At 57.9% G+C, this 55375-nt stretch carries 59 protein-coding genes (2 of these 59 only partly in view); 27 read left to right on the top strand and 32 right to left on the bottom strand.

All coding sequences use genetic code 11. The annotated features are described in order from the left end of the window. Together RRU01S_RS16450 and RRU01S_RS16445 are read right to left on the bottom strand one after the other, a co-directional pair. A protein-coding gene (locus RRU01S_RS16450) for a class I SAM-dependent RNA methyltransferase (RefSeq protein WP_045231367.1) crosses the window boundary here: on the bottom strand, positions 1–379 show its 5' end (the start). The gene continues 872 nt to the left of window position 1, outside the view; only the first 379 of its 1251 coding nucleotides appear in the window; its start codon is at positions 377–379; its stop codon lies off the left edge, out of view. Next, positions 376–1128: a TlyA family RNA methyltransferase gene (locus RRU01S_RS16445; RefSeq protein WP_045231366.1), complete on the bottom strand. Its 753-nt coding sequence runs from the start codon at positions 1126–1128 to the stop codon at positions 376–378. Before RRU01S_RS16445 ends, RRU01S_RS16450 begins: the two co-directional genes overlap by 4 nt. A 273-nt stretch (positions 1129–1401) precedes the next feature. Between RRU01S_RS16445 and RRU01S_RS16440 the strand changes: the two genes are divergently transcribed. Further along, complete coding sequence (locus RRU01S_RS16440) at positions 1402–3426, top strand: methyl-accepting chemotaxis protein (RefSeq protein ID WP_045231365.1); 2025 nt, start codon at positions 1402–1404, stop codon at positions 3424–3426. 81 nt (positions 3427–3507) lie between these two features. Here RRU01S_RS16440 and dxs read toward each other — a convergent pair whose 3' ends face one another. From dxs to RRU01S_RS16405, 7 genes are all read right to left on the bottom strand, one after another. Beyond that, positions 3508–5427: a 1-deoxy-D-xylulose-5-phosphate synthase gene (dxs, locus tag RRU01S_RS16435; protein WP_045231364.1), complete on the bottom strand. Its 1920-nt coding sequence runs from the start codon at positions 5425–5427 to the stop codon at positions 3508–3510. A 92-nt stretch (positions 5428–5519) separates the two neighbouring features. Then, positions 5520–6443 (bottom strand): pirin family protein, encoded by a 924-nt coding sequence (locus RRU01S_RS16430; RefSeq protein WP_045231363.1) that lies wholly within the window; start codon positions 6441–6443, stop codon positions 5520–5522. A gap of 238 nt (positions 6444–6681) precedes the next feature. Then, positions 6682–6936: an exodeoxyribonuclease VII small subunit gene (locus RRU01S_RS16425; RefSeq protein ID WP_042618153.1), complete on the bottom strand. Its 255-nt coding sequence runs from the start codon at positions 6934–6936 to the stop codon at positions 6682–6684. A 2-nt stretch (positions 6937–6938) separates the two neighbouring features. Further along, on the bottom strand, positions 6939–7874 hold the full coding sequence (locus RRU01S_RS16420) for a histone deacetylase family protein (protein WP_045231362.1): 936 nt from the start codon (positions 7872–7874) through the stop codon (positions 6939–6941). A 29-nt stretch (positions 7875–7903) separates the two neighbouring features. Continuing rightward, entirely contained in the window at positions 7904–8467 is a 564-nt protein-coding gene (locus RRU01S_RS16415) for a biotin transporter BioY (protein ID WP_045231361.1), read from the bottom strand. Between the two features lie 17 nt (positions 8468–8484). Continuing rightward, entirely contained in the window at positions 8485–9105 is a 621-nt protein-coding gene (locus tag RRU01S_RS16410; RefSeq protein ID WP_045231360.1) for a CbiQ family ECF transporter T component, read from the bottom strand. Beyond that, positions 9102–9782 carry an energy-coupling factor ABC transporter ATP-binding protein gene (locus RRU01S_RS16405; protein WP_045231359.1) on the bottom strand — a complete coding sequence of 227 codons (681 nt, stop codon included), beginning with the start codon at positions 9780–9782 and terminating at the stop codon, positions 9102–9104. Before RRU01S_RS16405 ends, RRU01S_RS16410 begins: the two co-directional genes overlap by 4 nt. Positions 9783–9895: 113 nt before the next feature. Between RRU01S_RS16405 and RRU01S_RS16400 the strand changes: the two genes are divergently transcribed. Further along, entirely contained in the window at positions 9896–11086 is a 1191-nt protein-coding gene (locus tag RRU01S_RS16400) for a winged helix-turn-helix domain-containing protein (protein WP_045231358.1), read from the top strand. A gap of 166 nt (positions 11087–11252) precedes the next feature. Here the strand turns inward: RRU01S_RS16400 and ribB are convergent, their stop codons facing one another. From ribB to RRU01S_RS16385, 3 genes are all read right to left on the bottom strand, one after another. Further along, positions 11253–12353, bottom strand: a complete 1101-nt coding sequence (gene ribB / locus RRU01S_RS16395) for a 3,4-dihydroxy-2-butanone-4-phosphate synthase (protein ID WP_045231357.1) — start codon at positions 12351–12353, stop codon at positions 11253–11255. A gap of 14 nt (positions 12354–12367) precedes the next feature. Beyond that, entirely contained in the window at positions 12368–13465 is a 1098-nt protein-coding gene (gene aroC, locus RRU01S_RS16390; RefSeq protein WP_045231356.1) for a chorismate synthase, read from the bottom strand. A gap of 142 nt (positions 13466–13607) precedes the next feature. Then, positions 13608–16742, bottom strand: a complete 3135-nt coding sequence (locus RRU01S_RS16385; protein WP_045231355.1) for a bifunctional diguanylate cyclase/phosphodiesterase — start codon at positions 16740–16742, stop codon at positions 13608–13610. Positions 16743–17040: 298 nt separating this feature from the next. Here RRU01S_RS16385 and RRU01S_RS16380 point away from each other — a divergent pair, with 298 nt between their 5' ends. Next, entirely contained in the window at positions 17041–17301 is a 261-nt protein-coding gene (locus tag RRU01S_RS16380) for a DUF1344 domain-containing protein (RefSeq protein WP_045231403.1), read from the top strand. A 6-nt stretch (positions 17302–17307) separates the two neighbouring features. Here RRU01S_RS16380 and RRU01S_RS16375 read toward each other — a convergent pair whose 3' ends face one another. The 4 genes from RRU01S_RS16375 to RRU01S_RS16360 form a co-directional block, all read right to left on the bottom strand. Next, positions 17308–17916 carry a histidine phosphatase family protein gene (locus RRU01S_RS16375; RefSeq protein ID WP_045231354.1) on the bottom strand — a complete coding sequence of 203 codons (609 nt, stop codon included), beginning with the start codon at positions 17914–17916 and terminating at the stop codon, positions 17308–17310. 115 nt (positions 17917–18031) lie between these two features. Beyond that, the gene (gene fabI / locus RRU01S_RS16370) at positions 18032–18850 is read right to left on the bottom strand and encodes an enoyl-ACP reductase FabI (protein WP_045231353.1); all 819 of its coding nucleotides are present in this window, start codon (positions 18848–18850) and stop codon (positions 18032–18034) included. 224 nt (positions 18851–19074) lie between these two features. Beyond that, positions 19075–20172, bottom strand: a complete 1098-nt coding sequence (locus tag RRU01S_RS16365; protein WP_045231352.1) for a DnaJ domain-containing protein — start codon at positions 20170–20172, stop codon at positions 19075–19077. A gap of 219 nt (positions 20173–20391) precedes the next feature. Then, positions 20392–20751 (bottom strand): RT0821/Lpp0805 family surface protein, encoded by a 360-nt coding sequence (locus tag RRU01S_RS16360; RefSeq protein ID WP_234791201.1) that lies wholly within the window; start codon positions 20749–20751, stop codon positions 20392–20394. 147 nt (positions 20752–20898) lie between these two features. On the opposite strand from RRU01S_RS16360, the gene pdxH reads away from it, so the two are divergent. Together pdxH and RRU01S_RS16350 are read left to right on the top strand one after the other, a co-directional pair. Further along, positions 20899–21519: a pyridoxamine 5'-phosphate oxidase gene (pdxH, locus tag RRU01S_RS16355; RefSeq protein WP_045231351.1), complete on the top strand. Its 621-nt coding sequence runs from the start codon at positions 20899–20901 to the stop codon at positions 21517–21519. A 95-nt stretch (positions 21520–21614) separates the two neighbouring features. Continuing rightward, entirely contained in the window at positions 21615–21926 is a 312-nt protein-coding gene (locus RRU01S_RS16350; protein WP_045231350.1) for a pyrophosphohydrolase domain-containing protein, read from the top strand. 3 nt (positions 21927–21929) lie between these two features. On the opposite strand, the gene RRU01S_RS16345 is transcribed toward RRU01S_RS16350, so the two are convergent. The 5 genes from RRU01S_RS16345 to RRU01S_RS16325 all read right to left on the bottom strand — a co-directional run bounded on the left by RRU01S_RS16345 (position 21930) and on the right by RRU01S_RS16325 (position 25640). Continuing rightward, complete coding sequence (locus RRU01S_RS16345; protein ID WP_045231349.1) at positions 21930–22595, bottom strand: HAD family hydrolase; 666 nt, start codon at positions 22593–22595, stop codon at positions 21930–21932. A gap of 4 nt (positions 22596–22599) precedes the next feature. Next, positions 22600–23037, bottom strand: coding sequence for a bleomycin resistance protein (locus tag RRU01S_RS16340; RefSeq protein WP_045231348.1), 438 nt, complete (start codon positions 23035–23037; stop codon positions 22600–22602). Between the two features lie 48 nt (positions 23038–23085). Then, positions 23086–23589: a GrpB family protein gene (locus tag RRU01S_RS16335; protein ID WP_045231347.1), complete on the bottom strand. Its 504-nt coding sequence runs from the start codon at positions 23587–23589 to the stop codon at positions 23086–23088. Positions 23590–23601: 12 nt separating this feature from the next. Continuing rightward, positions 23602–25017 (bottom strand): metalloprotease TldD, encoded by a 1416-nt coding sequence (gene tldD / locus RRU01S_RS16330; RefSeq protein ID WP_045231346.1) that lies wholly within the window; start codon positions 25015–25017, stop codon positions 23602–23604. Positions 25018–25118: 101 nt separating this feature from the next. Continuing rightward, a complete protein-coding gene (locus RRU01S_RS16325) occupies positions 25119–25640 on the bottom strand; it encodes an invasion associated locus B family protein (RefSeq protein ID WP_045231345.1) in 522 nt (173 codons plus the stop codon). Between the two features lie 328 nt (positions 25641–25968). Here RRU01S_RS16325 and coxB point away from each other — a divergent pair, with 328 nt between their 5' ends. The 12 genes from coxB (at position 25969) to RRU01S_RS16265 (ending at position 35551) form a co-directional block, all read left to right on the top strand. Then, on the top strand, positions 25969–26865 hold the full coding sequence (gene coxB / locus RRU01S_RS16320; RefSeq protein WP_045231344.1) for a cytochrome c oxidase subunit II: 897 nt from the start codon (positions 25969–25971) through the stop codon (positions 26863–26865). A gap of 17 nt (positions 26866–26882) precedes the next feature. Next, positions 26883–28577, top strand: coding sequence for a cytochrome c oxidase subunit I (ctaD, locus tag RRU01S_RS16315; protein ID WP_045231401.1), 1695 nt, complete (start codon positions 26883–26885; stop codon positions 28575–28577). 119 nt (positions 28578–28696) lie between these two features. Further along, a complete protein-coding gene (locus RRU01S_RS16310) occupies positions 28697–29650 on the top strand; it encodes a heme o synthase (RefSeq protein WP_045231400.1) in 954 nt (317 codons plus the stop codon). Further along, on the top strand, positions 29650–29781 hold the full coding sequence (locus RRU01S_RS26705) for a cytochrome c oxidase system small membrane protein (RefSeq protein WP_045231343.1): 132 nt from the start codon (positions 29650–29652) through the stop codon (positions 29779–29781). The genes RRU01S_RS16310 and RRU01S_RS26705 overlap by 1 nt, the downstream gene beginning before the upstream one ends. A gap of 28 nt (positions 29782–29809) precedes the next feature. After that, on the top strand, positions 29810–30412 hold the full coding sequence (locus RRU01S_RS16300) for a cytochrome c oxidase assembly protein (protein ID WP_045231342.1): 603 nt from the start codon (positions 29810–29812) through the stop codon (positions 30410–30412). Positions 30413–30517: 105 nt separating this feature from the next. Then, entirely contained in the window at positions 30518–31393 is an 876-nt protein-coding gene (locus RRU01S_RS16295) for a cytochrome c oxidase subunit 3 (protein WP_045231341.1), read from the top strand. Between the two features lie 84 nt (positions 31394–31477). Then, positions 31478–31864: a DUF983 domain-containing protein gene (locus RRU01S_RS16290; RefSeq protein ID WP_045231399.1), complete on the top strand. Its 387-nt coding sequence runs from the start codon at positions 31478–31480 to the stop codon at positions 31862–31864. Next, entirely contained in the window at positions 31833–32609 is a 777-nt protein-coding gene (locus RRU01S_RS16285) for an SURF1 family protein (protein ID WP_045231340.1), read from the top strand. Before RRU01S_RS16290 ends, RRU01S_RS16285 begins: the two co-directional genes overlap by 32 nt. Before the next feature lie 25 nt (positions 32610–32634). Next, positions 32635–33681 (top strand): 4-hydroxy-3-methylbut-2-enyl diphosphate reductase, encoded by a 1047-nt coding sequence (gene ispH, locus RRU01S_RS16280; protein ID WP_045231339.1) that lies wholly within the window; start codon positions 32635–32637, stop codon positions 33679–33681. Between the two features lie 36 nt (positions 33682–33717). Further along, complete coding sequence (locus tag RRU01S_RS16275; RefSeq protein ID WP_045231338.1) at positions 33718–34686, top strand: homoserine kinase; 969 nt, start codon at positions 33718–33720, stop codon at positions 34684–34686. After that, positions 34683–35123 carry a ribonuclease HI gene (gene rnhA / locus RRU01S_RS16270; RefSeq protein ID WP_045231337.1) on the top strand — a complete coding sequence of 147 codons (441 nt, stop codon included), beginning with the start codon at positions 34683–34685 and terminating at the stop codon, positions 35121–35123. The genes RRU01S_RS16275 and rnhA overlap by 4 nt, the downstream gene beginning before the upstream one ends. 119 nt (positions 35124–35242) lie before the next feature. Next, entirely contained in the window at positions 35243–35551 is a 309-nt protein-coding gene (locus tag RRU01S_RS16265; protein WP_045231336.1) for a Dabb family protein, read from the top strand. 66 nt (positions 35552–35617) lie between these two features. Here the strand turns inward: RRU01S_RS16265 and RRU01S_RS16260 are convergent, their stop codons facing one another. The 5 genes from RRU01S_RS16260 to RRU01S_RS16240 form a co-directional block, all read right to left on the bottom strand. Then, positions 35618–36517 carry a metal ABC transporter substrate-binding protein gene (locus RRU01S_RS16260; RefSeq protein WP_412674292.1) on the bottom strand — a complete coding sequence of 300 codons (900 nt, stop codon included), beginning with the start codon at positions 36515–36517 and terminating at the stop codon, positions 35618–35620. Positions 36518–36534: 17 nt separating this feature from the next. After that, positions 36535–37407 carry a metal ABC transporter permease gene (locus RRU01S_RS16255; RefSeq protein ID WP_045231335.1) on the bottom strand — a complete coding sequence of 291 codons (873 nt, stop codon included), beginning with the start codon at positions 37405–37407 and terminating at the stop codon, positions 36535–36537. Then, positions 37404–38147 carry a metal ABC transporter ATP-binding protein gene (locus tag RRU01S_RS16250; RefSeq protein ID WP_045231334.1) on the bottom strand — a complete coding sequence of 248 codons (744 nt, stop codon included), beginning with the start codon at positions 38145–38147 and terminating at the stop codon, positions 37404–37406. Before RRU01S_RS16250 ends, RRU01S_RS16255 begins: the two co-directional genes overlap by 4 nt. Positions 38148–38515: 368 nt before the next feature. Beyond that, on the bottom strand, positions 38516–39001 hold the full coding sequence (locus RRU01S_RS16245; protein WP_045231333.1) for a peroxiredoxin: 486 nt from the start codon (positions 38999–39001) through the stop codon (positions 38516–38518). A 78-nt stretch (positions 39002–39079) separates the two neighbouring features. Further along, complete coding sequence (locus RRU01S_RS16240; protein ID WP_045231332.1) at positions 39080–39928, bottom strand: protein-disulfide reductase DsbD domain-containing protein; 849 nt, start codon at positions 39926–39928, stop codon at positions 39080–39082. A gap of 224 nt (positions 39929–40152) precedes the next feature. On the opposite strand from RRU01S_RS16240, the gene RRU01S_RS16235 reads away from it, so the two are divergent. The 3 genes from RRU01S_RS16235 (at position 40153) to RRU01S_RS16225 (ending at position 42291) form a co-directional block, all read left to right on the top strand. Continuing rightward, positions 40153–40692 (top strand): YqgE/AlgH family protein, encoded by a 540-nt coding sequence (locus tag RRU01S_RS16235; protein ID WP_412674296.1) that lies wholly within the window; start codon positions 40153–40155, stop codon positions 40690–40692. Positions 40693–40788: 96 nt separating this feature from the next. Then, positions 40789–40980 carry a CsbD family protein gene (locus tag RRU01S_RS16230; protein ID WP_045231331.1) on the top strand — a complete coding sequence of 64 codons (192 nt, stop codon included), beginning with the start codon at positions 40789–40791 and terminating at the stop codon, positions 40978–40980. A gap of 165 nt (positions 40981–41145) precedes the next feature. Further along, entirely contained in the window at positions 41146–42291 is a 1146-nt protein-coding gene (locus RRU01S_RS16225) for a zinc-binding metallopeptidase family protein (protein ID WP_045231330.1), read from the top strand. Here RRU01S_RS16225 and RRU01S_RS16220 read toward each other — a convergent pair. The 4 genes from RRU01S_RS16220 to thrC are packed head-to-tail and all read right to left on the bottom strand — an operon-like array spanning position 42270 to position 48537. Beyond that, entirely contained in the window at positions 42270–45182 is a 2913-nt protein-coding gene (locus RRU01S_RS16220; RefSeq protein ID WP_045231396.1) for a sensor domain-containing phosphodiesterase, read from the bottom strand. The two genes, RRU01S_RS16225 and RRU01S_RS16220, sit on opposite strands and share 22 nt — an antisense overlap. Before the next feature lie 4 nt (positions 45183–45186). Then, entirely contained in the window at positions 45187–45777 is a 591-nt protein-coding gene (locus RRU01S_RS16215) for a GNAT family N-acetyltransferase (protein WP_045231329.1), read from the bottom strand. Between the two features lie 47 nt (positions 45778–45824). Continuing rightward, on the bottom strand, positions 45825–47120 hold the full coding sequence (locus RRU01S_RS16210) for a M16 family metallopeptidase (RefSeq protein WP_045231395.1): 1296 nt from the start codon (positions 47118–47120) through the stop codon (positions 45825–45827). A gap of 16 nt (positions 47121–47136) precedes the next feature. Further along, positions 47137–48537, bottom strand: a complete 1401-nt coding sequence (thrC, locus tag RRU01S_RS16205; protein WP_045231328.1) for a threonine synthase — start codon at positions 48535–48537, stop codon at positions 47137–47139. Positions 48538–48767: 230 nt separating this feature from the next. Here thrC and RRU01S_RS16200 point away from each other — a divergent pair, with 230 nt between their 5' ends. From RRU01S_RS16200 to RRU01S_RS16190, 3 genes are all read left to right on the top strand, one after another. After that, on the top strand, positions 48768–49322 hold the full coding sequence (locus RRU01S_RS16200; RefSeq protein ID WP_234936165.1) for a PilZ domain-containing protein: 555 nt from the start codon (positions 48768–48770) through the stop codon (positions 49320–49322). Between the two features lie 129 nt (positions 49323–49451). After that, entirely contained in the window at positions 49452–49775 is a 324-nt protein-coding gene (locus tag RRU01S_RS16195) for an AbrB/MazE/SpoVT family DNA-binding domain-containing protein (protein ID WP_045231393.1), read from the top strand. Next, positions 49769–50149 (top strand): type II toxin-antitoxin system PemK/MazF family toxin, encoded by a 381-nt coding sequence (locus tag RRU01S_RS16190; RefSeq protein ID WP_131367801.1) that lies wholly within the window; start codon positions 49769–49771, stop codon positions 50147–50149. Before RRU01S_RS16195 ends, RRU01S_RS16190 begins: the two co-directional genes overlap by 7 nt. A gap of 66 nt (positions 50150–50215) precedes the next feature. On the opposite strand, the gene RRU01S_RS16185 is transcribed toward RRU01S_RS16190, so the two are convergent. Then, positions 50216–50905 carry an HAD family hydrolase gene (locus tag RRU01S_RS16185; protein ID WP_045231326.1) on the bottom strand — a complete coding sequence of 230 codons (690 nt, stop codon included), beginning with the start codon at positions 50903–50905 and terminating at the stop codon, positions 50216–50218. A gap of 161 nt (positions 50906–51066) precedes the next feature. Here RRU01S_RS16185 and RRU01S_RS16180 point away from each other — a divergent pair, with 161 nt between their 5' ends. The 3 genes from RRU01S_RS16180 to RRU01S_RS16170 all read left to right on the top strand — a co-directional run bounded on the left by RRU01S_RS16180 (position 51067) and on the right by RRU01S_RS16170 (position 52949). After that, positions 51067–51747 carry a GntR family transcriptional regulator gene (locus RRU01S_RS16180; protein ID WP_045231325.1) on the top strand — a complete coding sequence of 227 codons (681 nt, stop codon included), beginning with the start codon at positions 51067–51069 and terminating at the stop codon, positions 51745–51747. Positions 51748–51927: 180 nt separating this feature from the next. Further along, complete coding sequence (locus RRU01S_RS16175; protein ID WP_045231324.1) at positions 51928–52506, top strand: biotin transporter BioY; 579 nt, start codon at positions 51928–51930, stop codon at positions 52504–52506. Continuing rightward, positions 52503–52949 carry a DUF1284 domain-containing protein gene (locus RRU01S_RS16170; protein WP_045231323.1) on the top strand — a complete coding sequence of 149 codons (447 nt, stop codon included), beginning with the start codon at positions 52503–52505 and terminating at the stop codon, positions 52947–52949. The genes RRU01S_RS16175 and RRU01S_RS16170 overlap by 4 nt, the downstream gene beginning before the upstream one ends. On the opposite strand, the gene RRU01S_RS16165 is transcribed toward RRU01S_RS16170, so the two are convergent. Beyond that, complete coding sequence (locus RRU01S_RS16165) at positions 52939–54021, bottom strand: hypothetical protein (protein ID WP_045231322.1); 1083 nt, start codon at positions 54019–54021, stop codon at positions 52939–52941. The genes RRU01S_RS16170 and RRU01S_RS16165 overlap by 11 nt on opposite strands. 366 nt (positions 54022–54387) lie before the next feature. On the opposite strand from RRU01S_RS16165, the gene RRU01S_RS16160 reads away from it, so the two are divergent. Further along, positions 54388–55375: the 5' portion of a site-specific DNA-methyltransferase gene (locus RRU01S_RS16160; RefSeq protein WP_045231321.1), read on the top strand. It continues 158 nt past the right edge of the window; 988 of the gene's 1146 nt are visible here — the first part of the coding sequence; the start codon lies at positions 54388–54390; the stop codon falls past the right edge of the window.

Here is a 55375-nt window from a genome sequence, read left to right as displayed (position 1 = left end):
CAGTAAACACCACGCGGCGTCTTTCGCCGGGACGACAGCGCACCAGTGCACCAACCTCGACATCCAGCCCCTTGGACTTCAAGGCGGCAACGACCAGACTGCGCTTGAAGACATCATAGGGCTCGTCTGCCAGATGTTGTAGGGAACAGCTACCGCATGTGCCGTTCTTGCCATCCGGGCCGAAGTGGCGGCAGGCGGGCTCACGCCGTTCGGGAGCAGCCTCGGCAATCGACATGATCGTGCCCACGTCCTTGACGCGGGCAATCGCTACCGTTTCGCCCGGCAGTGCAAACGGCACATAGACCGGGCCGTCGGGACAGTGGACGATGCCATCGCCCTGTGCGCCAAGGCTTTGTATTTTCACGGTCTGGGCGGTCATGGCTTTTTGCCTCCGAGAAGGAATTCCTCGTTGCCATCACCACCTGCAATGGGCGAGGGGATGAGGCCAAGGCTGACCCAGCCCATGTCTTCGACCAGCCAGCGTTCGAGTTCTGCGGCGACCGCCGGTGCCGTCTCCGGCTCCTTGAGCAGACCAGCCTTGCTGATCGCATCGCGTCCGGCCTCGAATTGCGGCTTGACGAGCAGGATGGCCAGCGCTTCGGGCTCTGCCAGTTCAAGGGCAGGGGCGAGCGCCAGTTTCAGCGAGATGAAGGACACATCCGAGACGACGAAATTGATCGGGCGGTTGTCTATATCGTCACTGGTCAGAAAGCGGGCGTTGAAACCTTCGATGCTAGTGACGCGCCGGTCGTTTTCAATGCGCGGATGGATCTGGCCATGGCCGACATCGATGGAGGTGACATGAGACGCGCCGCGCTTCAGCAACACTTCGGTAAAGCCACCGGTGGAGGCGCCGACGTCGAGACATTCGCAGTTGCGTGGGTCGATCTGAAAATGGTCGAGCGCTGCAACCAGTTTCAAGGCTGCGCGCGACACATAATCCTGCGCAGGATCGCTGATCTCGAAGACGACATTTCCGGGAAATGTCAGGCTGGGCTTGGTGACGACCTTGCCGTTGACGCGCACGGTGCCGCGCGCAACCGCGTCGCGCGCACGAGAGCGGCTGGCGAACAGGCCGCGCGATACCAGAAGCTGGTCCAGCCGGTGATTTTCAGATGAATGAGACATAGCCGTGTCAATGACTGTCAAAAGCCCGGAAGGCAAGCGTTTTGTAGCGGCAAAGCGGAGAGCCAGGCGCGAAGTGCGATTTTGAACGGGGTTGTATGGATCTGCGGCAACCTACGAGTTTAAGCGAAAATAAACGGCTTGGTGGCATTCTCTCGTAAAGCTGAGTTCAGACTCAACATTTCCGCCATGAAGGCGGGCCTCCCCAAATACATTGTGTGGTGTCACGGCCGCTTTGCGTTCGGTCACACCTGAAGCGTGTCGAAAGAGTTGTCGATGTCTTTGAAAAATTTACCTATCAACCTGAAGCTGGTCGCGACATTCGTCGCCCTGATGGGCGTGTGCCTCGTCGCATCGGCGGCTGTTTTCCTGCAAACGGTTGAAGCCAAGCGCGTCTCGGAGCGGCAGACAAACACCGCCAAGATCATATCGAATGTCGATGACGCGAAAGCGGCGATGCTGGAGCAGGCGGTCAATCAGCGCGGCTTCCTGCTGTTCCGCAGCGACAGCACATACAATGACGTCTTTGCCCAGCGTGACCTGATGTTGAAGAAACTGGATGAGGCCCGCAACCTGGCCGCTGGCCAGCCGGACATCCAGAAAGCCATCGACGACATGCAGGCAACGGCAACCGTGTTCTACACGCAGCTGGCTCAGCCACAGATGGCGGCCCGCAAGACCACTGAAGCGCCGATTTCGGAAATCATCGAGATCGGTCGCAATCAGGCCAAGGGCCAGCTGGATGGTTTCCGTGCCGCGGCTGCAAAGATCAAGGAGCAGCTGACCATTGCGTCGGAAGCCCAGGTTGCAGCTCAGGCTGCCGCCCATACCAATCTTGAACTGGCACTTCTGGGCGGCGGTGCAGCCGCTGGCGTCGTCGCTATGCTGCTGATCTGGGCCCTGTCGCGCGCCATCGTTTCCCCGATTGTCGGCATGACGGACGCCATGAGCCGTCTGGCCGGTGGCGACACGACAGTCGAGGTTCCAGCGCTGGACCGTGGCGATGAAGTCGGCAAGATGGCGAAGGCCGTTCTGGTCTTCAAGGAAGCCGGTATCGAAAAATCGCGCCTTGCGGACGAAAGCGATCGCATGCGCTCTTCGACGGAGGCAGACCGCCGCCGCAACGAAGCGGAAAAGGCACGGGCCGACGCCGAGCAAACCTTTGCAAGCGAAGAACTGGCGAAAGGTCTTCAGTCTCTTTCCGATGGCAATCTGGTGTACCGCATCGAAACGCCATTTGCAGACTCCATGGAGCCGCTGCGCGTCAACTTCAACAACTCGTTGGAAAAGCTTCAGGACGCTCTTCGCAACGTGGGTGAAAACGCCTCGGCCATCAATGCCGGCGCTTCCGAAATGCTATCGTCCGCAGACGACCTTTCCCGCCGCACCGAACAGCAGGCAGCCTCCATCGAACAGACGGCCGCAGCCCTCGAACAGGTCACAACCACAGTGCGTGACAGTGCAAAGGGTGCGGAAGAGGCAAGCGCTCTGGTTCAGCGCGCTCGCTCAGGTGCAGAAAACTCCGGTGTCGTCGTGCGCAAGGCCGTTGCCGCCATGCAGGAAATCGAGAAGTCGTCCGGCGAGATCACCAACATCATCGGCGTGATCGATGACATCGCTTTCCAGACCAACCTTCTGGCGCTCAATGCCGGTGTCGAAGCCGCACGTGCCGGTGAGGCCGGCAAGGGCTTTGCGGTTGTGGCACAGGAAGTGCGTGAACTGGCGCAGCGTTCTGCCAATGCTGCCAAGGAAATCAAGGCTCTGATCGGCGCATCCAGCGCGCAGGTCGAAAACGGTGTGAACCTCGTAGGCGAAACCGGCAAAGCCTTGCAGGCGATCATTGTCGAGGTCGAGGAAATCAACTCGCACGTCGCAACCATCGTTACGGCGGCCCGCGAACAGGCAACCGGCCTGCAAGAGATCAACACCGCCGTCAACACGATGGATCAGGGTACACAGCAGAACGCAGCCATGGTGGAAGAACAGACCGCCGCCAGCCACGCTCTGGCACGGGAAGCCGAAAGCCTGAACGAACTGATCGGTCAGTTCAACCTCGGCAACGGCGCGCGCGCAGCCACGGCCTTCAAGCCAGCACCGCACAGCGTCCCGCGTTCGTCGTCTGCCTCAGCGCCCAAACCAGTCTATGCATCGGCTCCGCGCCCTGCAGCAAGGATCGCTCAGCCGACCGCGCGTCCTGTCTCGTCTCCTGCCCGGGCCCTTGGCCAGAGCCTGGCGAAAGCCTTCTCACCGAAGGTTGAAACCTCTGCCAAGCCGGTTGCCCAGGATTGGGAAGAATTCTGAGACCAGCAGACACCTAAAACGCAAAAACCCGTCGGAGCGATCCGGCGGGTTTTTTGTTGGCTGGCAGAACGGCAGGCCGGGTTATCCGGCGACGCCGAGACCGGCTTGTTTTTGGCCCAGTGCATTGAACACGGCAGACACGATGCCCGCGCGGTCCAGCCCGGCATTGGCATACATGATCTCAGGCTTGGCCTGCTCCACCCATTGGTCAGGCAAGGTCAGCGTGCGAACCTTGAGGCCCATGTCGAGGAGACCGGCGCTCGCCATAAAATGCAGGACATGTGCCCCGAAACCGCCCGACGATCCCTCTTCGATGGTAATAAGAACCTCGTGGTGGCTGGCCAGTTGGCGAATGAGATCGAGGTCCAGCGGCTTTGCGAACCGCGCGTCCGCAACGGTCGTGGATAGTCCGGCGGCGTCGAGGTCTTCGGCTGCGGACAGGCATTCCGCAAGGCGCGTGCCGAAGGACAGAAGGGCGACCTTGCTACCTTCCTTGACGATGCGTCCCTTGCCGATTTCGAGGATTTCACCACGCACCGGCATCTCGATGCCGACACCTTCGCCACGCGGGTAGCGGAATGAAATCGGACCTTCGTCATAGGCGGCGGCGGTGCGCACCATATGTTTCAGTTCAGCCTCGTCAGCCGCCGCCATGACCACCATGCCAGGCAGGGTAGCGAGGAAGGTCGTATCGAACGAGCCTGAGTGGGTGGGGCCATCGGCACCGACGAAACCGGCGCGATCGATGGGAAAGCGCACCGGCAGGCTCTGAATGGCCACATCATGCACCAGCTGGTCGTAACCTCGTTGCAGGAAGGTGGAGTAGAGCGCGCAGAAGGGTTTGTAGCCATCGGCTGCAAGCCCCGCCGCAAAGGTCACGGCATGCTGTTCGGCAATGCCGACATCGAAGCTGCGTGTGGGGAAGAGTTCGGCGAGCTTATCCAGTCCCGTGCCATTCGGCATGGCCGCGCTGACGCCGACGATCTTGTCGTCGAGCGTTGCTTCCTGAATGAGTGCTTCGGCAAAGACGCTGGTATAGCTCGGTGCATTCGGCTTGGCCTTGGCCTGCGCGCCGGTGATGACATCGAACTTGTTGACGCCGTGATACTTGTCTGCCGCTGCTTCGGCAGGCGCATAACCCTTGCCCTTTTGCGTGACGACATGGATCAGCACCGGGCCCTTCTGGTTGTCGCGCACATTGCGCAAAACGGGCAGCAGATGGTCGAAGGAGTGACCGTCGATGGGGCCGATATGGTAGAAGCCGAGTTCTTCGAACAGCGTACCACCGGTGACATAACCGCGCGCATGGGTCACGGCACGGGTAATGGCGCGGTCGATGGTCTTGCCGAGATAGGCCGTCAGTTTCTTACCGAAATCGCGGAAGCCCATGTAGGTGCGGCCAGATGCCAGACGCGCGAGATAAGCGCTCATCGCACCCGTCGGCGGCGCAATCGACATGTCGTTGTCGTTGAGAATGACAATGAGGCGTGCATCCAGTGCACCGGCATTGTTCAGCGCCTCGAATGCCATGCCCGCCGACATGGAGCCGTCACCGATGACCGAGATAACCTTGCGGTTGCTGCCATCCAGCTCAGCCGCTACGGCCATGCCGAGACCGGCGGAAATGGAGGTGGAGGAATGGCCTGCGCCGAAATCGTCATATTCGCTCTCGGCGCGGCGGGTAAAGCCGGAAAGGCCACCTTCCTGTCGCAGCGTGCGGATGCGATCACGACGACCGGTCAGGATCTTGTGTGGATAGCACTGGTGGCCGACATCGAAAATCAACCGGTCTTCCGGTGTGTTGAACACCTTGTGAATGGCAATGGTCAGCTCGACGACACCAAGACCTGCACCCAGATGCCCACCGGTGGTGGAAACGGCGTCGATCATCTCGTCGCGCAATTCCCTTGCCAGCTGCGGCAGGTCGCGATCTTCTATCGCCTTGAGGTCGGATGGGAATTTCACCCGGTCAAGCAATGGTGTCTCTGGCATTCCGGTCAATCGTTCGGCCTTCGTCTCTATCGTTCTACCTATTGGCTACCAGATGGTGTGTAGCGCGGCCTTCGGCAAGATTTAAATCCTTTTAACGACTTTCAACCCTGCGGCAAAGGGACAAACTCTTCTTCATCCCCCGGAACGATATCGAAGCGTCCGGTTCTCCACTCCTGCTTGGCTTGTTCTATGCGTTCTTTTGATGACGATACGAAATTCCACCAGATGTATCGCTTAGAATTCAGCGCCGCTCCACCGAACATCATGACGTGGCAACCACTGATTCCACCCTTCAGCGTGATGTCATCGCCCGCACGAAAGACGATCAGTTGATCGGCTGCAAACACATCGCCCGCCACTTCCAGGCAGCCGGACAGAATATAGATCGCCCGCTCCTCTTGGTCGGCAGGGAAAGGGAATTTCACTCCGGCATTCAGGGTCAGATCGACATAGAGCGTGTCCGTCAGGGTTTTGACCGGTGACGACGATCCGGCGAAGGCACCGATCACGACGCGACCGAAGACACCTGCATCGTCTATCATCGGCATGGACTCGCGCCCGGTGTGGGAGAACTCCGGCGCGATCTCTTCCTTGTCATCCGGCATGGCAAGCCATGTTTGCAGTCCGGACATGGACAGCGGATGCCCGCGCAGATTTTCCGGTGTGCGTTCCGAATGCACGATGCCGCGCCCCGCCGTCATCAGGTTGATATCGCCGGGGCGGATGGTGAGTTCAGTGCCCAGACTATCCCGATGCTTGATCTCGCCATCGAACAGATAGGTGACGGTGGAAAGCCCGATATGCGGATGCGGCTTCACATCCAGCGCTTCTCCCGCTTTGAGGATCGCCGGACCCATGCGGTCGAAGAAGATGAACGGCCCAACCAGCCGCCGGTCCCGCGTTGGCAGCGCGCGCCGCACGGCAAAGCCGCCGATGTCGCTGGAGCGGGGAATGATGAGATTCTCGATAGCATCGCAGGCAAAAGCGTCGCCCGCGACGGGGTCTTTTCCGGGAAAAAACGACATGGCAAATCTCCTGCGATGAGGCGGTAGATTACCACGATTTGCGGGACTGTTGAGCGTTCTCTTATGAACGCTGTGTTCTCGGTTACGGAAGGAGTGGAATGGTATTGGATTGCCCCACAACCCCTCCGCCGTCATGCTCGGGCCTGTCCCGAGCATCTAACGAACCCCTACGTTGGTGAAACGTGAGCAGACCCTCGGGACAAGCCCGAGGGTGACGACTGCGGGGATAACCTGCCCCTCATTCGCCGTCCAGCGGCTCCACACCCACCGGCTTACCCGCCCGATCCAGACGAATTTTCTCGATGCGCTTTTCGGCAGCCGTCAGCAGGGTTTCGCAATGTTTCTTCAGGGCTTCACCGCGCTCATAGATGGCGATGGATTCGTCCAGCGCCACATCGCCGCGTTCCAGACGGGCGACAATGCTTTCCAGCTCGGCGACAGCCTTTTCGAAAGAATAACCGCTGACATCGGCTGTGTTGGCATTTTCCGTCATGTTCAACCCTTCATCATTCTCAAAATATGCATGGCTGCCGATTCCGCCAGCCCTTCCAGATCATAACCGCCTTCAAGCAGGCTGACGACCCGGTTGGCGGCAAATTTGTCGGCCATCTCAAGAATTCGCCCCGTCGCCCAGTCGAAATCATCGCCCACCAGATTGATCTGCGCCAAGGGATCGCGGTGATGCGCATCGAAACCGGAAGAGATGATGATGAGATCAGGCGAGAAATCGGCAAGCGCTGGCAGCACGCGGGATTTGAACGCCTCGCGAAAATGGTCGCTGCCGGTGTTGGGAGACAGCGGCGCGTTGACCACGTTGTTCTTGATGCCGGTTTCTTTTTTATCGCCACTCCACGGGTAAAGGGGCATCTGGTGGGTGGAGCAGAACAGCACGGATGTGTCGTTCCAGAAAATATCCTGCGTGCCGTTGCCGTGGTGCACGTCCCAATCAACGATGGCGACACGTTCCGCGCCATGCACCTTCTGCGCATGGCGGGCCGCGATGGCGGCGTTGTTGAACAAACAGAAACCCATGGCCTTTTCGGTCTCCGCATGGTGGCCGGGCGGGCGGCTGGCGACGAAGACATTGTCGGCGGCTCCTGAAAACACATCATCCACCGCCGCCATGGCAGCGCCGATACCGGTCAGCGCCGCTTGCAGGCTTTTGGGCGAGGCATAGGTATCGGCCTCGATGCGGTTGATCTCGCCGTCTTCCTCGGGAATCTGCCGCATGATCGAGATCAGATGGCTTTCCGGGTGGGCCAGCAGCACGGCATCCTCATTGGCTTGCGGCGCTTGGCTACGCTCCAGCCGCTCGAAATTCGGATGCTCCAGTGCAATGTTGAGGGACCGCAGCCTGTCGGGCCGCTCCGGGTGGCCCGCAGGCGTGATATGTTCCAGGAATATGGGATGCTCGTAAAGCCGTGTGGCCATGGCGGATACTCCTGAACGTGGTGCTTAGACTATGCGCGTTGCGGCAACAGCGGATATCCGGCCATCACGGCCCGACCTGCCAGTGCGGCGATAACGGCCTTGAGGACATCGCCCGGAATGAAGGCCATGGAGCCGATGAAGGCTTTGGAAAAGCCGATGCCCGCTGCAAAGCCGAGATAGGTAATGCCGAACGCATAGAGCACGACGACGCCACCGGCGACGCTGGCGAGAAAGAAGCCGAGGCCCTGCGCCAGAGCCGATTGATCGCGATTGACCAGACGCTCCGACAGGTAGCCAGTGGTAAAGACAGCCGCGATCCAGCCGATCAGATAACCTGTTGTCGGTGTGTAGAAGATCGAAAGGCCACCGCGACCGCCCGAAAGCACCGGCAACCCAATGGCGGCGATGAGAATGGTGAGCAGAACGGCGAGCGTGCCGCGCTTTGCCCCCAGCACCACACCGGCCAGCATGACGCCAAGCGACTGCGCGGTGATGGGCACCGGAATGAAGCCGAGCGGGATCGGCGGCAACAGGCCAAGTGCGATGATGATGGCTGAAAACAGCGAAATCAGAACGAGGTCACGGGTCTTCATTCTCAATAGGCTCCCCTCTACAAATCCTTGGATGAGGTTTGGCCTCTGAAACCGCGCGCGTCAATGGCATCTGCAATGGCATCGGCATCCTTCAACGTCATAATGATGAGCGGCACCAGCGTGCTGTGCAGCTTTGGCGTCAACCCACGCGCGCGTTGCGCATCTCGCAATGTCTCGTAGCGCGTCACGACCTCAGGCACGAAGCGCACGACGAGCCCCACGGCAAGGCCGACATCGGAGGCATTGGCGAGGCCAAGTTTTTCCAAGGGGCGTAAGGCAAAGGCGATTTCATCCATGAACTGCGAAATGCTGACGCTGGCCGTAATCGCCGTTGCCAGTAGCGTCAGGGCCGTCAGTCGCAACAGGGAAATGGTCGCTTCAAGAGGGGAGACCAGAACGAAACTGAAAGCGGCGATGATGGCGATTGTCAAAAAGACCGGGCGCAGCCGCGCCACCGTCTCGCGCCAGCCCAGATGCGCCTGCCATAGAACCAGCGCTGCCAATGCGACGGCAGCAGCGAGGATCAGCATATCGCGGGTCAGAAACAAAGCGATGCTGAAAGCGGCAAGCGTGATGAGCTTGATGCGCGGCGATAGCCGATAGAGCCACCCACTACCTCCGACGTGGAGGCTTCTCATGACAGGGCCAGTGTGCGGTAGGTGCTGATGGCCTCGGTGGGCGAGGCATCGATATGCAGTTTTCCCTGATGAAACAGCAAAACGCGATCGAAACTTTCCAGCAACGGCAGGTCATGGGTGATGACGATCAGCGACTGCTCCAAACCGGCCATCGTCCGCTCCACCATGGCACGGTTTTTCAGGTCGAGCTGGTTTGTCGGCTCGTCCATGATCAGGATTTTTGGCTTGGTGATGGTCAGCGCCGCCAAGGCGGATAGCTGCAATTCTCCACCGGACAGTTCATGCGCGCGGCGCTTTGCCAGATGCTGGATATCGAAGCGTTGCAAGGTGGCATCCACAGCCGCGTCAATGGCAGCCTTGTTCAGCCCCTTGCTCTTCAGGCCAAAGGCGATGTCGTCGCGGATGATGGGCAGGATGATCTGGTTTTGCGGGTTCTGGAAGATGAAGCCGACATCCTTCAAAACCTCCGAAGCGTCTTTGACCGTATCCAGCCCGCTGACGCTGACATGGCCGCTCGTCGGTTTCGTCAACCCGTTGATCATCCGCGCAAAGGTGGTTTTACCGGACCCGTTGAGGCCGATAATACCGACGCGTCGCTCGATAAGCGCAAGCGTCAGCGGTTCGACCGCTGCTCTGCCGTCAAATACCACGCCAGCATCCTGAAAACGAATATCCAACGGCCAGTCCCCGAAATGTTCTGGCTGTCTCTATAAACGCGAGGGACGACAAACGAAACAAGGAACAAAAAAAGAACATTGATTTTCTGATCATACAACCCTAGGCTTTTGCTATGGGTATCAAGATTTCGAACGAAGCAGCACGACGTATTTTCCTAGCGCGACAGGGCCTGTCCGTTTCGCCCAGCCGCGCCATGGACAAGGCAGATTTGCTGAAGCTCATCACCGACCTTGGCTTTGTGCAGCTCGACAGCATCGCCACGGTGGAGCGAGCGCATCACCAGATCATCTTTTCCCGCAACCAGACCTACAAGCGCCAGCACCTGACGGACCTGCTGGAAAAAGACCGGGCGCTTTTCGAACACTGGACGCATGACGCCTCGATTCTGCCAGCAACCTTTTACCCCTATTGGAAACACCGCTTCCGCCGCCGCGAGCCGATCATTCAGGAACGCTGGCGCACCTGGCACGGCGAGGGCTTCGATTCCGCCTTCGAGGAAACCTATCGGCGCATTGCCGAAAACGGTCCCACCATGTCGCGCGATATGAAAGCGGAGGGACATCAGTCCGGTGGCTGGTGGAACTGGCATCCGTCGAAAACCGCGCTCGAATATCTCTGGCACACCGGCAAGCTGGCCGTGGCAGGCCGAGTCAATTTTCAAAAGGTCTATGATCTTGCGGAACGGGTGATCCCATCAGAGCATCACGATCTGGAGGTCGATCACGATTCCTTTGTCGACTGGGCCTGCCGCGAGGCGCTAACGCGCCTCGGCTTTGCAACATCGGGTGAGATATCCGCGTTTTTCGACATCGTCACGCCGCAGGAAGCGCGGGCGTGGGTGATGGCGCATCGCGATGAGCTCTGTGAAGTCTCGCTCGCCTCGTCTGACGGTGGGAAGGAGCGCATCTCCTACGCCTTCGAAGGGTTTGCGAGCGGAGCGGAGGCCGAGATCGAGCCCCCTAACCGCATTAGGGTACTCAGCCCCTTCGATCCTCTGCTGCGCAACCGCGCCCGTACCGAACGCCTGTTCGGTTTCTTCTACCGCATCGAAGTCTTCGTGCCGGAGCCGAAACGGCAATACGGTTATTACGTCTTCCCGCTTCTGGAAGGCGACAGGTTAATCGGTCGCATCGACATGAAGGCGGAGCGCAAGGGTGGGACATTGGATGTCAGGCGGCTGTGGCTAGAGAAGGGCGTGCGTCCGTCTTCGGGGAGGCTTGCAAAGTTGGATGCGGAGCTGAACCGACTGGCGAAGTTTACCGGCGTCGAGAGTGTGCGGTATCTGGATGGGTGGCTGGGGTGAGAGGGTAATGTCGTCCCACCACCCTCATTCCTGTGCTCGTCACAGGAATCCAGTGGACGCGCGTCTGCGCGGCGGGAAAGGCGTTTTCAGCCCAAGGACTTGAGCTGGCTGGATTCCTGTCACAAGGACAGGAATGGGAGAGTTGATGTGCAGCGGTATTCTAAACTCACCCAATATCCGTCGAACTGATCTGGATTCCAAAACCCTCTAGCCCGACATAGTGGCGCTCGCGGGTGCTCAGCAGCTTGATCGAACTGATGCCAAGTTCCTTGAGGATCTGCGCGCCGAGGCCGATTTCCAGCCATTCGTCGTCGCGTGAGCGTGCTTGCGCATGGGCCTCTTCCGGGTCGCGGGATTTGCGGCGTCCGGCAACCTGTCCGACGCCGACAGAGCCTTCCCGCAAATAGATGATGACACCGCGGCCTTCGGCTGCGATCTTTTCCATGTAGTGCTGCACGGGCTGCTTCTTGCCGAAGATGTCATCGGCCACGTTTTCCGGGTGCAGGCGCACGGGAATATCGACGCCATCGCGGATATCGCCGAAGATGACGGCCATATGCTCCATCGGGTCCCAGGGCAGGGAATAGGTTTGCGCCTTGGCGGGGCCGAAGGGCGTGTCGAGTGTGAACTCCGATTCCTTTTCGACCAGCGTTTCCTTGCGCTGGCGATAGGCGATGAGATCGGCGACCGAAACCTGTTTCATGCCATGCGTTTCGGCGAAGGCAGAAACCTGCGGGCCGCGCATCACGGTGCCATCGTCATTGACCAGTTCGCTGATGACGCCGATCAGTGGCAGGCCTGCGAGTTTGCAGAGATCGACGGCAGCCTCCGTATGGCCGGAACGCATCAGCACTCCACCCTCGCGAGATACGAGCGGGAAGATGTGGCCGGGGCGGGTGAAATCGGCGGCACCTGCATTGGGGTTGGCCAGGTTGCGAACCGTCACGTTGCGGTCGCTGGCGGAAATGCCGGTCGTCGTGCCGTGTTTGAAGTCCACCGAAACGGTAAAGGCAGTCGTATGCGCGCTGTCGTTTTCGGCGACCATAGCGTTGAGGTTGAGGCGTTTCGCTTCTTCTTTCGGCATGGGGGCACAGACGATGCCCGATGTATGGCGCACGATGAAAGCCATCTGTTCAGGCGTGCAATGCACGGCGGCAACGATGAGATCGCCTTCGTTCTCGCGGTCGTCATCATCCATGACGACAACGATCTCACCGGCCTCGAAGGCCCTGATAGCTTCAACGACACGCTTCTGATCATATGTCATGGTGGCTCATGTTCCTATTTCAGGCGACCGGTCTGGCCGCGGTCTCTCAGATAATGGTCGGCAACCGTGCAGGCCACCATGGCTTCGCCAATTGGTACGGCGCGGATGCCGACGCAGGGATCGTGGCGACCCTTGGTGCGCACATCGACGTTATTGCCGTCAGTATCGATGGATTGCCGCTCGGTGAGGATGGACGAGGTCGGCTTGATAGCGAAGCGCGCCACGATGGGCTGGCCGGTGGCGATACCACCCAAGATGCCACCGGAATGATTGGACAGGAAAACCGGCTTGCCGTCATTGCCCATCCGCATCTCGTCGGCGTTCTCCTCGCCGGTCAGTTCGGCAGAGGCGAAACCTTCACCGATCTCAACGCCCTTGACGGCATTGATCGACATGAGATTGGAAGCGATATCCTGATCGAGCTTGGCATAGATAGGCGCGCCGATACCGGCAGGAACGCCGTCAGCCACGACTTCAATGACGGCACCAATGGACGAACCGGCCTTGCGGATGCCATCTAGATATTCTTCCCACACCGGCACCATCTCGGCATCCGGGCAGAAGAAGGGGTTCTGATCGACCTGGTTCCAGTCCCAATTGGCGCGGTTGATCTTGTGCTTGCCGATCTGCACGAGGGCACCGCGAACATCAAGGCTCGGTACCACCTTGCGGGCCAGCGCACCGGCGGCAACACGCGCAGCCGTTTCGCGCGCAGAGGAGCGACCGCCACCGCGATAATCGCGAATGCCGTATTTCAGGTCATAGGTGAAATCGGCGTGGCCAGGGCGGAAGCTTTTGGCGATCTCGCCATAGTCTTTGGAGCGCTGATCGGTATTCTCGATCATCATCGATACCGGTGTCCCGGTGGTGATCATCGTCTCACCGTCCTCGTCCATCATCACGCCGGAGAGGACTTTGACGATGTCGTCTTCGCGGCGCTGGGTCACGAAACGGTTCTGGCCGGGCTTGCGCTTATCCATCCATGCCTGAACTTCGGACAGCGTGAAGCGGATGCCGGGAGGGCACCCGTCGATCACACAGCCCAGAGCAGGGCCATGGCTTTCGCCCCAGGTGGACACACGGAAGAGATAACCGAAGGTATTATGCGACATAGGATCAGACCAAGGCAGCGGCATTCCGGTTGCGAAATGCATTTTTAAAAAGAAGCGGGTTTGTCATAGTGTAAAACGCAGCCAGGACGAAAGCCTTTATTTCGCCAATTCGGTTCGTATCGAAGCAGGAAAGGTCCGTTGCTCAGGAAACCTTGCGCCATTCACGCGCTGTGGCGAATGCCGAGAAATCTTCGGGGGCAAGTGGTCGAGCAAAAGCATAGCCTTGCAGAATGTTGCAGCCCAGTTGCTTCAGCAAAACGGCATGGTCGTGCGTTTCCACACCTTCGGCCACGGTTTCCACGCCCAGCGAATGGGCAATGCCGATGATGGAGCTCACGAGAGACCGTTCCTGCGCAGAGGCGACAATGGGCATGACCAGTTGCCGGTCTATCTTCAGCCGCTTGGGCTTGAGTCGCAAAAGACTGATGATCGACGTGTGACCGGTGCCGAAGTCATCGATTTCAATCTCTATCCCCAGCGCCTTGATACGCTCGATATTGCTGGTGGCAACATCTTCGTTCTCGTCGAGGAAGATCGCCTCCACCAGTTCGAAGGTGATCTCGCCGGGTTTGATCGGCAGCGCTTTGAGACTGTCGATGAGGTGATCGTCGTGCAGGCGGCGAACCGAGACGTTGACGGACACCCGTGGCACGTGAAGGCCTTTCAGGCGCCATATCTCCTTGTCCTGGAGCGCTTGCTGCAAGACCATATGGTCGATCTTGGAAACAACATTCAGTTCCTCGGCGATCTTCAGGAATGTGTCCGGCGTGAGGATGCCTCTGACAGGATGACGCCAGCGCACCAGAGCCTCGACCCCGGTCATCTCCTGCGATATCGCGCAGAATTGCGGCTGATACCAAGCTTCGAACTCGCCCTTTTCCAGACCAGCCAGAATCTCGTCGGCAATTTTCTTGTGGTTGATGATTTCGGCTTGCAGGTTCTGGGTGAAGAACTCGTATCGGTTCCGGCCCGTTGCCTTGGCGCGGTAAAGCGCGAGATCGGCATTGATCAGCGTTGCTCGCGCGTTTGCAGTGGTGCCATCTCCAAAGGCGATGCCGATAGAGACGCCGTAGCGGCAAGTGAAGCCATCGAAGTCGAAAGGCTGGCTGAAAGCTGCGATGATCTGCGTTGCGATGGACCGAATGTGATCCTTGTCCACAAGGTTTCGGACCAGGATGACAAACTCGTCACCGCCGATGCGCGCGACCGTGTCGGTGTCCGGCACGATGCTTTTCAGAATGCTGGCCGCATGAATGAGCACGGCGTCGCCAGCTGCATGGCCCAGCGTATCGTTGATCTGCTTGAAGCGGTCGAGATCGAGATGCAGGATGGCGTAACGATTGGCTTCGTTTTGTGTCGGCACAGACAAGGCATCCAGATCCTGATCGAATTTGCGCCGGTTCGCCAGACCGGTGAGGGGATCGTGTAGTGCATTGTGCTCGATACGCGTCTTGGTCTGTTCCAGCTCCGCATTCTTGGCTTCGGCATCGTTCTTTGCAGACTGAAGCTGATCGGAAATCAACATATCGGCCGTCACGTCGAAGGCGATGCCGACGATTTTCTTGCTGCCATCGCGGTGCATATGGAGACGACCGACTGCCTTGACATAACGCAGGCTGCCGTCTGGCAGGATGATCCGCTGAACCACGGCACGGTAGGGATCGGCTTCGCTGATCATGTCGCCGTTAAAGACGCTGTCGCGTTCTTCCGGGTCTAGGCAATTGAGAAAATCCTGCTGTGTTACGCGCCGTTGCGGTTGCGGCGGCAACCCGTACAGTTCGCACATGCGCTCGTTCCAGATGGCGTGGGAATAGTCGTGCGCCGCTTCCCATATCCCGCAATTGTAGGAGTCCAGCGCAAGCGTCAGACGACCCGACAGTTCCTCCAGCTCGTGCTCGCGTGCGGACAGTTCCTGCAAGGCAAGTTCCAGTTCGGCATTTTTGATGTCGCTGGTATCGCGGGATTCGCGCAGTTTCTGCGCCATCACCATGTCTGCGGTCACGTCCCAGATGATGCCGGTGGTCTGGTGCGATCCGTCAGGTTTGATGTAGCTGGAACCGGCCGACCGCAAATAGCGCACCGTACCGTCCGCCACCGGAATTCTGTAGACTTCGGACGAGGTCTGCTGGCCCCGGGAGCAGGTGAAGAAGAAGCGCGCGGCCTTTGAACGGTCCTCCACCACAAGGGCGGTCAGCCACTCCGTCAGCAGTACCCGTTTTTCCACCATCAGAAAACCGTGCAGACTTGCAGCGCGTTCGTCGAGATAGCATTTGGAGGTATCGTTTTCGATTTCCCAAATGCCGATATTGGAGGAATCCATCGCCAGCTTGAAACGCTGCGACAGCTCCACCAGCTTGGCTTCGCGGTTGCGAAGCGTCTTGATGTTGCGGTTGCGCTCCGACAACAACAGCGCAGCAATCAAAATGGGCAGCAGCATGGACACCACTGCAATGACCAGGGTCGTGCGCAATGATTGGTCGGAATTAGGCGCGGCGTTCCAGCCAGACGCGGGCATGGCCCGTATTTCCCACTGCGTGCCATCCAGATCGACCGTCCTGACGACGGGTTCGTCGCCCGCAGACCGAAGATCGCCCACCACCGTTTCGTTGGTCAGCGTGTTACGGATGTCGAATCGGATATCGCCGACCTTGCCGCTTGATGGTTCGGACGCGTAGCCTATTCCGTCCATCATTTTGCGCCAGTCGATAAGGCCGGGCAAAGCACCGGATATGTCTGCGCCGGAATTGACGGGCACGACCAGCAGCAACAGCGTGCCGTTCGGCCCCGCCTCAATGATCGGCTTCCAGCCATCCGTCGCACCGGCTGCGGCATCCAGCTGCGCCAGCCGCTCGCTCATGACAGCCTTGAGGATGCCGTGGTGGGTGCTGGCGCTCGATGGGGCGGGATAAAACTGTTGCAGTTGAAGGCCGGGCGCAAAGCCGATGCCGACAAAATGAGGATTTTGCTCCAGATGGTGGCCAACCATCGCATTGAGTTCCTGCGGAATGACGGCCGTGCCTATGGTTGTATAATGGGCAAGCGCTTTGAGCGCGGCAATATCCTGGCGAATGCGCGTGACCAACCTGTCATGCAGCAGTGTCACGGCATGGTCGACATTGGTTCTCACTTCCTCGCGATAGGCGGTCGTGTCGCGATGGTCGATGACGTGGAAAGCCGTGAGACTGACCCCCACAATTGCGACAGCCAGAAGGGCGGCTAATGCTCGCTTTTTGATGATTTGGTTGAGGCTGTCCCCGATACTGGCCCAAACACCCACCCTGTCTCATCCTTTTTTAATCTTCGAAATATCGTTTCTATACAGACCAAAACCGAATATATTCTGAATCTGTAAAGAGCAGAGGCAATTTAATTGCCAGGGAATGAACAAGGGTAAGCCGAAGCGGCCGCACTCTCTTGTGCGCTCGCAAGAAACTTGCCTAAAGCCTTGATCAAAGGTTAAAATTCATTCATCAATTGGATTGAAAATGTCATGTTTGCGGGCGAATTCCGCCACATTCGGGAGGCAAATCTTGTTGCACATGAAGTTTTTCAGCAGCTTTAAGAAAGCAATTGCGATGCGTTTGATGATTGCCGCACTTTTGGCCACAGCCGGTCTATTTGCTCCGTTCAACGCATTTGCGCAGAGCGTGGACGTTGAATCGACCATCAGCAAAGTTGACGTGAAGGGCCTGACGATTACCCTTGCAGACGGCAAGAGTTACAAGGTGCCGGAAGAGTTCAACTTCGATGGCCTGCAGGCGGGCGTCAAGGTCGTGGTCTTCTACACCGAAGTTGATGGCAAACGTGTGATCGACGATCTCGAGGTTATCCAGTAACCATCGTTAGACGTCCGATACCGCGTCCACCCATTCGGCGATGCGCTGATCCGTTTCAACCTTGAGAATACGGTCCTGCGGGATGGGGATATCAGACGCTTCGTCCTTGTCCATGCCGGACACGAGACGAAAGATGGAGCGGATGACGCCGCCGTGGCACACGCAGACCGTCTGGCGTTCGACGGAAGACAGCCACGCGCCGACCCGCCAGGACAGAATTTCATAGCTTTCGGCGTGGTCGCCAGGTGGAATGAAATCCCACTTGGCCGCCTTGCGGGCTTTCACCTTGTCGGGGTAGGCCAGCTTCAATTCGGGTATGGTATAGCCTTCCCAATCACCGAACGAGACTTCCACGAGACGCTCATCCGTGCGGTAGGCATCGGGCGCAAGCCCCATCGCGCCACGCAGAAGTTCCATCGTTTCGCGGGTACGCCCAAGAGGGCTTGCGACATAGTCGAAATCAGTGGCCGCAGCGCCGAGGATTTCCGTCAGCGCCTTGCCGTTCGCGACCGCCTGTGAGCGGCCGAAGTCGTTGAGGGGAATATCTTTTTGACCTTGAAGCCTGCGTATCGCATTCCAGTCTGTCTGTCCGTGACGGATAACATAGACCAGCAAAGCGGTACTCCTGTCTTGTTTGGAATGTCTGAGGCGAATCGCTGAGGATGCGATCGACCCTTGATGGCATATGTCGCGCAAATGTACCTAACACATTTGCGCGACAGGTGATCGTTCAGTCCTTCACGACAGAGATGTCGGGTGCATCAACGGCTTTCATACCGATCGTGTGATAGCCGGAATCGACATGGTGAACTTCACCGGTGACGCCTGTCGACAGATCCGACAGAAGATAGAGCGCAGACTTGCCGACTTCCTCAATGGAAACGGTGCGCTTGAGCGGTGCGTTGTACTCGTTCCACTTCAGAATGTAGCGGAAATCACCGATGCCGGAGGCCGCGAGCGTCTTGATCGGGCCAGCCGAAACGGCGTTGACGCGGATGCCGCGACCACCGAGATCAACAGCGAGATACCGAACGCTGGCTTCCAGAGCCGCTTTGGCAACGCCCATGACGTTGTAATTCGGCATGACTTTTTCCGCGCCGTAATAGGTCAGCGTCAGCAGCGAGCCGCCATCGTTCATGACAGGGTCAGCGCGCTTGGCGACGGCGGCCAGCGAATAGACCGAGATATCCATGGTGCGGTTGAAGTTGTCGCGGCTGGTGTCGAGGTAACGACCGGTCAGTTCGTCCTTGTCGGAAAACGCGATGGCGTGAACGACGAAATCGATCTTGCCCCAATGCGCCTCGATATTGGCGAACACCGCATCGATGGTGGTGAGATCGGTCACATCGCAATGGCCTGCCATAAACGCGCCAAGTTCCTGCGCCAGTGGTTCGACACGCTTTTTCAGCGCGTCACCCTGCCAGGTGAATGCGAGTTCAGCGCCTGCATCGGCACAGGCCTTTGCAATGCCCCAGGCAATCGAGCGATTGTTTGCGACGCCCATGATGAGGCCGCGCTTGCCAGCCATCAGGCCGGATGTCTGAGCCATTGGATGCTCCCTATACTTAAATCGAACCTGCCTATGGCATAGCCCGAACGCCTGTTCAAGCAGGGCCGAGATCATCTCATGTTAGGGAATGTAATAAAGGGTGGGTTGTTCACGCCTTTCAGCGGGACGGGTCAAAAAAGGCCACGAGCGGGTGCTTGGCGGACAAACAGTGCCTCTGGCAGTGCCTATCCACATGAAATCCGAGAAATCACGATGCGTTTGGTCTAGAGGTAAAGGCCTTCGCGCATGTGGCGCATGAGGTCCATGACCTTGGCGTCGGGCGTGTCCAGAAGCACGATGCGGACCTCGACGACGAAATCGCCGTAGCCACCGGACGCGTCCCGCAGCCCCTTGCCTTCGACCCGAATGGAGCGGTCAGACCCCGACCATGGCGGTACATCGACCTTCAACTCGCCGTGGGGCGACTGGACGGTGGCTTCGTAGCCTAGGACGGCATCAGCAAGAGAAACCTGCAATGTCGTATGGATATCGAAATTCTGGATCGTGTAGGGACCTTCGCGCGACGCGAGAAGCGTGACGACGAGATCGCCACGGTTGGTGTCGGGCAGTTTCAGGCCCTGACCTTTCAGCCGCACCACGTAGCCATCGGTCATGCCGGGTTCAAGCGGGAAGCGGACTTCTCGGTCTTCCGGCATGTTGATGGTCAGCCACTTCTGCTCGATCAGATCGGTGACGGTAATGATGGCTTCGGCGGTGATATCGGGCGCCTTTTCCGCGGCCGGAGCGGTGCCGCGAAAACGGCGCAACAGGGCTGCAAAGAAGCTGGTCGCCTGCTCGGCGCGCGCATCGTCCTTTTCCTTTTGCGTCTTAGTGTTGTCGTCGGCGGAGTTCTGAGGGGCTTCCGTTCCCGGCGCTGAGCCAGCGGATGCAGCTTTTGCCTTGGCATCGGCGCCGAAAATTCGCTCCAGCATGTCCTCGGCCGTTTCCGGCTTTGCGGTCTCTTCTGTGGGTTGGGTTTGCGCCTCGGCGTTACGGGCCTGGGCCTTTGCAAGCTCTTCCATCAGCTTTTCGGCGGCTTTCGCCCGCTGCGCGGCCTCTCTGGCGGCTGCACGCTGCTGCATGATGGTCTGGTCGCGCTTTTTGGTTTCGGCAACACGGCGTGCCTGATCGTAAAGACCGCGCTTTTGCGGGTCTTTCAACAAATCATAGGCCTGTCCGATTTCGGCAAAGCGTGCAGTGGCGTCTGGGTCGTTGCGGTTCTGATCCGGGTGAACGGCTTTCGCCTGCGACCGCCAGGCCGCCTTTATCTCATCCGATCCGGCATCCTTTTGAACACCGAGAATAGAGTAGGGATCACGCATCCGAACCACCCGTCATGCTGGTCTGTTGAGGCGGTGTTTTTTCGTCATGAAAAGCCTGCAACACGAATTACACCCGCCTTGAACGTGCACGCAGGGTTTTGCGTTGCATCGTTTCTTTTGAAATTGGGTTTCACTGTCGCAAGAAGTTGCTAATCAGACCTTTACGGGTGAGCAGCATGACATGCCGTGCTGCTGATTCAGGCAGACAAGGTAAACGCTTTATTTCTGGCTGAAGCGGGTCATCAACCAGTCGCCGGTTTCCGACAGGCAGGCTTGCCCGCTATAGCTGGCAACGCCTTCGAAGGAATGGCGGGTGGTATCGAAATTGCGGCATACGAAGCCGGTGCTTCTGTCTTCGCGAATGGCGGTGACCACCCCGGCACTGCCGGTTGCGGCATTGGCCCAGGGCAGGGGCGAATCGGAGACCTTGGCGAGATCGGCAGAGGTCACGGCATTGCGGATCGTGGCGTCATCCGACACTGTCTGCGTGGTCTGCTGATTGGGAACGGATGCGGTGGACAGGGATTTATCGACCTTCTCTCCGCCAAACAGATCGAGGCTGACGCAACTGGTCAACATGGCAAGCATGCACGCAGTTGCGGAAACTTCCACGACTGGCGCCAAGAAGCGCTTTGTTCGACTGTTCGACTTTGCTATGACGATCACCATCTTAAGGCCAGAATCCATCTCTGGTGTGAAAATCAGCTCAGGAGCATTTTATTCAATATGTCGGAAAGTCGGTTAACATCCAGTGACTTTACTGAGGAAAATGAACCTTTTGCACTTTTCGCTGATTGGCTGCGAGATGCAACGGCCTCGGAAATCAATGATCCAAACGCCGTGGCACTTGCCTCGGTGGACGAAGATGGCATGCCCAGCGTGCGTATGGTTTTGCTGAAACATGCCGATGAACGCGGCTTTGTTTTCTACACAAATTTCGAAAGTCGCAAGGGCATAGAGCTGCTTGGCCAGCAAAAAGGTGCCATGTGCTTCCACTGGAAAAGCTTGCGCAGGCAGGTCCGTATCCGTGGCGCCGTCGAAGTTGTCAGCGACGCGGAGGCGGACGAGTATTACGCGACTCGCCCGCGCGGCAGCCGCATCGGGGCATGGGCGTCCAAGCAATCGCGTCCACTGGAAAGCCGGTTTGCGCTTGAAAAGGCGGTCGCCACCTACACGGCAAAATACGCGATTGGCGACATTCCGCGCCCGCCGCACTGGTCCGGTTTCCGCATCCAGCCTCTGACCATCGAATTCTGGCAGGACGGCAAGTTCCGCCTGCACGACCGCGTCGAGTTCCGCCGCGACACGCCGGAAGGTGAATGGTCGAAGGTGCGGATGTATCCGTGAGCGGCTACATGCGGTGTCTCTGAGATTGCCGCATGTTTCATCTCGACACGACCGTGTAATCGTGTTTATGTTCGGAGTGAACAAAGGATGAACACATGCTCTCCGAACTCATGCTGAAATTCGAACAAGCCTCGCAGACTTACGCAAAAGCCTATGGCATCGAGCGAGACCCGGACTGGTATCTTCTCAAGCTTCAGGAGGAAGTGGGGGAGGTCACGCAGGCCTGGAACAGGCTCAGCGGTCGTGGACGCAGCAAAGGCAAGACTCAGAACGAGATGCGTCAGGACCTTGCCGATGAAACTGCCGATCTTTTAGGTCACGTGCTGCTTCTTGCCCACAGTAACAGGCTCGACCTTGAAGCGTCCATCAAGCGCAAATGGCTGTTTGACCCACATGCTGAGCGATGAGATTTAGGCGGATTTCAAAAGAGCCGCGACATCGAAAAGACTGTCGCAGATCGCCACGCATTTTTCACGCACCGCGTCTGTAGCAGGTGCGACATCAGGAACCATTACGGTTTGTGTGCCCGCACTCCAGGCGGATTGTACGCCATGGTAGGAATCCTCTATCGACAGGCAATCTTCGGGCGCAAAGCCCAGATGTTTGGCGGCGGTGAGGTAGGGCAGGGGAGAAGGCTTGGGTTCGCCATAATCGCCGCGCGCCAGAATATGGTCGAACCGTTTCGTCAAACCGAAGGGATTGAGGTGCCGGTTGACGGATTCGTGGCCGGATGAAGTGGCGATGGCCCGAGGCATTTCGAGCTCATCCAGCAGATCGAGGATTTCGAGCACGCCGGGTTTCAACGCTACGCCATCCGCCATTTGGACCGCCAGATGCCGAAGCCATGCATCGCGGAAGTCGTCCATCGGAAAATCATCGCCATATTCTGTGCGAATGGTTTGGGTGATGATGTCCCATGGGCTGCCACAGACCCGGTGATAAACCTCGACCGCCATACCATGCCCGCCCTCATCCGAAGCGGCCAGAAACGAGTCGCGATAGTGCTTTTCGCTTTCGATCAGAACGCCATCCATATCGAAGATGACGGCGTTGGGCCTGCGCAACAGTTTTTCCATGCTCTCAACCGAACCGGAAAGGACGCTCGCCCAAGCTCTCGAACGGGCGAATGAGATAACCGTCAGGGTCAGAGACGATGAATTGCCGGTTGCCGACCTCTGTCTCGCCGCGCCGATACCATTTTTCCTCAAGTGGCAGATAAAGCTCGATACCGGCCCGCTCGATGCGCTCCAGAATGGCTTCCAGCGACGGCACGACGATCTGTAGGTTCATGCCGCGTCCGAAGGGATAATTGATCGGCACCTTGCCGTCCTCGAATGTGCGCCCGGCACCCAGCTGATCTATCATCAGTTGCGCATCGCCCAAGGCAAGATATGTAAACCCTTCTTCCGGCCGCTCGTAAACCACATGAAAACCGATGAGATCGCAATAAAAAGAGCGGCTTTTCGGCCAGTCGCTGACGGCAAGTTCGGGAACGAGAGCATTTGCTGTAAAAGTCATGGTTTCCTTGGATTGCTGAAGTGGAGCGTGATCTGAATGTCACAAGTCTCATAGGCAATTATTTTTCAAAACGTTTTCGATGAAGTCAGCTTTCGCGCGGGTATAGCCATCGCCATCTTCCCGGTATATTTGCGCCAACTTCTGTTTGAGTTCACTGTACTCTCCCGCAACATAGGCATTATCGCGAAGAATGTCTCGGAAACGCATGCGTTTGAAGTGAGTTCCGCTATCAGTCGGGCAGAGGTAAACGCGTCGCCCCGGTAATGGCTCGCGCATCATAAACGCCCAGATACCATCGCCATATCGGCTGCCCCTGGGTTCGTAACCAGCGTCTTCCATCAGTATTCGGCACTCGTGCAGATAAGCCATGTCGCTTAACACCACATCGACGTCGATATAAGGTTTGGCAGCCAGACCCGGAACGGAGGTGCTGCCGACGTGATCTATACTTCCGATCGCATCTTTTAACAATGCGCTGAGGCTTTTCTCAACCTCGCAATAAATCTGCGGCCATAACGGGTCATAGGGAACAATCTCCACAACCGTTCCCATTTTGACTTTCCTTTAAGCCTTCGTTCCGCCCACGGTGATCTGATCCATGCGAAGATGCGGTTGGCCGACGCCGACGGGCACCCATTGGCCTGCTTTGCCGCAATTGCCGACGCCGGTGTCGAGCTTCATATCATTGCCGATCATCGAAACGCGCTTCATGGCATCGGGACCGTTGCCGATCAGCATGGCACCCTTGACCGGCGCACCGATCTTTCCGTTCTCGATGAGATAGGCTTCTGTACAGCCGAAGACGAATTTGCCCGAAGTGATGTCCACCTGACCGCCGCCGAAGGACACTGCGTAGATGCCCTTTTTGACCGATGCGATAATCTCATCCGGCGTCTTGTCGCCGCCCAGCATATAGGTGTTGGTCATGCGCGGCATTGGCACATGCGAGTAGCCTTGACGCCGACCGTTGCCGGTTGCCTTCATGCCCATCAGTCGCGCATTCTGCCGGTCCTGCATATAACCGACCAGCCTGCCGTCTTCGATCAGCACATTGTGGGCGGACGGCGTGCCTTCGTCGTCAATTGTCAAGGAGCCTCGGCGGTTGTCGATGGTCCCGTCATCCACCACGGTCACGCCGGGGGCTGCCACCATCTCACCCAACAGGCCTGCAAAGGCAGAGGTTTTCTTGCGATTGAAGTCGCCTTCCAGGCCGTGGCCGACGGCTTCATGCAGCATCACGCCCGGCCAACCGGCACCCAGCACCACATCCATGGTGCCAGCGGGGGCATCGATGGCTGTAAGGTTGACCAGCGCCTGCCGCAATGCCTCATCTGCACCGCGCTGCCAGTTTTCAGTTGCGATGAAATCGCCGAAACCGACGCGCCCGCCAATGCCGTAGGATCCGCTTTCCTGACGGTCGCCGTCGCCAGCAATCACCGAAATATTGATCCGTGTCATCGGCCTGATATCGCTGACACGATGCCCATCGGCACGCAGAATATCAACCACCTGCCAGCTTGCGGCAACGCTTGCGGTGACCTGTCGCACCTTCGGGTCCTTGTCGCGCAGATAGGCATCGATCTCGGTCAGAAGCTTGACCTTCTCCTCGAAACTCGGTGCGCCGATCGGGTTCTCATCGCCATAGAGTTTTTTGTTGGTGCGCTGGGGAGCCGCGGCATAAGAGCCGGCGTAGCCTTTCGTCACCGCACCCACGGCATCGGATGCGCGTCCAAGGGCTGCGAGCGAAAGCTCGCCCGCATGGGCATAACCCACTGTTTCGCCGGCCACTGCGCGAAGCCCAAAGCCTTGGTCTGTGTTGAAGCTGCCGCCCTTGAGGCGACCATTGTCGAAGGTCAGAGATTCCGCCTGCGCGTGTTCAACGAACAACTCGCCATCATCTGCACCCGATAGCGCATCGGCGACCTTGGCGCGCAGCTGCCCTTCATCGCAATCGAAAAGGGTCAAGAGGTCTTGGGTCATCGCGGGCTCCGGTCCTGGCTGTTCCTGAACATCGGATGACCGTAAAGAGCATCCCATGCTCTAGCGCATTTAAGGGCTAGAGCCCCGGCGCGCAAGATTGATCAAGGAAGCGTGTCATAGCCTTCGGCAAAGCCGCGAAGCTCGATGGGAATACCGACGCGGTCCTGATCGACGGATTCACGCAGCGCAAAAACCGCATTCTTGCCGGCGCGCAGAACCTTCAGCAATTCGTCGTCGATATCCACTTCCACATAGCACCCTTCCGAGAAGCAGCGTGTGAAATAGGCACGGCCGATATTGTTGTTGTCGATATAAAGCTCCATCCCGTCCTTCAGCAAAACGCCGAGAGGAGCCAGAATGCGCAGGATACGGGATTTGCGATCCGCTGTTTTCAGGATCACGACGGAAAGGCCAACCTCGGGGCGGTCGTCGGCAATCACGTTCTGCATCAGGGCGCATTGCTCTTCCGAGGCGCCTGCAGGCTTGTCACAAATGACGGACCACGCACCATGCGTCGATTTCGGCGTTCCCGGCGGCTGTTGCTGGGCAAAACCCGCAGCCGGAACGATAAGGGAAAGACCGGCGGCGATAAAAAAAGCGCGCGCAATCGGAGACAGACGCATGGATACCTCAGGAATTCGAATCAGTGCGGCTATTTTGACTTCCCGAAGCGGAAAGGAAAGAGCCGCCGTCCTCAATTCCAAGGGAGTGCGGCCAAAATAGGACTTTGCCGTGCGATCCCCACAGAGTTTCCGGTGTGAGCGCCTTCATGCTGGCCAAGGCTTTGATCGGTGTACCAGTTCAGATGAGGCAGGAGAGAGGCAAAAATGCACCGCTTGCAAACCAAGGCGATATTGCGGCGAAAGGCAAACTATGATTTGAAGTCTACTCTATATGCATGGATTCTGCGTTTGAGAGTGATCATGATCAAACGCGTGAGGGAGAGGTACCGTGACGAATAGGATTTACGCAGGCTTGGTGGGCAGTATCTGTCTGCTCACGGCTGGCGGCGTTAGCGCCGATCAGCCGAAAGAGTGGCAGATGGGGTTGCAGGAGGCGGCAACGCCCATCATGCATGAAATTCGCTGGTTCGAACAATATACGCTTTGGTTTATCGTTCCGGTCACGCTGTTCGTGCTCGCATTGTTGATCGTCGTGGCGGTCAAGTTCCGCGCGTCGAAAAACCCGGTCGCATCCAAGACCAGCCACAATACGGCAATCGAGATCGTCTGGACGCTGGCGCCGGTTCTCATCCTGATGTTCCTGGCCTTTCCGTCGTTCAACCTGCTCAACGCGCAGCTGACGCAACCGGAAAACCCGGACCTGACGCTGAAGGCAACCGCCACCCAATGGCAGTGGAATTATGAATATACCGCAGCCGATGGTGCCGAGCCGCTGGCGTTCGACAGCTATCTTCTGAAGGATGTCGACCGTGCGGCTGCTGGCAAGGACGATATCGCCCGTTATCCTCGTCTTCTGGCCGTCGACAACGAGATGGTCGTTCCCGTTAACAAGACCGTGCGTCTGCTGGTCACCTCTGCGCCGACAGACGTCATTCACGCCTTCGCCATGCCCGCATTCGGCGTCAAGATCGATGCCGTGCCGGGCCGTTTGAACGAAACATGGTTCAAGCCTGAAAAAGAAGGCCTTTATTACGGCCAGTGTTCCGAGCTTTGCGGCAAGGATCACGCCTTTATGCCAATCGCCATACGCGTGGTTTCGCAAGAGCAGTACAACACCTGGCATGCCGCTGCCGCCTCAGATCTGAGCGGTGCGAACCGGGCGCTCATGGCTTCGGTGGATGGTGCGCCAAGCGCCGTTCGAGTTGCCGAAAACGAAACCAAGTAAGGTAAGGAGTGAGGACAATGGCTGGACCATCCGCACACGACGATCATCACTCTCACGCCCATGACGTTCATCATGACGACCACGCGCACCATGCGCATACGCCGACTTTCGCGCAGCGCTGGCTCTTTTCCACCAACCACAAAGACATCGGCACGCTTTATCTGATCTTTGCGATCATCGCAGGCATCATCGGTGGCGGCCTATCGGTCGTCATGCGTATGGAGTTGCAAGAGCCGGGCATTCAGATTTTCCATGGTCTCGCAGCCATGGTCTATGGTTTCGAAGGCGACGCGGCCATCGATGGCGGCAAGCACATGTATAATGTGTTCACTACAGCACACGCGCTGATCATGATCTTCTTCATGGTCATGCCCGCCATGATCGGCGGCTTCGCCAACTGGATGGTACCGATCATGATCGGCGCGCCGGATATGGCGTTTCCCCGTCTCAACAACATCTCCTTCTGGCTGATCGTTCCGGCCTTCATTCTTCTGCTTTTGTCGCTGTTCGTTGAAGGACCTGCTGGTGCCTATGGCGTCGGTGGTGGCTGGACCATGTATCCGCCGCTCTCCACAAGTGGTATGCCGGGGCCTGCGGTGGATCTGGCGATTTTCGCGCTCCACATTGCCGGTGTGTCGTCCATTCTCGGTGCCATCAACTTCATCACCACCATCTTGAACATGCGTGCGCCGGGCATGACCCTGCACAAGATGCCGCTGTTTGCCTGGTCGGTTCTGGTCACCGCATTCCTTCTGCTTCTGTCGCTGCCGGTTCTGGCCGGTGGCATCACCATGCTCCTGACGGACCGCAACTTCGGCACGGCATTCTTTTCGCCGGAAGGCGGCGGTGATCCGATCCTGTATCAGCACCTGTTCTGGTTCTTCGGTCACCCGGAAGTCTACATTCTCATCCTGCCCGGTTTCGGCATCATCAGCCACATTGTGTCGACCTTCTCCAAGAAGCCGATCTTCGGTTATCTCGGCATGGCCTACGCCATGGTCGCCATTGGTGCTGTCGGCTTCATTGTGTGGGCGCACCACATGTACACGGTCGGCCTGTCGCTGGAGGCGCAGCGCTACTTCGTCTTCGCAACCATGGTCATTGCGGTGCCCACGGGGATCAAGATATTCTCCTGGATTGCCACTATGTGGGGCGGGTCTCTGACCTTCTCGACACCGATGATCTGGGCCATCGGCTTCATCTTCCTGTTCACGGTGGGTGGTGTAACCGGCGTCCAGCTGGCCAATGCCGGTCTCGACCGTTCGCTGCATGACACCTATTACGTGGTCGCACACTTCCATTACGTGCTGTCGCTGGGTGCCGTCTTTGCGATCTTTGCGGGCTGGTACTACTGGTTCCCGAAGATCACCGGTTACATGTACAGCCAGAAGATCGGCAATCTGCACTTCTGGGTCATGTTCGTCGGCGTGAACCTCATCTTCTTCCCGCAGCACTTCTTAGGTCTGGCCGGCATGCCGCGTCGTTACATCGACTATCCGGATGCCTATGCGGGCTGGAATGCGGTGTCGTCTTACGGCTCCTATATCTCGGCTGTTGCCGTCCTGATTTTCCTTGCCGGTGTGTGGGAAGCCTTCGCCAAGAAGCGTGTGGCGGGCGACAATCCGTGGGGTGAAGGTGCAACGACGCTGGAGTGGCAGCTATCTTCGCCGCCGCCCTATCACCAGTGGGAACAGCTTCCCCGTATCCGCTGAGGCATTTTGTCCGAGCGCGTCCGTTGACTGGACATGATAAATGTCGGTTTCACGCTCAGACAAAAGACATATGAGGAGCGCCGCACATATGCGCGGCGTTTCCTATGAAAGCAGGAAATATGACCGTTATCGACAATCGCGACACGCTGGACATGGATGGCCTCACGCTTTCCGAAGCGAGTGCACGCGATTATTTCGAACTGTTGAAGCCCCGCGTCATGTCGCTGGTGGTGTTCACCGGTTTCGCAGGCCTCGTTCTGGCACCCGGTAGCATCAACCCCGTGCTGGCCGTGATCGCCATCCTGTGCATCGCAGTGGGCGCTGGCGCGTCCGGCGCACTGAACATGTGGTATGACGCCGACATCGATGCGGTCATGACCCGCACCGCCAACCGCCCGATCCCGTCTGGCCGTATCGCGCCGGGCGAAGCGCTCGCTTTCGGCCTGATGCTCTCGGTCTTTTCGGTCGCCATCCTCGGTCTTGCCGTCAACTGGTTCGCGGCGGGCCTGCTGGCGTTTACGATTTTCTTCTACGCCGTGGTCTACACCATGTGGCTGAAGCGCTCGACGCCGCAGAACATCGTCATTGGTGGAGCCGCTGGAGCGTTTCCGCCGATGCTCGGCTGGGCCTGTGTGACCGGTGGCGTGTCGCTCGACAGCACCATTCTGTTCCTCATCATCTTCCTGTGGACGCCTGCTCACTTCTGGGCTCTGGCACTGTTCAAGATGCGCGATTACGGCTCCGTCGGCATTCCGATGATGCCGAATGTCGCCGGTGAACGGTCCACCAAGAACCAGATGATCGCCTATGCGGTGCTGACAGCTGTTGTCGCCGTTGCGCCCTATTTCACCGGACTTGCCGGTCTGGGTTATGGCATGTTCGCTGCTGTATTGAGCGGCATCTTCATCTACTGTTCCATTTCGGTCCGGCGCATGCCGGATGGCGATGAGCGGATGTTGCAGGCAAAGAAGATGTTTGCCTATTCGGTATTCTATCTGTTTGCGATTTTTTCCGGCCTTCTGGCCGATCATCTCGCGCCGTCGTTTCTGACGTTGATCGGGGGAGCGGCCTAATGGAAACCATCAAGCTGAACGATGCACAGAAGCGCTCGCGACGGGGCCGCAACATCGCACTCGGCGTCGTGCTGGCCGCACTGGTCGTTCTTTTTTACATCATCACCATCATAAAAATCGGCGGTTTCTGACCGCCGGGCGGTACGAGGGGGAGGCGACATGGCAGCGACAGGGACGACCGCGAAGAAAACGAGCAACGGCTCGATCCTCGTTCTGTGTGTGGTTTTTGTCTGTGGCATGGTCGGCATGGCCTATGCGTCTGTGCCGCTATATCGCCTGTTCTGTCAGGTCACCGGCTATAACGGCACCACCCAGCGGGTCGAGCAATATTCCGATGTCATCTTAGATAAAAAGATGAAGGTGACGTTCGATTCCAATACCTCCAATGGTTTGAACTGGGATTTCCGCCCGGTTGACAGGTCCGTGGAGCCGAGGATCGGCGAGACCGTGCAGGTCATGTTCAGGGCCACCAATCGTTCGCCCGTCGCCACCACGGGCAGCGCCGTCTTCAACGTCACACCGATGGAAGCCGGTGCCTATTTCAACAAGGTGCAATGTTTCTGTTTTACCGAAACGACCTTGCAGCCGGGTGAAACGCTGGAAATGCCGGTGGTGTTCTTCATCGATCCCGAGATCGTCAAGGCCCGGGAAACCAAGGGCATTCATACCTTGACGCTGTCCTATACATTTTATCCGGCCAAGACGGAAAAACCGGTTGCGTCCTTGCCGGTAAAGACGGAACGTGACGAGACGAAACTTTGAGAGAGGGAGGTGCGGCTGATCTCTTCAGTCGCGCTGCATGGGTGGTGCTTTCCACGAGCGTCACCGAATTGAATGACTAGGGAAGAGCCTGCGGGGATCGTTCACATGGCAGATACACATCAGAAGAAACACGACTACCACATCATAGACCCCAGCCCATGGCCGCTTCTGGCTTCGGTCGGCGCGTTCTTTCTCGCCTTTGGCGGCGTCTGTTTCATTCGCTATCTGAATGGCGGTTCCTTCAAGCTGTTTGGAATGGAGCTTGCCAATCCGTGGCTGTTCTATATCGGCGTGGCAATGGTGCTTTACGTCATGTACGCCTGGTGGGCCGATACGGTAAAGGAAGGACATGAGGGGCATCACACGCCCGTCGTCTCGCTGCATCTGCGTTACGGCATGATCATGTTCATCGCGTCCGAAGTCATGTTCTTCGTGGCGTGGTTCTGGGCCTATTTCGATGCCAGCCTCTATCCGCACGAGGCCATTCAGGCGTCGCGTTTGGCCTTTACCGGCGGGCAATGGCCGCCCAAGGGCATCGAGGTTCTCGATCCCTGGCATCTGCCGCTCTACAACACGGTCATCCTGTTGCTGTCGGGCACCTGCGTCACCTGGGCGCACCATGCGCTGCTGCACAATGATCGCAAGGGTCTGATCAACGGGCTGGCGCTGACTGTGGCGCTTGGCGCATTCTTCTCCTTCGTGCAGGTCTACGAATACATGCACGCACCGTTCGACTTCAAGAATTCGATCTACGGTGCCACCTTCTTCATGGCGACGGGCTTCCATGGTTTCCACGTTTTTGTGGGCACCGTATTCCTTCTCATCTGCCTGCTGCGTGCCATGAAGGGCGACTTCTCGCCCGAGCGTCACTTCGCCTTCGAGGCCGCCGCATGGTACTGGCACTTCGTGGACGTGGTCTGGCTATTCCTGTTCTTCGCCATCTACGTTTGGGGCGGCTGGGGCGCGCCTTTGGCGGGTTGAGACCAATTCATCGATGAAGCAAAGGGCGGCGCGTGCCGCCCTTCGTTTTTCTGCGGACTGAACGATCTTGAAAGGGCGGATATGATGACGCAGGACGACGAGGCGCTCTATCCACCGGTGGACCCGGTCAAAGTCGGTCTGCGCGGTTGCTGCCCCCGTTGCGGCCACGGCAGATTGTTCAAAGGCTTTTTGACGCTGAAACCAAAGTGCAGCGCCTGCGGCCTCGATTATGCCTTTGCCGACGCGGGTGAGGGGCCAGCCGTTTTCGTCATGCTCATCGTCGGTTTTCTCATCATCGGCATGGCGTTGTGGTTCGATGCGCGCTTTGCGCCGCCCGTCTGGCTGCATGCATTGATCTGGATACCGCTCGCCATTATCATTTCCCTTGTTTTGCTGAAGAAGATGAAGGGCATCATGATCGCCTTGCAATATCGCCACAATGCCAGTGAGGGCCGGATTGATCGTGACTGATAGCAAGACCCTCAAGCCGAATCATCGCCGCATGTGGTTTGCCGCCCCCTTGGTGCTGTTGGCGCTGGTGCTTCTGCTGGCGCTGGGCACATGGCAGGTCAAGCGCATGTACTGGAAGGAGGCGCTGCTCGCCGATATTCAGCAGCGGACACAGGCTCCTGCCGCACCGCTCGCCCAGATCGAGGCGATGGCCAAATCCGGCGACGATATCGAATATCGGACCGTGACAGTTTCCGGCACCTTCGATCATGCCAAGGAGCAGCATTTCTTCGCGACGTTCCAGGGACAGACGGGCTATTACATTTACACGCCGCTTCGCCTTGTGGATGGACGGTCGATCTTCATCAATCGCGGTTTCGTGCTCTATGACATGAAAGACCCCGCAAAGCGGGCCGAGGGTGAAGTCGAAGGGTTGGTGACCGTCGAAGGTCTGGCGCGCGCGCGGCTTGATGCAAAGCCCTCCAGCCTTCTGCCGGACAATGAACCGGGCAAGAATATCTACTACTGGAAAGACCTGTCGGCGATGGCAAGAAGCGCTGCTCTGCCACCCGATCAGGTTCTGCCGTTTTTCGTGGATGCCAACGATGCACCCAACCCCGGCGGCTGGCCGAAGGGCGGCGTGACGCTCATCGATCTGCCGAATAATCACCTTCAATATGCGATTACATGGTACGGATTGGCGCTCGCTCTTGTCATCGTGGTCGGTTTTGCCTATGTCCGGGGCGTAAGAAATTCCAGGGAATGACGCACGGGAGGCTGAAGGAGAAGGAATGAATATTGCCGTTTCCAAACCGCCTCTGACGATCAGGCTTTGCGGCCCGCGCGGCTTTTGTGCCGGTGTCGACCGCGCCATTCAGATCGTCGTTCTGGCCTTGAAGGCCTATGGCGCTCCCGTCTATGTCCGTCACGAAATCGTCCATAACCGCTATGTCGTGGAAGGGCTGGAAGCCAAGGGCGCGATTTTCGTGGAAGAACTGAACGAAATTCCGCCAGAGCACCGCCAGCAGCCCGTGGTGTTTTCCGCCCATGGTGTGCCGAAATCCGTGCCCGAGGATGCTCAGGCTAGAAACCTGTTTTATCTAGACGCGACCTGCCCGCTGGTCTCCAAGGTCCACAAACAAGCGATGCGCCACCAGCGCCTTGGTCGCCATGTGGTTCTCATCGGCCATGCAGGTCACCCTGAGGTCATCGGCACCATGGGCCAATTGCCGGAAGGCTCGGTATCGCTCGTCGATACGGTAGAGGACGCCGCTCGCTATCAGCCGGTCGATACGGAAAACCTGGGTTTCGTCACGCAGACGACGCTATCCGTGGACGACACGGCAGGCGTCATCGCCAAGCTTCAGGAACGTTTTCCAGCCATGCAGGCCCCTGCGGCAGACAGCATTTGTTACGCCACCACCAATCGCCAGGACGCGGTAAAGCAGGCGGCACCCGGTTGCGACTTGTTCATCGTCGTCGGTGCGCCGAATTCCTCCAACTCCAAGCGGCTGGTGGAAGTGGCGTTGCGCGCCGGTGCCAAGCGCTCAGTGCTGGTGCAGCGCGCCGCCGAAATCGACTGGAATGAGATCGGCGACGTGCAGACGGTTGGTCTGTCTGCCGGTGCCTCTGCGCCCGAGGTCATCGTCGACGAGATCATCCAGGCCTTCAAGGCGCGCTACGAGACGACGCTGGATCTCGCCGTGACGGTCGAAGAAACCGAGCACTTTCTTGTCAACCGCGAATTGCGCGATATCGAACTGACCACGCAGGACATGGCCTTCGTCAACGGCACCGCAAGCGACGCTCTGCCGCCTAAACCGACGCCCGCGGTTTGATCCCAAACATCTTTTTCCCGCATAAGAGATCACAAATTGGCAGTCTATACCGATATCAGCGAAGACGATCTGAAGCATTTTCTCACGCAATATGATGTCGGTGAGTTGACCTCCTACAAGGGCATTGCCGAGGGCGTCGAAAACACCAATTTTCTGCTGCATACCACCAAGGAGCCGCTGATCCTGACGCTTTATGAAAAGCGCGTCGAGAAATCAGACCTACCGTTTTTCTTGGGGCTGAAGCAGCATCTGTTTGCAAAAGGCCTGTCGTGCCCGCTACCGCTGCCCCGTCACGATGGCGAGCTGCTTGGCGAACTGTCGGGTCGTCCGGCTGCGCTCATCTCGTTTCTGGAAGGCATGTGGCTGCGCAAACCGGAAGCGCGCCATTGCCGGGAGGTGGGCAAGGCGCTGGCCGCCATGCACCTGGCGGGCGAGGGCTTCGAGCTCAAACGCCCCAACGCGCTCTCTGTCGAAGGCTGGAAGGTTCTGTGGGATAAGTCGGAAGCCCGCGCCGATGAGGTCGAAAAGGGGTTGCAGCAGGAAATCCGAGCCGATCTCGATGATCTCGCTGCTCACTGGCCGAAAGACTTGCCCGCTGGCGTGATCCACGCCGACCTGTTCCAGGACAACGTCTTTTTCCTCGGTGATGATCTCTCGGGTCTGATCGACTTCTACTTCGCCTGCAACGATCTGCTGGCCTATGACGTCTCGATCTGCCTCAACGCCTGGTGCTTTGAAAAGGATGGTTCTTACAACGTGACCAAGGGCAAGGCGCTGCTGGAGGGCTACCAGTCCGTGCGGCCGATGAGTGACGCAGAACTGGATGCGCTGCCGCTTCTGGCGCGCGGTTCGGCGCTGCGGTTCTTCCTGACGCGTCTTTACGACTGGCTGACGACGCCGGAGGGTGCGCTTGTGGTCAAGAAAGACCCGCTAGAATATCTGCGCAAGCTGCGCTTCCACCGCGCCGTGCGCGATGTGGCTGAGTATGGACTGACCGCACCATGAAGCATGTCGATATTTTCACCGATGGCGCCTGCTCGGGCAATCCGGGGCCAGGTGGCTGGGGCGCGGTTCTTCGCTACGGCGAGACAGAAAAGGAACTGTGCGGCGGCGAGGCTGAGACCACCAATAACCGCATGGAGCTGATGGCGGCCATCTCGTCGCTCAACGCCCTGAAATCACCCTGCGAAGTCGATCTCTACACCGACAGCGCCTATGTGAAAGACGGCATCACCAAGTGGATTTTCGGCTGGAAGAAAAAAGGCTGGAAGACAGCTGACAACAAACCCGTCAAGAATGTCGAGCTTTGGCAGGCGCTGGAACTGGCGCGAGAGCGCCACAAGGTGACCTTGCATTGGGTCAAAGGTCATGCCGGACACCCGGAAAACGAACGCGCCGACGAGCTTGCCCGCAAGGGCATGGAGCCGTTCAAACGTCGGTAGCTGGCGGGTATTTTCACGCCCGTCTTTGCGCGCTTCCGTACCCACATGCATTTGGGGTTGCGCATCGCGCTTTCAGACCTATCTTGCTGCCAAAATACAAAACAGGCGAGGGACACTTCATGATCATGCATTGCGTATTCATACGCTTCAAATCCGCGACGACTTCAGGTGAAAAGCAGGGTATTTTCGATGCCATCACTGAGCTGAAAAACGTCATTCCCGGCATACTCGATGTTAAATGTGGCCAGAACGTTTCGTCCGAAGGCTTGAATGGCGGCTTCATGGATGGTTTCGTCGTAACGCTCGACAGCATCGAAGCGCGTGACGAATATCTGGCGCACCCTCAACATATGGATGTCGGCGAGCGGTTGATGGGCCTCGTGGATGGCGGCGCGGCTGGCCTATTGGTGTTTGATATGGCGGCCTGATCGGTCTTCATCTGATAGATGAGACGAGGTGCAGATCGGCTCTGCACCTCTTTTTTATTCAGTGGCTTAGCTGGATTTGTTGATCGCCGCTGCCAGTTGCTCGACATTGTAGCGGAACATCTTCTCATAGGTCGGGGCAGGCCCCTTGGCCTTGGAAAGCGCTTCCACATAAAGCTCACCGCCAGGCTTCGCGCCGGTTGCCTTGGCCACCTGTTTCACCAGACGCGGGTCGTTCGAGTTTTCGAAGAAATAGGTCTTCACATTCTCGGCCTTGATCTGCTCGATCAGCTTGGCCACGTCTCCGGCAGAAGCTTCCGTTTCGGTGGACACACCCAAGGGCGACAGGAACGTCACCTTATAGTCCCGCCCGAAATAACCGAAAGCATCGTGGCTGGTCAGCACCTTGCGGCGGTCCTCTGGAATGGTGTCGAACTTGGAGTGCGCAAAGGCATCGAGCGCATCCAGCGTCTTGAGATAGGCATCGGCATTGGTCTTGAAGTCCTGGGCATCGGCCGGATCTGCGGCAGCAAGCGTCGTTTCGATGTTCTTCACCCAGACCTTGACGTTAACAGGGCTGTTCCAGACATGCGGGTCGGTGATGGTCTTGCCATCCTCTTCCATGTTGCGTGTCGTGATGCCCTCCGACACTGTCACGGGTGTTCCCTTATAGCCGGATGCGGAAATCAGCCGGTCCATCCAGCCTTCCAGGCCAAGGCCGCTGACAAAGACAACATCCGCCGCCTTCAGGCTTTTGGCGTCCGATGGTGACGGCTCGAATTCATGCGGATCGCCATCGGGCTTCACAAGGCTGGTGACGGTGACATGGCTGCCCCCCACCTGCTTGACGACATCGGCCAGCACCGTGAAAGAAGCGACGGCCTTGAGTTCGGCGGCAGAGACAGGTGCTGTGAATGCCAACAGGGCAGGTATGGCAGCGGCAGTCAAAAGAGATGTACGGGACAACATGGGGAGGTCTCCTGGGGTTAGCCCTTCAAGTGCGGGCGGGTGAAATAGCGTCCTGCCAGACCTGCCGGTGCTGCCAGAATGGACAGCCCGTACAGGCATGTTGCAGCCATGATGATGGTGGGTCCCGAAGCCAGTTCGAGATGGTAGGACACAACGAGGCCGACATAGCCGGAGATGGCGGCGCTCAGGGCTGCCAGAACCAGCATGGCGGGCAGGCTGCGCGTCCACAGTTGGGCGATGGCGGCAGGCAGCATCATCAACCCTACGGCCATCAGCGTGCCCAGTGCCTGAAAGCTCGCCACCAGATTGATGACGACCAACACCAGAAACACCACGTGATAGATCGGCCCGCGCCCACCTACCGCTCTCAAGAAACCGGGGTCGAAGCATTCTGTGACCAACGGGCGATAGATGATGGCGAGAACGATGAGGGTTAGCGACGTGATCGCCCCGATCTGGTAGAGCGCTGGCGCGTCGATGGCCAGAATCGTGCCGAACAGCACATGCAGGAGATCGACATTCGATCCGCGCAGGGAAACGATCAACACGCCCAGCGCAAGGGAGGCGAGATAGAAACTGGCAAAACTCGCATCTTCTTGGAGCGGGGTTATGCGGCTGACGATGCCGGACAGAAGCGCGACCGATAGCCCGGCAACCAAGCCGCCAAGGCCCATGGCCGTCAAGGAGAGCGATCCGGCGATGAGATAGCCGATGGCCGCTCCGGGCAGAATGGCGTGGCTAAGCGCATCGCCCATCAGGCTCATGCGGCGCAACATCAAGAACACGCCGATGGGGCTTGCCCCTGCTGCAAGACAGAAACACGCGACCAGCGCCCGGCGCATGAAACCATAATCCTGAAACGGAGCGAGAAAGATGTCGTAGGCGGTCATGCTGCGGGCTCGCAGACGTCGCTATTGTCATCCCAGCGCTCGGCCATGGTGCGAGCGCGCATGAGATTGGTCGGTGACATGACCTGCGGCGTCGGCCCCCAGGCGATCAATTCGCGGGCAATCAGCAGAGTTTCGGGAAAATGCGCGCGCACCTGATCGAAATCATGCAGGACGGCAACGACGGTGCGACCCTCGCCATGCCAGCGGGTGACGATTTCCAGCAGGTCGCGAGTCGTCCGTGCATCGATGGCGGTGAAGGGTTCGTCCAGAAGAATGACGCTGGCATCCTGCAACAGCAACCGGGCAAACAGCACGCGCTGAAACTGACCGGCAGACAGCGCACTGATGGAGCGGTTTTCAAAACCAGCCAAGCCAACGGTTGCCAGCGCGTCCTGCGCCCGCCTTTCCTCTCTTTTGCCGATGCTGCCGAAGGCGCCCGCCATTTTCCATGCGCCCAGCACCACCGTTTCCAGCACCGAGATCGGAAAGCGCCGGTTGATATCGGCAGCCTGCGGAAGATAACCAAATTCGGCTCGCTTCAACGTATGGGTGATGCTGCCCTGGGAGGCTTTGATATCCCCGATGATCGCTTTCAGCAGCGTGGATTTGCCCGCGCCATTCGGCCCGGCAATGGCCGTCAGGCTGCCTGCGTTGAAGCGACCCGAGATGTGGTGCACGGCGGGATGGCGATCATACGCCACCGTCAGATTGTCGATCGTCAACACAGCTGCATCGCTCATGACAGACGCACCGCCCAGGCGATGGCAAGCCAAAGCGGTACTAGAACGACTGTCACGATGAGGAGGCGGGTCGGGACGGAGTGACGCAATAAGCGGTGGAGGGAGAAAGGATGCAGCATTGGATGCTCACAAAAATGTTATACAGTTACTGTAATAGTATAACAATTACGGCGGAACAATGGCGGGAAATTTTGATGTTTCTGCGGGAGGGGTGTGACGAGTGCGCTGTTTTGGATCGGCGGAAAAGCAACGCGGAAATTGGGTCACAACCAGCGCATGACTCAAATCATCAAAGACGGATCGCGAACCCTGCATAAAGAAATCCCCGGTACGAGACCGGGGATGTCGGTAATGAAAACAGATGCCGCTTAAAGCTGTTCGATCATGGTTGCAGCCGACGAGACCGTCGCTTGGCCTGGATTTTCTTCTACGTTCAGCGACTTTACCACGCCGTCTTCCACCAGCATGGAGTAGCGCTTGGAGCGCACGCCGAGGCTGCCTGCGGAAAGATCGGCATCGAGGCCGAGAGACTTGGTGAAGGAGGCGTCCCAATCGGCCAGGAAGTGGATTTTGCCCTGTCCGCCGGATGATTGTGCCCATGCGCCCATGACGTGCCAGTCATTGACGGCGATAACGGCGATGTCATCGACGCCGCGAGCCAGAATAGCGTCACGGTTTTCGAGATAGCCGGGAAGATGGTTGAGCGAGCAGGTTGGGGTGAAGGCGCCGGGAACGGCGAAGACAACGACCTTCTTGCCGCCGAAAAGAGCATCGGTGGTGGTATCAACCGGGCCGTCAGCCGTCTTTTCTTTGAAGGTCGCAGAGGGGAGTTTGTCGCCAATCTTGATGGTCATGAATATCGCTCCTGTGGCAATGATGCGGCGCGACTATAAAGGATGATTTTACAAAGTCGCCACGATTTTTGGCATGTATCACTGCGGAAAATCAAGCGGCGCTTCCATGACCTGATCACCGGACTTGACCAGAATGGTCCAGTGCTGCCCTCTCGGATTGTAGGATTTCGGCAGTCCCTTGATGTTCATGTAGAAGGAGAGCTTGCGCTTGTCGCGCACCATGTTTTGCGGTTCGAAATAGGCGTAACCGGATGGTCCGGCAACAAAGATTTCTGTCTCCTTGGGCGCGTTTTCCGGCAGGCGCAACTCCACGCCCAAAAGCGTCTTGTCAGGCGTGATGTGGAAACTCTGAACCTTGAAATCATCCGTGGCAGTGGCCGGTAACGTGGCTTTTGCTGCAGCGATTGCATCGGTCTCTTCCTGCGTTGCCGAGTTACCCTGGCCTTTGGCGATGTCGAAGCTCGCCTCGAAGGGAATGCAAATGTTCAGGCACACGCCGATAAAGGCTGTCAGGCGGGTCTTTTCGTCGTCCGATCCGGGCTGGGATTGCAGAATGAAGGGGAGCGACACCGACGCGTCATAACCGATATCTTCGATCTCATCGTTCTTGATGAGCTTGGGCACCGGGAAGGAGAGAGATGTGAGGCTTGCCTCGCTCGTCTTTTCCACGGTGATCTTCGGCGGAATGCCCGATTCCCCAGGCTCGCGCCAATAGGTGATCCAGCCCGGTTTGAGGTCGATCTGCAACACCGCCTCAATGCGGCCATTGGCATCGGCAGGCAGGCTGACAACACGCATGCGCCCGCCTTCGCTTTGCGCCCACTCCGTTGTATCGGCATGTGCCATTTTGGGAATGAAAGCTGTGGCAACGATAAGGGCAAGCACAGGCAGCGATGTACGGATGATGAAAAAGTCCTTGGCGTTCATGTTTTCGGTCTAGCCTAACATGCGCCGGGGGCCAAGTTACGATTTTCACCCATTCATCATTTTCGGTTGATTGATTGGCCCGCATGTCGCATCCTTGCGTTATGACCAACCCCTATGCCGTTCCCGTGTCACGACAGGATCGCAGACCGGAGGCGCCAGTGACCTTTGCGAACCTTTTGGACAAGAAAGAGAGAGGCTTCCTGGATGGCCATTTTCTGATCGCGATGCCGGGATTGGAAGGTGGGGCTTTCGAACGCTCCGTGGTCTACATCTGCGCGCACTCCGATGAGGGTGCTATGGGCTTCATCATCAACCGCAGCCAGCAGATCACCTTCACCGACGTTTTGCTGCATCTGAAAATGATGGACCAGACCGACGCCATCATGCTGCCCACTCACACCCGCGACTTCCCCATTCAATGCGGGGGACCTGTGGAAGCGGGCAGGGGCTTCGTTCTGCATTCGGATGATTACAGTAGCGAATCCAGCATTCCCGTCAGCGATGATATCTCGCTTACCTCGACGCTGGATATCGTGCGGGCCATTTCCAGCGGCCAGGGGCCGGACCGTGCCACCATGCTTCTGGGCTATGCCGGATGGGGTGCGGGGCAGCTGGAAAACGAGATGGCCAACAATGGCTGGCTCAACTGCCCGGCGTCCGAAGAGCTCATCTTTGATCGAACGCTGGACAACAAATACGAACGCGCTCTTGCCCTGATGGGCGTCGATCCCAGAATGCTGTCGGCACAGGCCGGTCATGCGTGAGGGAATTTAAAATTAAGCGGAACTAAAATTTGACTGCCCGCGTTTTTACACCGGTTGCCAGCGCCAAGTCTGGTTTAAAAACTAGGGAGAAGCATCATGGGTAGCATGTCTGATAAAGTTGCTGGCAAGGCCAATGAAGTCGCTGGCAAGGTCAAGCAGGGCGTTGGCAAGGCAACGGACAACGACCGTCTGCGCGCCGATGGTGCAGCGCAGGAAACCAAGGGCAAAATCCAGTCCACGACTGGCAAAGCCAAGGATGCCGTAAAAGGCGCCGTCGATCGCATCTAACGATTCGGTACGTCAGCCACCACGCTGACTATGATAATCAGAGCGCATGTGTTGTTTTTCGACACGTGCGCTTTTTCATCTCTAAACAAACCATTCTCAAACATCGAACTGTCTGAAGCACCCAATTGCGGGGTCTCCGGTTCGGTGTTTTTTTAGGAGCAGGAAATGCAGCTATTCTCGTGCGCGGCCTGTGGGCAGCTCGTCCATTTCGACAACCGTTCCTGCGTCAAATGCGGGCATCGTCTGGTCTTCGTGCCCCAGACACTCACCATGGAAGCCATCGAGCCTGCTGGCGATCCGAACTGGTCGCTGGTCGCAAACCCTGAGCGTCAGGTGCGGTTTTGCGCCAATGAGGTAAACGACATTTGCAACTGGTCTGTGCCTGCGGAAAGCAACAGCAATTTCTGCCCGGCCTGCAGCCATAACCGACTGGTACCGGATACCTCGACGGAAGAGGGTGTTGAACAATGGCGCCGGTTGAGCCAGGCGCAACGCCACCTGTTTTACTCCATGCTGCGCTTGGGCCTGCCGCATCCCAACCGCGATGTCGATCCGCAGGGCGGGCTCGTCTTTGACTTCCTCGTGGATGAGGTCGCAGCTGATGGCTCGATCATTCCGGCCATGACGGGTCATGACGAGGGCCTGATCGCCATTCGCGCAGCGGAATCCGACGATGCGACCCGTGAGCAGATCAAAAGCAACATGAACGAGCCCTACCGCACCATGCTCGGCCATTTCCGCCACGAGGTCGGCCACTTCATCTGGAACAAGCTGGTGCGCGACGCCGACAGGCTGGATGCATGCCGCGCAGTGTTTGGCGACGACCGCGCCGATTACGGCGAGGCCTTGAAGCGTAATTACGACCAAGGCCCGCTGCTTGGCTGGCAGCAGAGCTTCATCAGCTCCTACGCCTCCGTCCACCCGTGGGAGGACTTTGCGGAATGCTTCGCGCATTATCTGCACATCGTCGATACACTGGAGACCGCACATGCCTTCGGCATTGCCATCGAGCCGGAAGGTCACGAGGAACTGGAAGCCGATGTCAGCTTCGATCCGTATCGCGCACGCAGTGCAAAACAGCTGGTCAGTGCGTGGATACCATTGAGCGTTGCGCTGAACTCCATGCAGCGCAGCATGGGCGAGGCAGACCTCTACCCCTTTGTGCTGGCGCCCGCCGTTGTCGATAAACTGGAGTTCATGCACCAGCTTCTGCACGGACAAATCCCGGCACAGCAGCAGAATGAAGTACACTCACAGGCGCAGCCGCCACAGCAGCCCGCAGATCAAACTCAGGCTCTCTTCACCACCTGATAGCGCTCTTTCAACAGGCGCAACGCCGCATCTGGCGTATCCGGCGTGCCGAACAGGAAGCTCTGCCCGTAATGACAATTCATGCGGGCAAGCTCTGCTGCATCTTCAGGCGTTTCGATGCCTTCGGCCACCACCTGCATCTCTAGCGCACGTGCCATGGCGATGATCGAGCGCAACAGCACGTTGCGCTTGTCGCTGGTATTGGCGACCAGCGCCTTGTCCAGCTTGATCGTGTCGAACGGAAAGCGCGTGAGATAGGCAAGCGATGAATAACCCGTGCCGAAATCATCGAGCGCCAGGCTGAGGCCCGTTTCCTTCAATTTCGCCAGCACCAGCCGCGCCTGTTCCGGGTTTTCCATCACGATGGATTCGGTCAGTTCGAGCTTCAATTGCTTGGGATTGCAACGGGTCCGCTGCAACATACTGCGCACGTCGTTGTAAAGCTCGTTGTTCAAAAGCTGGGCGCTGGAGATGTTCACCGAAATGAAGATCGGCAGCTTGTCGATGGCGTGTTGCCAGTCCATCAGGTCTGTCGCAGCCCGTTCCAGCGCAAACATGCCGAGCGGTTCGATAAGCCCGGAAGCTTCGGCGATCGGAATGAATTCAGAAGGTGGGATCGAGCCGCGCTTGGGATGCTCCCAACGCATCAGCGCTTCAAAGCCGGCCAGATCACCATTGTCGAGCTTGATGATCGGCTGATAGGCCAGCGACAGTTCCTTGCGCTCGATGGCGCGACGAAGATCGCTTTCCATTTGCAAACGGTCGGTGCCGGAAGTGCGGAAGGCAGGGCGGAATGGCTCGACGCGATTGCCGCCAGCGCGTTTGGCCCGGTACATGGCAAGTTCGGCATCGCTGAGCAGACCGGCGGCGTTTTCCTGCTGGTCGATCCACGACACGAGACCGATGGACGCCGTGAGCACGATTTCGCGATTGGCGAAATTGATCGGCACCATGATCGCCTTGTTCACCGCCTCGGCAAAATCCGCCACGCGCTGTGGGTCACGTTCCGATACCAGGATCAAGCCGAACTCGTCGCCGGAAAGCCGCGCCAGCGTATCCTGCGGTTTCAGCAGACGGCGCAAACGGCGCGTGAGAGCGATGAGGATATTATCGCCAGCGGCTATGCCGAGCGTATCGTTGACCAGCTTGTAGCGGTCGATATCGATGGCCATCACGGTTGGGCGAACGGTCTCGCCCTCCGGCGCGAGGTTGAGGACGGATTGCAGCCGGTCGAGGAAGACCTGACGGTTCGGAAGACCGGTCAGATTGTCGCTTAGCGCGTCCTGCAACAGCCGCTCGACGGAATTTTTCTGTTCGGTGATATCGGTGATCGTGCCGACGCAGCGAATGATTTCACCGTTGGAGCCCAGAACAGGCCGCGCGCGGATTTGCAGCCAGTGAAAATGCCCGTCTTCGGCACGAATGCGGAATTCGTGGTTGAGCCGTCCCTTACGGTGGTCCAGCAGCACGTCCAGCGTCGCCTTGAAGCGGTCGCGGTCGTCTGGATGCAGGCGCGGAATCCAGTTACGCGCGGCACCATGCATTGTGCCAGGGTTCAGGCCCAGCTTGACCGAAACATCGGGTGTGGTGACGATGCGGTCGCGCGTGACGTCCCAGTCCCAAACGGTGTCACCGCTGCCAGTCAGCGCCAGCGATTGCCGCTCCAGATCGGAAAACAGGCCTTGCTGATAGGCACTGCCCGCAAAGGCATGCTGGATGACGGTAAATCCAATCAGGAGCACGATGAGAACAAGGCCACCGCCCAGAGCGGGCTGAACGATGTCATTGTCCAATTGCCCCGTGACCGTCAGCCAACTGCCGAACAGCCAGACAAGAATGAGCGCCCAGGACGGCACCAGCAGAATGGCGCGGTCATAACGGTTGAAGCCGAGATAGATGATGAGCACCAGTCCCGCAGTGGCGGTAAGCGCAAAGGAGAGGCGCGCAATGCCCGAGGCGATGGAGGGATCGTAGATGGCGACGCCGAACAGCGCACCAAGGCCGATGATCCAAGCAAATGTCGCGTAACCCAGATGCGCGTGCCATCGGTTCAGGTTCAGATAGGTGAACAGGAAGACCACGAAACTGGAAGCGAGTGCAACCTCGGCACCCGCGCGCCATATTCGCTCGTCGCTTGATGTGACGGTAATCAGCTTTTCCAGAAAGCCGAAATCGACACAGATATAGGCCAAAACCGCCCAGGAAAGAGCAGCCGACGCAGGCAGAACGGACGTGCCTTTGACGACGAAAAGAATGGTGAGGAGAACGGCGAGAAGACCGGCAATGCCCAGAACGATGCCGCGATACAAGGTAAAGGCGTTGATCGTATCCTTGTAGGCTTCCGGCTCCCAAAGGTAGATTTGCGGCAATTGCGGTGTCGATAACTCGGCCACGAAGGTGATAACCGCGCCGGGATTCAGCGTGATGCGAAACACGTCGGCATCGGGGCTCGGTTGCCGGTCCAGCGCAAAGCCTTCGCTGGGTGTGATCGCAATGATGCGCTGCGAACCGAGATCGGGCCAGAACAGCTTGGAATTCACCAGACGGAAATGCGGCGCAACGATCACTCGCTCCAGCTGCTCTTCCGATACGTTGGCAAGCGCAAACACGGCCCAATCGCCCTGATGCGCGGGCGAAGACGCGCGCACCTCGATGCGGCGGCGAATGCCGTCGGGGCCAGGTGCAGTGGAAACCTGAAAGGCCTCACCCTGATTGGCATGTATATCGGTTGTCGCCGTCAAATCCAACGCGGTGTCATCGCGGGAAATCTTGACCGGCTCGAAGGCGTGGGCTTGTGCAGCGAACAACACGCAGACAAGCATCAGGGGAAAAAAGCGCGCTGCGGCCACAAGACGTCCAACGGGGCGCGACGCAAGGCTAATATATCTCATCAATCTACTGCGTCCCGCCGGGATTTTGCTTGTCGGAAATGAGGGAGAACATGACGTGGTCCCGCCACTCGCCGTTAATTTTCAGATATTCCCGCAAGAGACCTTCCCGCTGAAATCCGGCGTTTTCAAGCAGCCGTATGCTTTTGAAGTTCTCTGGAATACAGGCTGCCTCAATACGGTGCAACTGAAGTCCGTTGAAGATGTAGGGTATTACCAGCTTTAATGCGGCAGACATATGGCCTTGGGCTGCATATGGCTGCCCCATCCAATATCCAATCATGCAGCTTTGCGCCGCCCCTCGGCGGATATAGCCAATGGTGATGCCGCCCAGAAGCGTCTGCTCGTTGTTGAACAGCAGAAGTGACGCCGCCATGCCGGAGGAAAATTCCTGTGAATTGCGCGTCACTCGCACCCGGTACGAACTCTCGGTCAGCTCGTCGCTGCGCCAGGTCGGCTCCCATGGCTGCAGGAAAAGCCGGCTTTCCGAGCGCAGCTGATACCATTGCCGGTAATCGGAATAGCGCGGCAATCTCAGGAGATAATCAGCATTGCGAAGTTCCGGCGTATCGCTGTTGCGGGAAAGAAAACGCAGCATGTAAGGTCAGACCTCATCCACTTGCCACGGATACTTGCCCCTGGGCGTTAGCCGTTTGCCATTTTGACGGACGGCGTTGCGGTCAGCTCTGCCGTGATATCCGAAAGCGGCGAGAGGTTTTCCAGCGGGCCGATGGCAGATAACGTCGGAACTGTATCGAAAAACAGACGTCCTGCAAGATCGGTCAAACGTCCCGTGGTGATATCCCCCAAACGCTGCATCATTTCATCATTGGGAATGGGCCGACCGTAAAGCATCATCTGTCGTGCGATCTGCCCGGCGCGGGCCGCAGGGCTTTCCTGACCCATCAAAAGCTGGGCACGGATTTGCGCACGGGCGCGGTCGATTTCTTCCTGATGGATGGTCTGCGACGACTTGCGAAGCTCGTCGATAATCACTGGCACCAGTTCCGGAAGATCGCTGCTGCCGGTGGCGGCATGAATACCGAAAATGCCGGTATCGGAAAAGCCCCAGTGGAAGGCATAGACCGAATAGCACAGGCCGCGATATTCACGCACTTCCTGAAACAGCCTCGAAGACATGCCGCCGCCCAGAATGTTGGCCAGGATTTGCGAGCAGTAGAAATCACGGGCGTGGTAGGCTTTGCCTTCGAAGCCGAGAAGCACCTGCGCATCCATGAGATCACGCGTTTCGCGAATTTCGCCGCCAGTGTAGATTGCCTTTTCCATCACCGGCGTTGCGGCTGGCATCTGCGGCAGGCCAGCGAAACGCTCTTCGACCTGCTTGACGAAGCTATCGTGATCCACCGCACCCGCGGCCACCACGAAGATGCGGTCGGTCGTATAATTACGGGCCAGATAATGGCGGATTTGGCCGGTCGTAAAGGATTGCACCGTATCCGGCGTGCCAAGAATAGGGCGGCCGATGGTTTGGTCGCGATAGGCGACACCGGAGAAATTGTCGAAGATCACGTCATCGGGCGTATCGGTGGCAGCACCGATTTCCTGAAGGATGACATTCTTTTCCCGCTCAAGCTCGGCCTCTTCGAAGGCAGACTCGGTCAAGATATCCGCAAGGATATCGACAGCGAGCGGTACGTGGTCTTTCAGGACGCGCGCGTAATAGGATGTCGTTTCGGTCGATGTCGCGGCATTGACTTCGCCGCCGACATTCTCGATTTCCTCGGCAATCTGCCGTGCCGTGCGCCGGGCCGTGCCCTTGAACGCCATGTGCTCGAGAAGATGCGCGATGCCGTGCTCGTCATCCGTCTCGTTGCGGGAACCGGATTTGATCCACACGCCGAGCGCTACGCTTTCGAGATGCGGCATTTTTTCCGTAACGACGGTCAACCCGGACGAAAGCCGGGTTACATTTACACTCATATCACGTCTTTCCGCGTCACTCACTCTTGGCGCGAGCATGTTTGCCGATAAATGTTTCCACGGCGTTCAGCTCAGCATCCAGAATGTCGAAACGCTCCTCCCGGTTCATCAGATCAGACAGCCATACTGGAAGGGCGGGATCGATTGCGCAAGCGGATTTTACAGCGGCGGGAAATTTCGCCGGATGTGCGGTGGACAAGGTGACCATCGGAGTGTTTGATTTCTCATGCTTTTTCGCAACGAAAATAGCAGAGGCCGTGTGCGGATCAAGCAGGTAACCGCTCTCGGCAAGCGTGTGTCTGATGGTGGCGGCAACCTGCTTTTCAGTCGCACGACCGGCACGGAAATCGCGCTTGATAAACTTCATCGCCTTGTCGGAAATCTCGAAAGCACCCGATTGCTTCAACCCATCCATGGAGCGTTTGACGGCACCGGCGTCGCGATCATAGGCTTCGAACAGAAGGCGCTCGAAGTTGGAGGAGATTTGGATGTCCATCGAAGGCGACGTCGTTGCGTGCACGCCGCGCATTTCGTAACGGCCGGTTTTTAGAGTGCGCGCCAGAATGTCGTTGTCATTGGTGGCGATCACCAGCTTGTCGATAGGCAGACCCATCTGCTTGGCAACGTAGCCCGCAAAAATATCCCCGAAATTGCCTGTCGGTACCGTGAAAGAGACCTTACGATCCGGACCACCGAGCGACAGCGACGCGGTGAAATAATAGACCACCTGCGCCATGATGCGCGCCCAGTTGATGGAGTTCACGCCCGACAGCTTGACGCTATCGCGGAACTTCCCGTCATTGAACATCTCTTTGACGAGGTTCTGGCAGTCATCAAAATTGCCGTGAACGGCAATGGCATGTACGTTGGACGCGGTCGAGCTGGTCATCTGACGCTGCTGCACCGGTGAGACCTTGCCATGCGGAAAGAGGATGAAGATATCGGTGCGCTCGCGGCCCGCAAAGGCGTCGATCGCAGCGCCACCGGTGTCACCGGACGTGGCGCCAACAATGGTCGCGCGCTCGTTGCGCTGCGTCAGCGTGTAATCCATCAGCCGGGCAATGAGCTGCATCGCCACGTCTTTGAAGGCGAGCGTCGTGCCGTGGAAAAGCTCCAGAATGAAGGAGTTGGGGCCGGTCTGCACCAGAGGCACGACCGCCGGATGCCGGAAGGTGGCATAGGCATCATCGATCATCGCGCGGAAGGTGTCGGCTGGAATTTCGCCGCCGGTGAAGCGGTAGAGAACCTCGAAGGCGACTTCCTGATAGGACTTGCCGCGCATCGCACGAATTTCCTTTTTCGACATGGTCGGCCATTTGCGCGGAACATACAGCCCGCCATCACGCGCCAGACCCGCCAGAAGCGCGTCGGAGAAACCCAGCGATGGGGCGCTGCCCCTGGTCGATACATATTCCACGAGATGGTCCCTTGTCGTCAGTAGCCTATCCGTTGGAAACTTCGGATTTGGGGCGTTTCAACAGCAATTTGCAAAATTCAAGCAAATCCGAGCGCAACCAATCGATTTTTTCCAGCGCCGCTGCTATAGACCATCGCCGACAGGCATGAAAGGCCAATAAATGGGTTCTCTGGTCCTGTATCGGGATAGTTTTTGAAGGGTTGAACAGAGTGACAGGGAATATTTTGCGTTTGTCCGCCACGATATCGCTGCTGACAGTGATTGCAGGTTGCAACTCGTCCAATCCATCGGATTCGATGGCAGTGAATGCACCCGCCGCTCAGGCCGTTACACCCGTGGTTCAGGCCACTTGCCCGCCGATCACCATTCTCGATGGTACTGCCGTGCGCCGTGTCTATGCGGGCGGCGCCAAGGACGACCCGTCCAAACTGGTCTATCAGGCGTCGCTGTCGGACACCACGCGCTCTTGCAGCATGAATGACGCAACGCTGACGGTCAACGTTCTCGCCCAGGGCCGCCTCGTTCCCGGTCCGCTCTCCAAGCCCGGCCGCGTCAACCTTCCTATCCGCGTAACCGTTAAAGACGGCGACGGCGAAATCTTCTCGCAGGTCACCAACTTCCCGGTCGACGTTCCAGCAGGCGAGGCGGGCACGCAATTCATCTTCAACAACCCCAACGTCGCCATTCCCAATGCGCCCGGCGGCGCATCGCGCCAGACCAACGTGTTCATCTCGTTTGATGACGGTGCAGCGAAGGCCGGCTCTAAGAAGGGCCGCCGCGGTTAGTTATTCTGGAGGCCGACTGGTTTTCGCCCAAAGCCCTGTGTTTATGCCAGCCTTTTCTGCCTTGCCAAGAGCTTGCGACACGTTCTTCTCAATGTTATACAAATGTTCTACATTTTGGAGGCGAAGCTCATGGCAGCGATAAAGGGTCAATCAGCGCGAAAAGATTTTTCGACGACATCCAAGCTGAAAAGGGCTGGTGGATCATTGGTTCTCACGGTACCGGCTGCCGCTCGCAATATGCTAGGTCTTACCGAAGGCCAGGAGATGATCGTTTCTGTGAGAGGACGACAGGTTATTGCCGAGGCTGCGCCGAGCTCCTCTGGAACGATAAAGGTTCGTCAGCCCAAATACACGCTCGATGAATTGCTTAATGGGCACGACGCAAACTCGCCTTTGACGCCGGAGCAAGAAGCGTGGGTTAATGCGCCAGCGGTGGGAAATGAAGTTTGGTAAGGCCTAACATTCCGGCACCTGGCGAAATCTGGTGGCTCGACATGCAGCCGTCTGCAGGCAAAGAGCAACGCGGTCGCCATGCTGGGCTTATTCTGTCCGCGTTCAAGTTCAACATGGCAACAGGCTTTGCATTCATCGCGCCCATTACCACGACTGGCACCGCCTCTCGCAGCAACGGATTTGCAATATCATTGATCGGTGCGGGTACAAGCACCACAGGTGTCATCCAGATCGACCAGGTGAAATCAATGGACTGGCGAAACCGGAATGCGGAGAAGTCCAAAGACAAGGTGCCGGATGATGTTTTTGCAGAAGTGCTAGAGCGGTTTGCCCCCATCTTTGGTCTCGTTTTTGCAGTGCCGGACCAAGAGTAACACCATCTGCCTCAAGCCACAGCTCTCATGCGAGATCTTTGTTCTAACATGAGAGCTACGCGGTAATCACGCCACGCCAGCCCATTCAGACAGCGCTTCGATCGTTGCAGGCAGGTCCTGCATACGCGCAATCACCGTCTCAGCACCGGCATCCGTCAAGCGATCGGCGTGGCTGGGGTAGGTGTGTGATGCGCCGGTGAAGCCGATGACGCGCATGCCGGCGGCGCGGGCACCGGTGATGCCGTGCACGGAATCCTCAACGACGACGACGCGGTCCGGTGAGATGTTGAACTGTTGGGCGCCGTGGAGGAAGATGTCGGGCTTGGGTTTGACGCGGTCAGCGCCCAGATCCTTGGCGGAATAGATGTGACCTTCGAAATAGGGCTTGAGGCCGACCTTGGTCAGCATCATCTCCAGCCGGGCGCTGGAGGAGTTGGAGCAGATGCAGCGTGGCAGCGTCAGACGCGACAGCGCGGTCTTGACACCTTCGATCGCCTTTACGTCACGCTCAAGCCGCGCATCCAGAAGCTTTTCGGATTTCTCCAGTAGCGATGCGGACAGCGGAATGATGGCTTCACGCTCGACTTCGAGAAGAATGTTCTTCCACGTCATGCCGGAGAAGCGTTCACCCATTTCCTCAGTCGAAATCGGGTAGCCGGCATCCGTCAGCAGGCGAGATTCCACCTGGGCGGCGATGATTTCGGAATCGACGAGAACGCCGTCGCAGTCGAAAATGATGAGGTCAAAGCCGCTCATGGGCTCTCCTTCGCGATTGAGTATGGAGGAAACGTTGGATACCGAATATTGGCGCGCTTTTAGACCATGTGGGCGGTAAGCTCAACCGATGGCACTGCAAACGAGCCTTGCACGGGTGCAGCCTTGCTCGACAAGTTTCCTGCGGCGCTTTATGTCAGGCCATGGCTAAAACTCCAAAGATCAAACCCGAAGACACCATTGCTGCAAAAATCAGCCGCACGCTGGCTGACCGCATCGTGCGCGGTGAGCTGGCGCCGGGCGCACGGCTGCGCCAGGACCATGTCGCCGAGGAGTTCGGGGCCTCGCACGTGCCGGTGCGCGAGGCCTTCCGTCGGCTGGAAGCGCAGGGGCTGGCCATCAGTATTCCACGCCGGGGCGTGCGGGTGGCGGATTTCGGTCTGGCTGATGTGCAGGAGGTGGCAGAGATGCGCGCGGCACTGGAGGTGCTGGCGCTGCGCCATGCCATCCCCAATTTGACCGCTGCCATATTGGACGAGGCAGAAGCGGCCACGCTTGCGGGCGACAGGGCCATGGATGTGCGCCAATGGGAAGAGGCGAACCGCCGCTTCCATCGGCTGATTACCGCACCCTGCAACATGCCGAGGCTGATGGAAACCATCGACGGCTTGCATGCCGCAAGCGCCCGATTTCTGTTTTCGGCCTGGCGGGCAGGGTGGGAACGACGCACAGATACTGATCACCGCGCCATTATCGATGCTTTGCGCGGCAGGCGCGCAGAAGAGGCAATCCGCATTTTGGATGGACACGTTCAGTGGATTGGCCGAACGGCAATTCGCACGCCAACGGGCTCGACTCGCGACGCCTTCGCAATCGTCGGATAAATTATAGATAATTTAAAATTGTCTTATCATGCTGATTTTATGGAATTTATGTGAAGACTATCCACATGAAGTGGTTGCTGTTGCGTGAATCTTTAAGTTGCTATCTGGATTTCGAAGTGGTTTCTGGTATCAATTATGTCGTCTTTGTAGAATTATCTATAATTTGAAAAGGAAGACATCATGACGGCTCACATTCGCAATGCTCCATCCGGCTTTCTCGATCTTTCGTCGAAATCCTTCGTACAGCAGGCGCTTTTCGTCATCGCTGGAACGCTGGTGCTGGCATTGGCTTCCAAAATTGCGGTGCCAATGGTGCCGGTCCCAATCACCATGCAGACGTTTGCGGTCACGATGATCGGCGCTCTCTACGGCTGGCGGCTCGGCACCTTGACGGTACTTGCATGGCTGGGCGAAGCCATGCTTGGCCTGCCGGTTCTTGCGGGCGTTTCATCCGGTCTTGCGCCCTTCGTCGGGCCGACTGCCGGTTATCTCGTGTCCTTCCCGATCATGGCCGCACTTGTAGGCTTCATGACGGAAAAGGGTATCAGCGGTCACCGCCCTGTTGCTGGTTTCCTGTTGCACTTCGTTGCAAATGCTGTGGGTCTTGCTCTCGGCTGGGCGTGGCTGGCAGGTCTGCTGGGCGCTGAAAAAGCCTGGATCGCAGGCGTTGCTCCCTTTATTCTCGGCGCGGTACTGAAATCAGCTCTTGCTGCTGCCGTCCTCAAGCTTCTCGCTCCGCGCAAAGAGGTTGCCCGGTGACGGTTCGTCTCAGGGCGCATCATCTGCTGTGCATGCTGACCTATCTGGGCAAAGGCTATACGCAAAGCTTCACGGTCAATTACGACCGTGTTGCCGAGCGGCTGAATGGCGGAGAAGAGATCGAAATCATATCCGGCCCTGATGATATCTGCGCGCCTTTATTGGATGACGAGACCGCTCATTGTTTCAGGAGCAGCGTGCAGGCACGTGACGCTCACGCTTTGGCAGTCGCAAGTGGCTGGCTGGGCGAAACACTTGAAATTGGAAGCCGCATCACACCGGACCGAGCCCTAATCGAAAAGCTTCGATCCGGTTTTCAACAGGGTCATCTACGATCCGCATGCTCAGGTTGCGAATGGATAGACCTTTGCGACCGCGTCTCCGCATCCGATTTCTGCGGCGTAAAAATCGCGCCGCAGATGGTGGCTGCTGTCAGTCGGTAATATTCAGTTCCGTGCGCTCGGCGGCAGTCACCGTGGCGGTTACTTCTTTTGGCTCGCGCTTGGTTTTGTCGTCATAGGTCACCTTCACGGAGTAGTTGCCCGGATGCAGGGTTTCCTGATGCGTGGTGCCGTAACGACCTGAAATTTCCTTCTGCGTGCCTTGCAAATCCTTGGTGGTCTCCAGGATATCGATGCGCTGCGCATCCTTTGCGGTCACAGCCAGAACACCGGCATCGAGGTTGACCGTCACGTTGGTGCGCTGTCCCGCTGTCACGCTGAACGGCGTTTCCACGACGACCTTGCCCAGACGCGCACGCATGACGAAGGAACCGGCAGGCATCTGCATCAATTTCCCCGGGCCATAGGTGCCGGTCAGCGTGTCGCGAGTACCATCGAGCGTTTCGTCGGTGGAAACGGTCTCGAAGCGAATATTGTCGGTTTCCACCGCGCGTCCGCCATCCTTGTAAACCGCGTTCGCAATCACGACGCCGCTGGGGATGATGAGGTCATGGCTGATTGTTTCGCCCGCTTTAACGGTAATCGTATCTTCAGCGCGTGTCGGGCCGATGCGGCCCTCAAGCTTTAGCTCGCCAGCAGGCACGAAAATTTCCTTGGCACCGTAAATACTGTCGCTGAAAGTGCCCTGCTTGACATCGACACGTGCCTGCGGCTCGGCTTCCTTGCTGTCCTGGCTACGCTTGGGAATAATGGTCAATTGCGCGGCGTCAAACACGACGTTCACCTGGGCAACCGCTCCATCCTTGATCTCGACAGGAATATTGCGAGTGATGTTGCCGAGGCTTGCCACCGCCACATATTTGCCGACCGGGATTTTCTCCTCGAATGTCGCGTCATAAGCGCCGCCGACATTCTCGTCACTCGCGCCACCGGTGCTGTCGGCCTTGTAGAAATCCCACCGCACCTTGTCGCTGTCACCCAGCGATGGCCCACCCTTGACGAGCATGGCATCGGTCTTGACGTTGACCTGCGGCTTGGGAGCCTGCGGCGTCGCGCTCTGCGCAAAAGCAGTGCTGGCAAAAAGCGTGGAAACAATAATGATAGAAACGCGCATTCTGAAATTACCCCTGCAACCCTCAACCCTGGCTCCACCATACAGATGGCGCGCAAAATTCCGAAATCACAACGTTAAAAGTGACGTCTGGTTCCATTACTCACTATTGAATCTCGTCCGACCGCTAAATGCGCTTCTTAGTCGGGGATATGGCGGTTGGATTGGCAGCGATGATGGGACGCTTTGTGTGATGAGGCGCTTATCTAATAACGGACAGTTTAACCGCATGCGCTCTCTCATTTTAAGCAGTAAGCGTATTTTTTTACACACTTAGCACGATTTTGCGTCCCGCGTTCAGCCTTTGATAACCAACTTCGGTAACCATAAGCATCAGTTTAGTTGAGTAAGCGTATGGAGCGAGTACCCATGGCATCAGTGTTTCCGCTGGCCGATTTTCGGCGTGCCGGTTTTGATCTTGCAGGTGACAGTGACGCCTGGAAAGACAGCATCATCAAGGGTGATTGCGTGGCCGCACTTGAGGCACTGCCCAGCCAGTCCGTCGATGCGATTTTTGCCGACCCGCCATATAACCTTCAACTTGGCGGCACGCTTCACCGCCCTGACCAGTCTCTGGTCGATGCCGTCGACAATGATTGGGACCAGTTCGCATCCTTCGAAGCTTACGATGCCTTTACTCGCGCCTGGCTTCTAGCCTGCCGTCGCGTTTTGAAGCCCAATGGCACGATCTGGGTCATCGGCTCCTATCATAATATCTACCGCGTCGGCTCCATCCTTCAGGATATGAATTTCTGGATTCTGAACGACATCGTCTGGCGCAAGACCAACCCGATGCCGAACTTCAAGGGTCGCCGGTTCCAAAACGCGCATGAAACAATGATTTGGGCCAGCCGCGACGCCAAGGCAAAAAGCTACACCTTCAATTACGAAGCGCTGAAGGCATCCAACGACGACGTGCAGATGCGCTCCGACTGGCTGTTTCCGATTTGCAGCGGCGGCGAGCGTCTGAAGGGCGATGACGGCAAGAAGGTCCACCCGACCCAGAAGCCGGAAGCCCTGCTGGCCCGCGTCATCATGGCATCCACAAAGCCCGGCGATGTCGTGCTCGACCCGTTCTTCGGCTCCGGCACCACGGGTGCGGTGGCAAAGCGTCTGGGCCGCCACTTCGTCGGCATCGAGCGCGAACAGGACTATATCGATGCCGCCTCCGCACGCATCGCCGCCGTCGAGCCTCTGGGCAAGGCGGAACTGACCGTGATGACCGGCAAGAAGGCCGAGCCGCGCGTTGCCTTCAACGTGCTGCTCGAAAGCGGTCTGGTTCGCCCTGGTCAGGTTCTGACGGATGCGAAACGCCGTTACAGTGCCATCATCCGTGCCGATGGCACCGTTGCCTCTG

It is taken from the genome of Agrobacterium rubi TR3 = NBRC 13261 (genome assembly GCF_000739935.1).
GTDB lineage: Bacteria > Pseudomonadota > Alphaproteobacteria > Rhizobiales > Rhizobiaceae > Agrobacterium > Agrobacterium rubi.
This window is presented reverse-complemented; position numbering and strand designations above follow the sequence as displayed.

What these genes read in the sequence shown, in the direction of transcription:
- RRU01S_RS16445 (WP_045231366.1), bottom strand. Translation starts at nt 1,128, where the DNA reads ATGTCTCATTCATCTGAAAATCACCGGCTGGACCAGCTTCTGGTATCG.
- RRU01S_RS16440 (WP_045231365.1), top strand. Translation starts at nt 1,402, where the DNA reads ATGTCTTTGAAAAATTTACCTATCAACCTGAAGCTGGTCGCGACATTC.
- RRU01S_RS16430 (WP_045231363.1), bottom strand. Translation starts at nt 6,443, where the DNA reads ATGTCGTTTTTTCCCGGAAAAGACCCCGTCGCGGGCGACGCTTTTGCC.
- RRU01S_RS16425 (WP_042618153.1), bottom strand. Translation starts at nt 6,936, where the DNA reads ATGACGGAAAATGCCAACACAGCCGATGTCAGCGGTTATTCTTTCGAA.
- RRU01S_RS16420 (WP_045231362.1), bottom strand. Translation starts at nt 7,874, where the DNA reads ATGGCCACACGGCTTTACGAGCATCCCATATTCCTGGAACATATCACG.
- RRU01S_RS16415 (WP_045231361.1), bottom strand. Translation starts at nt 8,467, where the DNA reads ATGAAGACCCGTGACCTCGTTCTGATTTCGCTGTTTTCAGCCATCATC.
- RRU01S_RS16410 (WP_045231360.1), bottom strand. Translation starts at nt 9,105, where the DNA reads ATGAGAAGCCTCCACGTCGGAGGTAGTGGGTGGCTCTATCGGCTATCG.
- RRU01S_RS16400 (WP_045231358.1), top strand. Translation starts at nt 9,896, where the DNA reads ATGGGTATCAAGATTTCGAACGAAGCAGCACGACGTATTTTCCTAGCG.
- ribB (WP_045231357.1), bottom strand. Translation starts at nt 12,353, where the DNA reads ATGACATATGATCAGAAGCGTGTCGTTGAAGCTATCAGGGCCTTCGAG.
- aroC (WP_045231356.1), bottom strand. Translation starts at nt 13,465, where the DNA reads ATGTCGCATAATACCTTCGGTTATCTCTTCCGTGTGTCCACCTGGGGC.
- RRU01S_RS16380 (WP_045231403.1), top strand. Translation starts at nt 17,041, where the DNA reads ATGCGTTTGATGATTGCCGCACTTTTGGCCACAGCCGGTCTATTTGCT.
- fabI (WP_045231353.1), bottom strand. Translation starts at nt 18,850, where the DNA reads ATGGCTCAGACATCCGGCCTGATGGCTGGCAAGCGCGGCCTCATCATG.
- RRU01S_RS16365 (WP_045231352.1), bottom strand. Translation starts at nt 20,172, where the DNA reads ATGCGTGATCCCTACTCTATTCTCGGTGTTCAAAAGGATGCCGGATCG.
- RRU01S_RS16360 (WP_234791201.1), bottom strand. Translation starts at nt 20,751, where the DNA reads ATGTTGACCAGTTGCGTCAGCCTCGATCTGTTTGGCGGAGAGAAGGTC.
- pdxH (WP_045231351.1), top strand. Translation starts at nt 20,899, where the DNA reads ATGTCGGAAAGTCGGTTAACATCCAGTGACTTTACTGAGGAAAATGAA.
- RRU01S_RS16350 (WP_045231350.1), top strand. Translation starts at nt 21,615, where the DNA reads ATGCTCTCCGAACTCATGCTGAAATTCGAACAAGCCTCGCAGACTTAC.
- RRU01S_RS16345 (WP_045231349.1), bottom strand. Translation starts at nt 22,595, where the DNA reads ATGGAAAAACTGTTGCGCAGGCCCAACGCCGTCATCTTCGATATGGAT.
- RRU01S_RS16340 (WP_045231348.1), bottom strand. Translation starts at nt 23,037, where the DNA reads ATGACTTTTACAGCAAATGCTCTCGTTCCCGAACTTGCCGTCAGCGAC.
- RRU01S_RS16335 (WP_045231347.1), bottom strand. Translation starts at nt 23,589, where the DNA reads ATGGGAACGGTTGTGGAGATTGTTCCCTATGACCCGTTATGGCCGCAG.
- tldD (WP_045231346.1), bottom strand. Translation starts at nt 25,017, where the DNA reads ATGACCCAAGACCTCTTGACCCTTTTCGATTGCGATGAAGGGCAGCTG.
- RRU01S_RS16325 (WP_045231345.1), bottom strand. Translation starts at nt 25,640, where the DNA reads ATGCGTCTGTCTCCGATTGCGCGCGCTTTTTTTATCGCCGCCGGTCTT.
- ctaD (WP_045231401.1), top strand. Translation starts at nt 26,883, where the DNA reads ATGGCTGGACCATCCGCACACGACGATCATCACTCTCACGCCCATGAC.
- RRU01S_RS16310 (WP_045231400.1), top strand. Translation starts at nt 28,697, where the DNA reads ATGACCGTTATCGACAATCGCGACACGCTGGACATGGATGGCCTCACG.
- RRU01S_RS26705 (WP_045231343.1), top strand. Translation starts at nt 29,650, where the DNA reads ATGGAAACCATCAAGCTGAACGATGCACAGAAGCGCTCGCGACGGGGC.
- RRU01S_RS16300 (WP_045231342.1), top strand. Translation starts at nt 29,810, where the DNA reads ATGGCAGCGACAGGGACGACCGCGAAGAAAACGAGCAACGGCTCGATC.
- RRU01S_RS16295 (WP_045231341.1), top strand. Translation starts at nt 30,518, where the DNA reads ATGGCAGATACACATCAGAAGAAACACGACTACCACATCATAGACCCC.
- RRU01S_RS16290 (WP_045231399.1), top strand. Translation starts at nt 31,478, where the DNA reads ATGACGCAGGACGACGAGGCGCTCTATCCACCGGTGGACCCGGTCAAA.
- RRU01S_RS16285 (WP_045231340.1), top strand. Translation starts at nt 31,833, where the DNA reads ATGCCAGTGAGGGCCGGATTGATCGTGACTGATAGCAAGACCCTCAAG.
- ispH (WP_045231339.1), top strand. Translation starts at nt 32,635, where the DNA reads ATGAATATTGCCGTTTCCAAACCGCCTCTGACGATCAGGCTTTGCGGC.
- rnhA (WP_045231337.1), top strand. Translation starts at nt 34,683, where the DNA reads ATGAAGCATGTCGATATTTTCACCGATGGCGCCTGCTCGGGCAATCCG.
- RRU01S_RS16265 (WP_045231336.1), top strand. Translation starts at nt 35,243, where the DNA reads ATGATCATGCATTGCGTATTCATACGCTTCAAATCCGCGACGACTTCA.
- RRU01S_RS16260 (WP_412674292.1), bottom strand. Translation starts at nt 36,517, where the DNA reads ATGTTGTCCCGTACATCTCTTTTGACTGCCGCTGCCATACCTGCCCTG.
- RRU01S_RS16255 (WP_045231335.1), bottom strand. Translation starts at nt 37,407, where the DNA reads ATGACCGCCTACGACATCTTTCTCGCTCCGTTTCAGGATTATGGTTTC.
- RRU01S_RS16250 (WP_045231334.1), bottom strand. Translation starts at nt 38,147, where the DNA reads ATGAGCGATGCAGCTGTGTTGACGATCGACAATCTGACGGTGGCGTAT.
- RRU01S_RS16245 (WP_045231333.1), bottom strand. Translation starts at nt 39,001, where the DNA reads ATGACCATCAAGATTGGCGACAAACTCCCCTCTGCGACCTTCAAAGAA.
- RRU01S_RS16240 (WP_045231332.1), bottom strand. Translation starts at nt 39,928, where the DNA reads ATGAACGCCAAGGACTTTTTCATCATCCGTACATCGCTGCCTGTGCTT.
- RRU01S_RS16235 (WP_412674296.1), top strand. Translation starts at nt 40,153, where the DNA reads ATGCCGGGATTGGAAGGTGGGGCTTTCGAACGCTCCGTGGTCTACATC.
- RRU01S_RS16230 (WP_045231331.1), top strand. Translation starts at nt 40,789, where the DNA reads ATGGGTAGCATGTCTGATAAAGTTGCTGGCAAGGCCAATGAAGTCGCT.
- RRU01S_RS16225 (WP_045231330.1), top strand. Translation starts at nt 41,146, where the DNA reads ATGCAGCTATTCTCGTGCGCGGCCTGTGGGCAGCTCGTCCATTTCGAC.
- RRU01S_RS16220 (WP_045231396.1), bottom strand. Translation starts at nt 45,182, where the DNA reads ATGAGATATATTAGCCTTGCGTCGCGCCCCGTTGGACGTCTTGTGGCC.
- RRU01S_RS16215 (WP_045231329.1), bottom strand. Translation starts at nt 45,777, where the DNA reads ATGCTGCGTTTTCTTTCCCGCAACAGCGATACGCCGGAACTTCGCAAT.
- RRU01S_RS16210 (WP_045231395.1), bottom strand. Translation starts at nt 47,120, where the DNA reads ATGAGTGTAAATGTAACCCGGCTTTCGTCCGGGTTGACCGTCGTTACG.
- RRU01S_RS16195 (WP_045231393.1), top strand. Translation starts at nt 49,452, where the DNA reads ATGGCAGCGATAAAGGGTCAATCAGCGCGAAAAGATTTTTCGACGACA.
- RRU01S_RS16185 (WP_045231326.1), bottom strand. Translation starts at nt 50,905, where the DNA reads ATGAGCGGCTTTGACCTCATCATTTTCGACTGCGACGGCGTTCTCGTC.
- RRU01S_RS16180 (WP_045231325.1), top strand. Translation starts at nt 51,067, where the DNA reads ATGGCTAAAACTCCAAAGATCAAACCCGAAGACACCATTGCTGCAAAA.
- RRU01S_RS16175 (WP_045231324.1), top strand. Translation starts at nt 51,928, where the DNA reads ATGACGGCTCACATTCGCAATGCTCCATCCGGCTTTCTCGATCTTTCG.
- RRU01S_RS16165 (WP_045231322.1), bottom strand. Translation starts at nt 54,021, where the DNA reads ATGCGCGTTTCTATCATTATTGTTTCCACGCTTTTTGCCAGCACTGCT.